This window comes from Klebsiella sp. BIGb0407, assembly GCF_024807845.1.
In the GTDB taxonomy this organism is placed as follows: domain Bacteria; phylum Pseudomonadota; class Gammaproteobacteria; order Enterobacterales; family Enterobacteriaceae; genus JGM124.
The window spans coordinates 115,343-173,013 of record NZ_JANUEQ010000007.1 but is presented as its reverse complement, the minus strand read 5'-3'; the positions used below and the strand labels follow the sequence as shown (position 1 = coordinate 173,013).

53 protein-coding genes and 1 pseudogene (2 of these 54 running past the window's edge) are annotated in these 57,671 nt (G+C 45.8%); 30 read left to right on the top strand and 24 right to left on the bottom strand.

What is annotated here, in order from left to right; all coding sequences use genetic code 11:
• On the bottom strand, positions 1-948 hold the 5' portion of the coding sequence (locus M2387_RS19415) for a dihydroxyacetone kinase subunit DhaK (protein WP_259051836.1). It extends 696 nt beyond the left edge of the window; only the first 948 of its 1,644 coding nucleotides appear in the window; its start codon is at positions 946-948; the stop codon falls past the left edge of the window.
• 403 nt (positions 949-1,351) lie between these two features.
• On the opposite strand from M2387_RS19415, the gene M2387_RS19410 reads away from it, so the two are divergent.
• The 7 genes from M2387_RS19410 (at position 1,352) to tal (ending at position 7,905) form a co-directional block, all read left to right on the top strand.
• On the top strand, positions 1,352-2,914 hold the full coding sequence (locus M2387_RS19410) for a BglG family transcription antiterminator (RefSeq protein ID WP_259051834.1): 1,563 nt from the start codon (positions 1,352-1,354) through the stop codon (positions 2,912-2,914).
• Positions 2,915-2,937: 23 nt separating this feature from the next.
• Positions 2,938-3,411, top strand: a complete 474-nt coding sequence (locus tag M2387_RS19405) for a PTS sugar transporter subunit IIA (protein WP_259051832.1) — start codon at positions 2,938-2,940, stop codon at positions 3,409-3,411.
• Positions 3,412-3,836: 425 nt separating this feature from the next.
• On the top strand, positions 3,837-4,304 hold the full coding sequence (locus M2387_RS19400) for a PTS sugar transporter subunit IIA (RefSeq protein ID WP_259051830.1): 468 nt from the start codon (positions 3,837-3,839) through the stop codon (positions 4,302-4,304).
• 63 nt (positions 4,305-4,367) lie between these two features.
• Positions 4,368-4,688: a PTS fructose transporter subunit IIB gene (locus M2387_RS19395; RefSeq protein ID WP_259051828.1), complete on the top strand. Its 321-nt coding sequence runs from the start codon at positions 4,368-4,370 to the stop codon at positions 4,686-4,688.
• Positions 4,689-4,747: 59 nt separating this feature from the next.
• Complete coding sequence (locus M2387_RS19390) at positions 4,748-5,854, top strand: PTS fructose transporter subunit IIC (RefSeq protein ID WP_259051825.1); 1,107 nt, start codon at positions 4,748-4,750, stop codon at positions 5,852-5,854.
• Between the two features lie 169 nt (positions 5,855-6,023).
• Positions 6,024-6,704 carry a D-allulose 6-phosphate 3-epimerase gene (gene alsE / locus M2387_RS19385; RefSeq protein ID WP_259051994.1) on the top strand — a complete coding sequence of 227 codons (681 nt, stop codon included), beginning with the start codon at positions 6,024-6,026 and terminating at the stop codon, positions 6,702-6,704.
• Positions 6,705-6,954: 250 nt separating this feature from the next.
• Positions 6,955-7,905, top strand: a complete 951-nt coding sequence (tal, locus tag M2387_RS19380; RefSeq protein WP_259051824.1) for a transaldolase — start codon at positions 6,955-6,957, stop codon at positions 7,903-7,905.
• On the opposite strand, the gene M2387_RS19375 is transcribed toward tal, so the two are convergent.
• The 3 genes from M2387_RS19375 to lptF all read right to left on the bottom strand — a co-directional run bounded on the left by M2387_RS19375 (position 7,902) and on the right by lptF (position 10,370).
• Positions 7,902-8,099, bottom strand: a complete 198-nt coding sequence (locus tag M2387_RS19375; protein WP_259051820.1) for a hypothetical protein — start codon at positions 8,097-8,099, stop codon at positions 7,902-7,904. The genes tal and M2387_RS19375 overlap by 4 nt on opposite strands.
• A gap of 90 nt (positions 8,100-8,189) precedes the next feature.
• Entirely contained in the window at positions 8,190-9,269 is a 1,080-nt protein-coding gene (gene lptG / locus M2387_RS19370; RefSeq protein ID WP_259051818.1) for an LPS export ABC transporter permease LptG, read from the bottom strand.
• Complete coding sequence (lptF, locus tag M2387_RS19365) at positions 9,270-10,370, bottom strand: LPS export ABC transporter permease LptF (RefSeq protein ID WP_259051815.1); 1,101 nt, start codon at positions 10,368-10,370, stop codon at positions 9,270-9,272.
• Positions 10,371-10,644: 274 nt separating this feature from the next.
• Here lptF and pepA point away from each other — a divergent pair, with 274 nt between their 5' ends.
• The 4 genes from pepA (at position 10,645) to M2387_RS19345 (ending at position 16,215) form a co-directional block, all read left to right on the top strand.
• Positions 10,645-12,156 carry a leucyl aminopeptidase gene (pepA, locus tag M2387_RS19360; RefSeq protein ID WP_259051813.1) on the top strand — a complete coding sequence of 504 codons (1,512 nt, stop codon included), beginning with the start codon at positions 10,645-10,647 and terminating at the stop codon, positions 12,154-12,156.
• Positions 12,157-12,243: 87 nt separating this feature from the next.
• Positions 12,244-12,702, top strand: coding sequence for a DNA polymerase III subunit chi (locus M2387_RS19355; RefSeq protein WP_259051812.1), 459 nt, complete (start codon positions 12,244-12,246; stop codon positions 12,700-12,702).
• 6 nt (positions 12,703-12,708) lie between these two features.
• Positions 12,709-15,564, top strand: a complete 2,856-nt coding sequence (locus M2387_RS19350) for a valine--tRNA ligase (protein ID WP_259051811.1) — start codon at positions 12,709-12,711, stop codon at positions 15,562-15,564.
• A 141-nt stretch (positions 15,565-15,705) separates the two neighbouring features.
• Positions 15,706-16,215 (top strand): GNAT family N-acetyltransferase, encoded by a 510-nt coding sequence (locus tag M2387_RS19345; RefSeq protein WP_259051809.1) that lies wholly within the window; start codon positions 15,706-15,708, stop codon positions 16,213-16,215.
• Between the two features lie 74 nt (positions 16,216-16,289).
• On the opposite strand, the gene uhpT is transcribed toward M2387_RS19345, so the two are convergent.
• The 6 genes from uhpT to rraB form a co-directional block, all read right to left on the bottom strand.
• Positions 16,290-17,678: a hexose-6-phosphate:phosphate antiporter gene (uhpT, locus tag M2387_RS19340; RefSeq protein WP_259051808.1), complete on the bottom strand. Its 1,389-nt coding sequence runs from the start codon at positions 17,676-17,678 to the stop codon at positions 16,290-16,292.
• 142 nt (positions 17,679-17,820) lie between these two features.
• Entirely contained in the window at positions 17,821-19,143 is a 1,323-nt protein-coding gene (gene uhpC / locus M2387_RS19335; protein WP_259051807.1) for an MFS transporter, read from the bottom strand.
• A 12-nt stretch (positions 19,144-19,155) separates the two neighbouring features.
• A complete protein-coding gene (gene uhpB, locus M2387_RS19330; protein WP_259051806.1) occupies positions 19,156-20,655 on the bottom strand; it encodes a signal transduction histidine-protein kinase/phosphatase UhpB in 1,500 nt (499 codons plus the stop codon).
• Positions 20,655-21,245: a transcriptional regulator UhpA gene (uhpA, locus tag M2387_RS19325; RefSeq protein WP_259051805.1), complete on the bottom strand. Its 591-nt coding sequence runs from the start codon at positions 21,243-21,245 to the stop codon at positions 20,655-20,657. The genes uhpB and uhpA overlap by 1 nt, the downstream gene beginning before the upstream one ends.
• A gap of 135 nt (positions 21,246-21,380) precedes the next feature.
• Positions 21,381-22,145, bottom strand: coding sequence for a tRNA isopentenyl-2-thiomethyl-A-37 hydroxylase MiaE (gene miaE, locus M2387_RS19320; protein WP_259051803.1), 765 nt, complete (start codon positions 22,143-22,145; stop codon positions 21,381-21,383).
• A gap of 49 nt (positions 22,146-22,194) precedes the next feature.
• Positions 22,195-22,611: a ribonuclease E inhibitor RraB gene (rraB, locus tag M2387_RS19315; RefSeq protein ID WP_259051801.1), complete on the bottom strand. Its 417-nt coding sequence runs from the start codon at positions 22,609-22,611 to the stop codon at positions 22,195-22,197.
• 164 nt (positions 22,612-22,775) lie between these two features.
• Here rraB and argF point away from each other — a divergent pair, with 164 nt between their 5' ends.
• Positions 22,776-23,786: an ornithine carbamoyltransferase gene (gene argF / locus M2387_RS19310; RefSeq protein ID WP_259051799.1), complete on the top strand. Its 1,011-nt coding sequence runs from the start codon at positions 22,776-22,778 to the stop codon at positions 23,784-23,786.
• Positions 23,787-23,834: 48 nt separating this feature from the next.
• On the opposite strand, the gene M2387_RS19305 is transcribed toward argF, so the two are convergent.
• Complete coding sequence (locus M2387_RS19305; protein WP_259051794.1) at positions 23,835-24,287, bottom strand: YhcH/YjgK/YiaL family protein; 453 nt, start codon at positions 24,285-24,287, stop codon at positions 23,835-23,837.
• A 472-nt stretch (positions 24,288-24,759) separates the two neighbouring features.
• Between M2387_RS19305 and pyrB the strand changes: the two genes are divergently transcribed.
• From pyrB to ridA (M2387_RS19290), 3 genes are all read left to right on the top strand, one after another.
• Positions 24,760-25,692 carry an aspartate carbamoyltransferase gene (gene pyrB, locus M2387_RS19300; protein WP_259051790.1) on the top strand — a complete coding sequence of 311 codons (933 nt, stop codon included), beginning with the start codon at positions 24,760-24,762 and terminating at the stop codon, positions 25,690-25,692.
• A 16-nt stretch (positions 25,693-25,708) separates the two neighbouring features.
• Positions 25,709-26,170, top strand: coding sequence for an aspartate carbamoyltransferase regulatory subunit (pyrI, locus tag M2387_RS19295; protein WP_259051785.1), 462 nt, complete (start codon positions 25,709-25,711; stop codon positions 26,168-26,170).
• A gap of 122 nt (positions 26,171-26,292) precedes the next feature.
• Positions 26,293-26,679 carry a 2-iminobutanoate/2-iminopropanoate deaminase gene (gene ridA / locus M2387_RS19290; protein ID WP_259051781.1) on the top strand — a complete coding sequence of 129 codons (387 nt, stop codon included), beginning with the start codon at positions 26,293-26,295 and terminating at the stop codon, positions 26,677-26,679.
• Between the two features lie 138 nt (positions 26,680-26,817).
• Here the strand turns inward: ridA (M2387_RS19290) and M2387_RS19285 are convergent.
• Together M2387_RS19285 and M2387_RS19280 are read right to left on the bottom strand one after the other, a co-directional pair.
• Positions 26,818-26,955 (bottom strand): annotated as a pseudogene (locus M2387_RS19285) (integrase core domain-containing protein); the annotation flags it as partial.
• Positions 26,934-27,284 carry a DoxX-like family protein gene (locus tag M2387_RS19280; protein WP_259051992.1) on the bottom strand — a complete coding sequence of 117 codons (351 nt, stop codon included), beginning with the start codon at positions 27,282-27,284 and terminating at the stop codon, positions 26,934-26,936. The gene M2387_RS19280 and the pseudogene M2387_RS19285, both read right to left, overlap by 22 nt.
• A gap of 196 nt (positions 27,285-27,480) precedes the next feature.
• Here M2387_RS19280 and M2387_RS19275 point away from each other — a divergent pair, with 196 nt between their 5' ends.
• Positions 27,481-27,627: a hypothetical protein gene (locus M2387_RS19275; protein ID WP_259051783.1), complete on the top strand. Its 147-nt coding sequence runs from the start codon at positions 27,481-27,483 to the stop codon at positions 27,625-27,627.
• 198 nt (positions 27,628-27,825) lie between these two features.
• A complete protein-coding gene (gene ridA, locus M2387_RS19270) occupies positions 27,826-28,212 on the top strand; it encodes a 2-iminobutanoate/2-iminopropanoate deaminase (protein WP_259051781.1) in 387 nt (128 codons plus the stop codon).
• Positions 28,213-28,292: 80 nt separating this feature from the next.
• Here ridA (M2387_RS19270) and M2387_RS19265 read toward each other — a convergent pair whose 3' ends face one another.
• Together M2387_RS19265 and M2387_RS19260 are read right to left on the bottom strand one after the other, a co-directional pair.
• Entirely contained in the window at positions 28,293-30,224 is a 1,932-nt protein-coding gene (locus M2387_RS19265) for a hypothetical protein (RefSeq protein WP_259051778.1), read from the bottom strand.
• 133 nt (positions 30,225-30,357) lie between these two features.
• Positions 30,358-32,277 carry a trypsin-like serine peptidase gene (locus M2387_RS19260; RefSeq protein ID WP_259051775.1) on the bottom strand — a complete coding sequence of 640 codons (1,920 nt, stop codon included), beginning with the start codon at positions 32,275-32,277 and terminating at the stop codon, positions 30,358-30,360.
• A 499-nt stretch (positions 32,278-32,776) separates the two neighbouring features.
• On the opposite strand from M2387_RS19260, the gene treR reads away from it, so the two are divergent.
• The 3 genes from treR (at position 32,777) to treC (ending at position 36,971) form a co-directional block, all read left to right on the top strand.
• Positions 32,777-33,724 (top strand): trehalose operon repressor TreR, encoded by a 948-nt coding sequence (gene treR / locus M2387_RS19255; RefSeq protein ID WP_259051773.1) that lies wholly within the window; start codon positions 32,777-32,779, stop codon positions 33,722-33,724.
• Between the two features lie 116 nt (positions 33,725-33,840).
• Positions 33,841-35,259: a PTS trehalose transporter subunit IIBC gene (gene treB, locus M2387_RS19250; RefSeq protein WP_259051770.1), complete on the top strand. Its 1,419-nt coding sequence runs from the start codon at positions 33,841-33,843 to the stop codon at positions 35,257-35,259.
• Between the two features lie 53 nt (positions 35,260-35,312).
• A complete protein-coding gene (gene treC, locus M2387_RS19245) occupies positions 35,313-36,971 on the top strand; it encodes an alpha,alpha-phosphotrehalase (protein ID WP_259051769.1) in 1,659 nt (552 codons plus the stop codon).
• Positions 36,972-37,209: 238 nt separating this feature from the next.
• Here treC and M2387_RS19240 read toward each other — a convergent pair whose 3' ends face one another.
• The 3 genes from M2387_RS19240 to M2387_RS19230 are packed head-to-tail and all read right to left on the bottom strand — an operon-like array spanning position 37,210 to position 38,912.
• Positions 37,210-37,866: a DUF799 domain-containing protein gene (locus tag M2387_RS19240; RefSeq protein WP_259051767.1), complete on the bottom strand. Its 657-nt coding sequence runs from the start codon at positions 37,864-37,866 to the stop codon at positions 37,210-37,212.
• Positions 37,863-38,222 (bottom strand): DUF4810 domain-containing protein, encoded by a 360-nt coding sequence (locus M2387_RS19235; protein ID WP_259051766.1) that lies wholly within the window; start codon positions 38,220-38,222, stop codon positions 37,863-37,865. The genes M2387_RS19240 and M2387_RS19235 overlap by 4 nt, the downstream gene beginning before the upstream one ends.
• Before the next feature lie 18 nt (positions 38,223-38,240).
• Positions 38,241-38,912 (bottom strand): CsgG/HfaB family protein, encoded by a 672-nt coding sequence (locus M2387_RS19230; RefSeq protein WP_259051765.1) that lies wholly within the window; start codon positions 38,910-38,912, stop codon positions 38,241-38,243.
• 909 nt (positions 38,913-39,821) lie between these two features.
• On the opposite strand from M2387_RS19230, the gene M2387_RS19225 reads away from it, so the two are divergent.
• From M2387_RS19225 to M2387_RS19205, 5 genes are all read left to right on the top strand, one after another.
• The gene (locus M2387_RS19225) at positions 39,822-39,968 is read left to right on the top strand and encodes a hypothetical protein (protein WP_259051764.1); all 147 of its coding nucleotides are present in this window, start codon (positions 39,822-39,824) and stop codon (positions 39,966-39,968) included.
• A 295-nt stretch (positions 39,969-40,263) separates the two neighbouring features.
• On the top strand, positions 40,264-42,399 hold the full coding sequence (gene nrdD, locus M2387_RS19220) for an anaerobic ribonucleoside-triphosphate reductase (protein ID WP_259051763.1): 2,136 nt from the start codon (positions 40,264-40,266) through the stop codon (positions 42,397-42,399).
• 3 nt (positions 42,400-42,402) lie between these two features.
• Positions 42,403-42,867, top strand: a complete 465-nt coding sequence (nrdG, locus tag M2387_RS19215) for an anaerobic ribonucleoside-triphosphate reductase-activating protein (RefSeq protein ID WP_259051762.1) — start codon at positions 42,403-42,405, stop codon at positions 42,865-42,867.
• Between the two features lie 167 nt (positions 42,868-43,034).
• On the top strand, positions 43,035-44,066 hold the full coding sequence (locus tag M2387_RS19210; RefSeq protein WP_259051761.1) for an AI-2E family transporter: 1,032 nt from the start codon (positions 43,035-43,037) through the stop codon (positions 44,064-44,066).
• Between the two features lie 236 nt (positions 44,067-44,302).
• A complete protein-coding gene (locus M2387_RS19205) occupies positions 44,303-48,490 on the top strand; it encodes a hypothetical protein (RefSeq protein WP_259051760.1) in 4,188 nt (1,395 codons plus the stop codon).
• 56 nt (positions 48,491-48,546) lie between these two features.
• On the opposite strand, the gene M2387_RS19200 is transcribed toward M2387_RS19205, so the two are convergent.
• Complete coding sequence (locus M2387_RS19200) at positions 48,547-48,975, bottom strand: YhbP family protein (protein ID WP_259051759.1); 429 nt, start codon at positions 48,973-48,975, stop codon at positions 48,547-48,549.
• A 53-nt stretch (positions 48,976-49,028) separates the two neighbouring features.
• Here M2387_RS19200 and M2387_RS19195 point away from each other — a divergent pair, with 53 nt between their 5' ends.
• A complete protein-coding gene (locus M2387_RS19195) occupies positions 49,029-49,310 on the top strand; it encodes a GIY-YIG nuclease family protein (RefSeq protein WP_259051757.1) in 282 nt (93 codons plus the stop codon).
• 41 nt (positions 49,311-49,351) lie between these two features.
• On the opposite strand, the gene M2387_RS19190 is transcribed toward M2387_RS19195, so the two are convergent.
• On the bottom strand, positions 49,352-49,699 hold the full coding sequence (locus M2387_RS19190) for an ArsR/SmtB family transcription factor (RefSeq protein WP_259051755.1): 348 nt from the start codon (positions 49,697-49,699) through the stop codon (positions 49,352-49,354).
• 53 nt (positions 49,700-49,752) lie between these two features.
• Between M2387_RS19190 and M2387_RS19185 the strand changes: the two genes are divergently transcribed.
• Positions 49,753-50,748: a threonine ammonia-lyase gene (locus M2387_RS19185; RefSeq protein WP_259051753.1), complete on the top strand. Its 996-nt coding sequence runs from the start codon at positions 49,753-49,755 to the stop codon at positions 50,746-50,748.
• Positions 50,749-50,798: 50 nt separating this feature from the next.
• Here the strand turns inward: M2387_RS19185 and M2387_RS19180 are convergent, their stop codons facing one another.
• The gene (locus M2387_RS19180) at positions 50,799-51,299 is read right to left on the bottom strand and encodes a GNAT family N-acetyltransferase (RefSeq protein ID WP_259051750.1); all 501 of its coding nucleotides are present in this window, start codon (positions 51,297-51,299) and stop codon (positions 50,799-50,801) included.
• A complete protein-coding gene (ubiT, locus tag M2387_RS19175) occupies positions 51,293-51,817 on the bottom strand; it encodes a ubiquinone anaerobic biosynthesis accessory factor UbiT (RefSeq protein WP_259051748.1) in 525 nt (174 codons plus the stop codon). The genes M2387_RS19180 and ubiT overlap by 7 nt, the downstream gene beginning before the upstream one ends.
• 256 nt (positions 51,818-52,073) lie before the next feature.
• Between ubiT and ubiU the strand changes: the two genes are divergently transcribed.
• From ubiU to M2387_RS19160, 3 genes are all read left to right on the top strand, one after another.
• Positions 52,074-53,069 (top strand): ubiquinone anaerobic biosynthesis protein UbiU, encoded by a 996-nt coding sequence (ubiU, locus tag M2387_RS19170; protein WP_259051746.1) that lies wholly within the window; start codon positions 52,074-52,076, stop codon positions 53,067-53,069.
• A gap of 8 nt (positions 53,070-53,077) precedes the next feature.
• A complete protein-coding gene (locus M2387_RS19165; RefSeq protein ID WP_259051745.1) occupies positions 53,078-53,962 on the top strand; it encodes a U32 family peptidase in 885 nt (294 codons plus the stop codon).
• Positions 53,963-54,094: 132 nt separating this feature from the next.
• On the top strand, positions 54,095-55,099 hold the full coding sequence (locus M2387_RS19160; protein WP_259051744.1) for a luciferase-like monooxygenase: 1,005 nt from the start codon (positions 54,095-54,097) through the stop codon (positions 55,097-55,099).
• Positions 55,100-55,136: 37 nt separating this feature from the next.
• On the opposite strand, the gene mtr is transcribed toward M2387_RS19160, so the two are convergent.
• Both mtr and M2387_RS19150 read right to left on the bottom strand, forming a co-directional pair.
• Complete coding sequence (gene mtr, locus M2387_RS19155; RefSeq protein ID WP_259051743.1) at positions 55,137-56,378, bottom strand: tryptophan permease; 1,242 nt, start codon at positions 56,376-56,378, stop codon at positions 55,137-55,139.
• 156 nt (positions 56,379-56,534) lie between these two features.
• On the bottom strand, positions 56,535-57,671 hold the 3' portion of the coding sequence (locus M2387_RS19150; protein WP_259051742.1) for a DEAD/DEAH family ATP-dependent RNA helicase. The gene runs 801 nt beyond the window's last position; only the last 1,137 of its 1,938 coding nucleotides appear in the window; the start codon falls outside the window, past its right edge; its stop codon occupies positions 56,535-56,537.

The following is a 57,671-nucleotide window of genomic DNA, read 5'->3' as shown; positions in this document are numbered from 1 at the left end:
GATAAATTCCGGCGTGAGTTTAATCGCTGAGAGCGAGAACCCTTTCATATCCAGGGCCGTAACCAGATCTGCCGGGCCTATCAGATACTGGATTTGTGCTGCCAGTTCTGACTCAAATAAGGCTTTGGTCAATAGGGCCATTTCCAGCGCCGAGGTACCGCCCAGGTTGTTAATCAGAATAGCCAGCGGAGCCTCATTGCCGGTGGCTTTGCGTAACCGCTCGACCATCATCGCAATCACTTCAACGCTGTTCTGGGTATCGACGGTGATAGCGCCAGGTTCGCCGTGGATACCTAAACCCAGCTCAACCTGGCCGCTTTTAATGCGGTCTTCTTCACTGCTACTGGCATCAGGCAGGTGGCAGGTTTGCATGGCAACGCCGATGCTAAAGACAGAGGCGCAGGCCTGTTTTGCTGCCTCGAAGACATCACTTAACGACAGCCCCTGCTCTGCCGCATGGCCGGCAATTTTATGTACCATTACCGTTCCGGCAATACCGCGCGGTTGCTTATTATCGGGAAGCGCAATGTCGTCGCCGACGATAACCATCTCCACCTTAAGACCCGCTTTTTTGGCTTTTTCTGCCGCCAGGCCGAAGTTCAACCGGTCGCCGGTGTAGTTTTTAACAATCAACAGACAGCCTGCCGAACCGGTTACCGCCATAATGGCGTTAAATACCGCATCAACACTGGGGGAGGCAAACAGGTCTCCACATACGGCGGCGGTCAGCATGCCTTTACCGACAAACCCGGCATGAGCAGGCTCGTGGCCGGAGCCACCACCCGAGATAACGGCGACCTGATTTTTATCCCAGTCGCTGCGGGCTACTACCCGAATCGCAGGGTCAATATCCAGCCGGGTCAGATTATGATGACGAGAACTTATGATAATGCCTTCAATGGCATCAGAGACGAGCTGTTGACGGTCGTTATAGAAGAATCTGGACATTATTTTTCCGAATCTCAGGTTAAACAGGCTTATAGCATAGACCGTTATGCCTGAAATTTTGTTACTTTTACTGGAGATTGTCTGGGGAATTACAGGAAAATAGCCTTCCTTGCGACCTGCTGCCCTTCGACTCCCCCAAATTCACTTCGGCGTCTTGAACGCGATAAAATCTTCCAGTGCGTGAAATTCTGGCTGCTCAGGCCTCTTCGTTAGCGTCAGATAGTCTTCAATATCAGAGAAAAAACAGGGGCAGTTCATCATTTGTCCAAAAGTATGGACACTATTTAGTATTGTAACTTTAGGCAATTTTTCTTACCTTGATAAAGATAGATGATGCTCATAAAGTTCCTATAAAAATAACGATTAATCCTTGAATTGTAACTACTAAAGGAAAAGGAAAAAATTGAGAATGATTACCTCACGCCAGCACAGATTATTACGTTTCCTGTTGCAACAGCGGAAGTATGTTAATTTATTCGATTTGGCAGAACAACTTTGCGTGTCAAAAAAAACGATTCAACGTGACCTGAATATGATTGCCGATTATCTCGTTGACTCAAATGTTCAACTCGATAAAAAAGCTGGCGCTGGCGTCCTTCTTATCGCTGAGAATATGGCCGATCTGTTGCAACTAGAACTGCAACTGAATGGTGAAAATGAAGATACCGACAGTATTATGGGGCATTCGCGTCGAATAAAAATGGCCTCCTGGCTATTGAGTGAAACGCCAAAAGAGACCTCAATCAATAAACTTTCAGAACGCTTTCATATAAGTAATGCCTCTGTTGTTAATGATTTAAAAGTAATTGATGACTGGATAACGCCGCTAGGTTTGCAGTTAATTCGTAGTCAAAGTGGTACCCGAATTGAAGGTAATGAAAATAATGTTCGCCAGGCGATGGCAGCATTGATTAACGGATTAATCAACCATCAAAATCCCGGATTAGTGAATCATTCCAGGTTAGATCCCGGTAGCTATAAGGCATTGGTTCAGTATTTTGGCGAAGAGGAAGTTGCTTTTGTTCAGGTTCTGCTGCAACAGATGGAACAAGAGTTAGCCTACCCATTGGGTGAAACTTACTATATCAATATTTTCACTCATATTTTGATTATGATGAGCCGTCGTAAAAGGGGGAATTTGTTAGTTAACCCAGCACATGCCTCTCGCCAGCCGCTGGAAGATCCCGTATTTTTAGTGGCCGGTAAAATGGTCGAAAAAATTGAGCAGCACATTGGCTTATCCCTCCCGGATGATGAAATTTGGTTCATTTATCAGTATATAATATCATCCAGTGTATTAGTCGTTGAAAATAACAATAGCTTATTACATGATAATCTATTCAGCGACGAGGTCGGTGATATTACATCGAGTTTAGTGGATAGCTTTTCACAGTTAGTCAATATTGACCTTAGAAAGGACCGTCAGCTGTATGATGGACTTGTCGTTCATATTAAACCCTTAATTAACCGACTTCATTATCAGATTAATATTCGTAATCCGTTGCTCGATGATATTAAAAATGAACTGGTAGATGTGTATCATTTAACGCGTATTGCGATAGAAAAAGTTTTTATTTTTTCTCCCCAGAAAAAAATTTCTGATGATGAAGTCGGTTATCTTGCTGTCCATTTCCAGGCGGCTGTTGAGCGCCAAATTACCCATAAACGTGTATTGCTTGTGTGTTCTACGGGTGTAGGTACATCACACTTGTTAAAAAGTCGTATTTTACGTGCATTTCCCGACTGGGAAATAGTTGCGGCGGTGCCTGCCAGTAACTTGCAAAGTGTTAATGACCAAATGACCCCTGATCTGGTGATCTCTACTGTTCATGTTCCAGAAATTGATGTGCCAGTAGTATATGTAACCGCATTTCTTAATGATGCAGATCTTCAGCGTATTACGGAAAAACTCATCACAGAGAAATTGCATCAGGCCAGCGATACACATCGTATCACTCAATCTTGATGCAATGTTAGCAAGGGTATTTTATGGATATGTCAACAGTACTGAATGTTAATCATATACAATTAAATATGATTGCTAAGACTAAAGAAGAAGCCATTGAAGAACTAACCGACTTACTCATTCAGGTTGGTTCTGTCAGTAACAAAGATGCGTTTATTCGCGATGTTTGGCGGCGTGAAGAGGAAGGACCGACAGCATTTGAAAACCTTATCGCGCTTCCCCATGGTCAGTCTTCGGCGGTAAGCTATACAACCATAGCCATAGGACGTACCCAAGATACAATTTCCTGGCAAATGCCCGATGATTGCGATATTCGCTGCATTATTTTATATGCGATTTGTTTGGAAGATAAAGATACGACACCTATTCGGGTATTAAAACAGGTTTCAATCGCCTTGGCCGATGATGATACTATCGCGAAGTTACTGACAGAAAATGAACCAGAAAATATTATTGCGATGTTTAATCAATACATAGAAACTGATAATGAATTCTAGCTGATTTGTATCCCTCGATTATCATCCTCACTGGCTCCCCCCCTCCTGAATAACATGAAACCCATGTTATTCACTGTATTAATTAAATTGTATACTCCTAATCAGCCAGCCCTCCTAATCTGCAGAATATAAATATTTTTACTGTGGCGATCGCCGCTATCTCCCCTGAACTATCACCCTAATTCATATTCAGGTGTACATCAAACTTCCCTCTGCAGGGACATCATTTAGTATGGCACCCTTGAGAGCTTTGCCTTATATTTATACTCATAGGTTTAGCAGCACATCGAGATGATAGCGTTATTCAGAGAATATAAACAAATTTGATGATTTAGCCTGTCACTGAGGAAATTGAAGATAAGTTGTATTTATAATCTTCCACGGATTGTCACTTAATTTTGATTAAATATTATTAAAGGTATTTTATGGATATTTCTACAGTACTCAACATCAAGCATATAAAATTGAAGATGACCGCTAAGACCAAGGAGGAAGCCATCGAAGAACTGACCGACTTATTGGTTCAGGATGGTTCTGTAGCGGATAAAGTTGAATTTCTTCGAGATGTTTGGCTACGCGAAGAGCAAGGGTCAACTGGGTTTGAAAACCATATTGCTATCCCCCATGGAAAATCCATGGCAGTGAACCATACCGCATTGGCAATTGGCCGTACTCAACATGAAATTCCCTGGGAAACCATAGATGGAAGCGATGTACGGTGTGTCATTTTATTTGCGGTTCGTTTGCAAGATCAGAATACAACTCATATCCGTTTATTAACAAAGGTTTCATGTTCATTAGCAGATGAAGCCATTGTAGCTAAACTGCTGGAAGAAAATGATCCTGAAAAAATCATTGATATATTGAACTCTCCAGAAGATGTCAATGCTTAAGACTATTTTTTACTACTTTATATTACAGTTTAAAAATAACTAAATAAATTATCGAGGTTTATTATGAATATTGTTGGAATTTCAGCCTGTACAGTCGGCATTGCACATACTTATATTGCGCAAAAGAAAATTGAAATGGCTGCAAAAAAAGCGGGTCATAACGTAAAAATTGAAACTCAGGGCACCATTGGCATTGAGAATGCTTTAACCGAGGATGAGATTGCACAGGCGGATATCGTCTTGCTAGCGGCTGATGTTCAAGTCTCTGGAGAGGACAGATTTGCTGGAAAAAAAGTCGTTAAAGTAAAAACAGAAATTGCCGTTAAATCACCAAATAAGCTGATTGAAAAACTAGAACAATTGGTTGCAGAAAATCAAAAGTAATAATAAAAAATATAATTATTTCACCAGATATTATCCATTATAGATAGAAGGTGTTACCTATGAACATTAAAGAAATATGGAAAGCAGCAAACCCTAAGGGTCATCTGCTAACCGCAATATCATTTTTAATTCCTATTGTTTGCGGTGCTGGATTCATTATTTCTATCGGCTTATCTCTTGACGGTAAGGTAGAAGATACGCTGCTTGCTGGTCAATTTGATTTGTGGAGCATGCTGGCGACAATAGGCGCTAAAGCCCTTGGACTTCTACCTGTGGTTATTGCTTGTGGGATTGCTGGATCCATTGCGGGTAAACCAGGGGTAGCGCCTGGTTTTGTTGTCGGTCTCGCAGCTAATGCGATTTCCGCTGGCTTCATTGGTGGTATTCTCGGCGGCTATATTGCAGGTTACCTCGCTCTTGCTATTATCAAAAACGTTAAGGTACCAAGTTGGGCTAAGGGCTTAATGCCCACATTAATTGTCCCCTTCTTTGCATCAATAATCAGTGCGGCGATTATGGTTTACATCATCGGCACTCCAGTGAGCATTTTCACTGAAGCCCTCACATCTTTCTTAAGAGGAATGGGGTCTTCATCTAGTTTAGTTTTAGGCGCGGTCATTGGTGCTTTGTGTATTATTGACTTCGGCGGCCCTATCAATAAAACATGTTTTGCATTTGTATTAACTCTACAAGCTCAAGGTATTAATGAACCCATTACCGCTCTCCAATTAGTAAATACTGCGACGCCTATAGGTTTTGGTCTTGCCTATTTCATTGCCAAACTTATGCGTAAAAATATCTATAATCACGAGGAAATCGAAACGCTAAAATCGGCAGTGCCTATGGGTTTTGTTAATATTGTTGAAGGTGCAATACCGGTGGTTATGAATGATATCACTCGTGGTATTACTGCGGCAGTTATCGGTGGAGCCTGTGGTGGTGCTATTACCTTGGTATATGGTGCTGATGCGACAGTACCTTTTGGTGGTATTTTTATGATTCCAACCATGTCAAACCCTATGGCCGGTATCATGGCATTACTTGTTAACATTATTGTGACCGGTACTGTCTATGCAATTATTAAGAAAGATGTTCCTCGTGACGTTATTTTAGATAACGGTGTAGAAGAGGAAGACATCGATTTAGATGATATTAAAGTTAGCTAAAACCAAGTCTTTATTCTGACTTGCAGTCGATATTGTAGCCTTATGCTTACCTTAAGGCTCATTAATTCAATTACGCTATTTAATTACTATTTTCGTTATAGAATATTTAATTTTGCAGTTTCAAAACACCTTTAACTTAAAAGTGGATGTTATAAATATGAGTCAACATATACATATTTCCCCATCATTGATGACAATGGATCTTGATCAGTTTAAAGAGCAAATTACTTTTTTAAGTGAACATGTAGATTCATTTCATATTGATATAATGGATGGCCATTTTGTACCTAACCTGAGTTTATCCCCATGGTTTATTCAGCAGACTCGTAAGCTGTCAAATACTGAGATGTCAGCACATTTGATGGTCACTGATCCAACCTTCTGGGTGCAGCAGCTTATTGATATAAAATGTGAATTCATTTGTATGCCAGCGGAATGTATTAATGGCACAGCCTTTCGTCTGATTGACCAAATACATGCCGCAGGGTTAAAGGCTGGGGTCGTACTCAACCCAGAGACGCCTGTTAGTGACATTCTGCCGTATATAGAAATTCTTGATAAAGTCACCATTATGACCGTTGATCCAGGATTCGCTGGCCAACGATTTTTGGTAAAAATGCTGGATAAAATTACTGAATTAAGAGAACTTCGTGACGCGCATTCTTACCAATATCTTATTGAAATGGATGGGTCAACGAATAAAGAACATTGGAAAGTCATTCATGATACAAAACCAGACATTTATGTCATTGGCCGTAGTGGCCTTTTCAATTTGACAGATAATATTGAGAGTTCATGGCAGCAAATGGTTAATGAATTTGAAGAAGCCACAGGTGAACAATTCATCTAAATTTATTCAGACGATCTGGCATAAAATAAATCATCCCTGACGAGTTAGTACATCACAAAAATAGCATGACAAAAGTCATTTTATAGTCTAACCAGAGTGATGAGTACTAACTCTCTTCTGCAAAGTCGGGATGGACACGTTTAAATGCAATAAACACCATCAATGACTTTACTTAAGATTAATCATTTCTAATAAAGTAAAATCTTAGGTTATGCATTAAATAAACCCCAAAGCAATAGGATAATCGAAAGTGAATAAATTAGAGCAACTCCGGAAACTGACTATTGTTGTTGCAGACACGGGTGAAATTGAAGCAATAAAAAAATATCAACCGGAAGATGCGACAACGAACCCTTCTCTTATTCTTAAAGCTGCCCAAATCGCAGAATATATACCGCTGATACAACAAGCTATCGACTATGCGAAAGCGCAAAGCAATAATAAAGAACAACAAATTCAAGATGCTTGTGACATGTTAGCGGTTAATATAGGTAAAGAAATTCTCCAAATTATTCCCGGTCGTATTTCAACAGAGGTTGATGCCCGTCTTTCTTATGATACAGAGCGCAGTATCGCTAAGGCTCGTCAACTCATCAAAATGTACAACGATGCCGGTATCGCGAACGATCGTATCTTTATCAAATTGGCTTCTACCTGGGAAGGCATCCGCGCTGCTGAAGTGCTAGAAAAAGAAGGGATTAACTGTAACCTGACGCTTCTCTTTTCTTTCGCTCAGGCTCGTGCATGTGCTGAAGCGGGCGTATTCCTCATTTCTCCCTTTGTTGGCCGTATTATGGATTGGTATAAAAAGAACGAGGGCCGTGATTTTGCAGCGCAAGAAGACCCAGGCGTTCAGTCCGTTACTTCTATTTATAACTACTACAAAGCGTTTGGTTATAAAACCATTGTTATGGGGGCAAGCTTTCGTAATATCGGTGAGATCCTTGAGCTTGCCGGTTGTGACAACCTGACTATTGCCCCTTCACTGCTTGCTGAACTTGAAGCCGCAGAAGGTGAAGTCGTTGAGAAACTTGTCGATATTAAAGGTAATACTCAACGTCCTGCTGCTATGACCCATTCTGCTTTCCTGTGGGAACATAACCAAGATGCGATGGCTGTTGAAAAATTAGCAGAAGGTATCCGCAACTTCGCTATCGACCAGGCCAAGCTTGAGACGATGATTGCAGCGATGATTGCCTAAGCCCAGCTCAACCTGACCGCTTTTAATGCGGTCTTCTTCACTGCTACTGGCATCAGGCAGGTTTGCATAGCAACGCCGATGCTGAAGACCGAGGAGCAGGCCTGTTTTACCGCCTCGAAAACATCTCTTAACGGCAGCTCTGCTCTGCCGCAGGGAGTGGCAAACAGGTCTCCATATTCGGCGGCGGTCAGCATACCTTTTCTCCTCAGGTTCTGGCGGTTATGCCATAAAAAAAGCACCTGGAGCGAAGCTGTCAGGTGCATTTTTTATCTGTGTGATGAGTATTAGTTAGAACGTTTCATCATCAGCCACAGGCTTAATAGCAGGAAGGTGGCGCTAGGCAGCAATGCCCCTAATACTGGCGGGATATGGTAAACCAGACTTAGCGGGCCGAAGATTTGGTCAAGAACGTAAAACAGGAAACCAAAGCTGATACCGGTCACGACCCTGACCCCCATGGCCACGCTGCGCAACGGGCCGAAGATAAAGGACAGGGCCATCAGCATCATTACCGCCACCGAGAACGGCGCGAAGATCTTGCTCCACATATTGAGCTGATAGCGCCCGGCATCCTGGCCGCTGGCTTTAAGGTAGTTCACATAATCATAAAGCCCGGTGATGGATAGCGCCTCAGGTGACAAGGCAACAACACCAAGTTTGTCCGGCGTCAGGTTAGTTTTCCACTCACTGCTGACGGTCTGAGAACCGACAATTTGCAGGGGATCGGTTAAGTCAGACTTATCCACCTGCGACAGCCGCCAGACTTTATTATCCGCGTCATATTTTGCCGACAGGGCATAACGAATCGACTGCAGGTGCCGCTCAGAGTCAAAGCTATAGATACTGACACCCGACAGTTCAGAGTTATCTTTTACCCGTTCGATATAGATAAAATCATGGCCATCTTTCGCCCATAAGCCGTTCTGGGTTGACAGTAATGAGCCACCCAGGAGCATCTGTGCCCGGTAGTTACGCGCCATCTGCTCACCCTGGGGCGCAACCCACTCGCCGATTGCCATGGTCAGGATAACCAGTGGAATCGCCGTTTTCATCACGGAAGAAGCGATTTTCAGGCGGGTATAACCGGCCGCCTGCATCACCACCAGCTCACTACGCTGCGCCAGGGCACCCAGTCCTAATAGTGCGCCTAACAACGCCGCCATAGGAAAGAAGATTTGAATATCTTTTGGCACGCTTAGCAGGGTATAGAGCCCTGCACCCATCGCTGAATAGCTGCCCTGCCCGGTTCTTTTTAACTGATCGACGAACTTAATAATCGCCGACAGCGACACCAGCATAAACAGCGTCATCAATATGGTATTGAGGATGGTTTTACCAATATAACGGTCTAGTACACCAAACATTTATACCGCTCCTTTGCTGCTAAAGCGGGCACGTACTTTACGCACGGGTACTGTATCCCAGAGGTTTAATGCTATCGCTAATAGCAGATACAGCAGATTAACGCCCCACATCCCCAGCATCGGATCGATTCGGCCATTGGAGGCGCTGGAACGCAGAGAACTTTGTAGCAGGAAGAACACCAGATATAACAGCATTGCTGGCAGCATTGAGAGAACGCGACCCTGACGCGGGTTCACGACACTTAATGGAACAACCATCAGCGCCATAATGATAACCGACATAATCAAAGTGATACGCCAGTGTAACTCAGCCCGCAGTTCAGGTTCATTACTGTTCCACAGCTTAGACATATCCATCTGGCTGGTATTCGAGGGGTCAAGCACCACGTTCTGATGGCCGACAACCGCCTGATAATCTTTAAAGTCGGTGATACGGAAGTCACGCAGCAGTGCCGTTCCTTCAAAACGCGTTCCCGCATTTAAGGTCACCACCTGTGAACCGTCAGCACGAACAGAAAGCTGACCGGCATCCGCCACCACAACCGACGGGCGGGTATTACCACTCGGTCGTGTCTGGGCCAGGAACACATCCTGGAAATTCGCACCCTTAACATTTTCGATAAACAATACCGAACGGCCGTCACTGGTTTGCTGGAATTGCCCTTGTGCCAGAGCCGCAACGCCCGGGTTAGCTTTCGCTTCCGCCAGCACCTCTTCCTGATAACGCGCCGACCAAGGGCTGAGCCACATCACATTGACTGTGGCAACGGCACCGGTAAACAGCGCAAGTATCATCGCAGCTTTGACTAACACCGATTTGCCTAAGCCGCAGGCATGCATCACCGTTATTTCACTTTCGGTGTATAATCGCCCCAATGTCATCAATAAACCCAAGAAAAGGCTTAGTGGCAGGATCAGTTGTGCCATTTCAGGCACCCCTAAGCCTAAGAGCGACAGCACCAGGTGAGTGGGTATCTCACCATCAACTGCGGCCCCGAGGATCCTCACTAACTTCTGACAAAAGAAGATCAGTAACAGGATAAAAAGGATAGCCAATTGGCTCTTGAGTGTCTCACGAACCAGATATCTTATGATAATCACATTAATACACCTGTAAAAACGAGTTCTTTTGCAGGAAAATTGCTTGTTTCATCGCTTATAGGTCATTTATTCTCTTTAATCGTCGAAAACATCGCTAAGATTAAAAAGCCCGGCGAAGTATCGCTCCAGGGTAATGCTAAGACGAACCTAAAAGCGTATAAAACTATCCGTTAAGATTAACACGAAGTCATCGCAACAGCGGACATGAGTTAACAAGGCTTCAATTCTAGCCTTTCCTCCCCGCCGTTGTCTTTAAGATTCAGGAGCGTAGTGCATGGAGTTCAGTGTAAAAAGCGGTAGCCCCGAAAAACAGCGTAGTGCATGTATCGTTGTCGGAGTTTTTGAACCGCGTCGCCTGTCCCCGATAGCCGAACAACTCGATAAAATCAGCGATGGCTACATCAGCGCCCTGCTGCGTCGTGGTGAGCTTGAAGGGAAGCCGGGGCAAACCTTGTTGCTGCATCACGTACCCAACGTGTTGTCCGAGCGCGTTTTACTTGTTGGTTGTGGTAAAGAGCGTGAGCTGGACGAGCGCCAGTTTAAACAAGTGATTCAAAAAACCATCAATACCCTTAATGACACCGGGTCGATGGAAGCGGTCTGTTTCCTTACCGAGCTGCACGTTAAAGGGCGTAACACCTACTGGAAAGTGCGCCAGGCGGTAGAAACAGCAAAAGAGACGCTGTATAGCTTCGATCAGTTGAAAACCAACAAAAGCGAGCCACGTCGCCCACTGCGTAAAATGGTCTTCAATGTCCCGACTCGCCGCGAACTGACCTGCGGTGAACGTGCTATTTCGCACGGCCTGGCCATCTCTTCAGGTATTAAGGCTGCCAAAGATTTAGGCAATATGCCGCCTAATATTTGTAACGCCGCGTATCTGGCTTCCCAGGCACGTCAGTTAGCAGACTCATTTAGCACCAATATCGTGACACGTGTGATTGGCGAACAGCAGATGAAAGAGTTAGGTATGCACTCTTATCTGGCGGTTGGCGCAGGTTCACAGAACGAATCACTGATGTCGGTGATTGAGTATAAAGGTAATGCCGATCCTGACGCTCGTCCAATCGTGCTTGTTGGTAAAGGACTCACCTTCGACTCCGGCGGTATTTCCATTAAACCTGCCGAAGGCATGGACGAAATGAAGTACGATATGTGCGGAGCGGCGTCGGTGTATGGCGTGATGCGCATGGTGGCAGAACTCGGTTTACCGCTGAATGTTGTCGGTATCCTCGCGGGCTGTGAAAATATGCCTGGCGGTCGCGCTTATCGTCCGGGTGATGTCCTCACCACCATGTCCGGCCAGACCGTTGAAGTTCTGAATACCGATGCCGAAGGCCGTCTGGTACTCTGTGATGTACTGACCTACGTTGAACGCTTTGAGCCAGAAGTGGTGATTGACGTTGCGACCCTGACCGGTGCCTGTGTGATTGCCCTTGGCCATCATATTACCGGACTCATGTCGAACCATAATCCACTGGCACACGAGCTGGTAAGTGCTTCTGAACAGGCCGGTGACCGCGCCTGGCGTCTGCCGATGGCGGATGAGTTCCAGGATCAGTTAGACTCTAATTTTGCCGATATGGCAAATATTGGCGGTCGTCCTGGCGGAGCTATCACCGCAGCCTGCTTCCTGTCACGCTTTGCACGCAAGTATAATTGGGCACACCTGGATATCGCGGGTACAGCATGGCGTTCAGGCAGAGCCAAAGGTGCGACGGGTCGTCCGGTTGCGCTGTTGTCTCAGTTCTTACTGAACCGCGCCGGATTTAACGGCGAAGAGTAAATCATCGCCAGTAATGGCATGATGTATGGCAGCCCGGACTTGGGTTCAGGCTGCCATAACTAATATCAACAGGCTAAAACGGACCCCATGAAAAACACGACCTTTTATCTGCTCGATAACGACACCCAGCGCAATGGCCTCAACGCGGTTGAGCAACTGGTGTGTGAGCTGGCGGCAGAAAAATTTCGTGCCGGTAAACGGGTACTGGTCGCCTGCGAAAATGAAGAACAGGCAATACGCCTGGATGAAGCGCTCTGGCAGCGTGAGGTTGCGGCCTTTGTGCCCCATAATCTGGCCGGAGAAGGCCCTCGTTACGGCGCACCGGTTGAACTGGCATGGCCGGAACGTCGCGGCAGCACACCTAGAGATGTGTTGATCAGTTTGCTGCCCTGGTTCGCAGATTTTGCCACCGCTTTCCTTGAAGTGATAGACTTCGTTCCTGACGAAGCATCCCAGAAACAACTGGCCCGCGAACGCTATAAAGCCTATCGCGTTGCCGGTTTCCACTTGACTACGGCGACCTATACCCCGCCGGGAACGACATAGCAGACCATGGAAAAGACATATAACCCGCAAGATATCGAACAGCCGCTTTACGAGCACTGGGAACAGCAAGGCTACTTTAAACCCAATGGCGATGAAAGCCAGGAAAGCTTCTGCATCATGATCCCGCCGCCGAATGTCACCGGTAGTTTGCATATGGGTCACGCCTTCCAGCAAACCATCATGGACACCATGATCCGTTACCAGCGTATGCAGGGTAAAAATACCTTGTGGCAAGCGGGTACCGACCATGCGGGTATCGCCACTCAAATGGTGGTCGAGCGTAAAATTGCTGCCGAAGAAGGTAAAACCCGCCATGACTACGGTCGTGATGCTTTTATCGAGAAAATCTGGCAATGGAAAGCAGAGTCTGGCGGTACCATTACCCGTCAGATGCGTCGCCTCGGCAACTCTGTGGACTGGGAGCGTGAACGTTTCACCATGGACGCGGGCTTGTCTAACGCGGTCAAAGAAGTGTTCGTTCGTCTGTATAAAGAAGATTTGATCTACCGTGGCAAACGCCTGGTTAACTGGGATCCAAAACTGCGCACTGCTATTTCCGACTTGGAAGTGGAAAACCGTGAGTCTAAAGGTTCCATGTGGCATCTGCGTTACCCGTTAGCCGATGGCGCGAAAACCAGCGATGGCAAAGACTATCTGGTGGTTGCTACTACACGTCCGGAAACGGTGCTGGGTGATACCGGCGTTGCCGTGAATCCTGAAGATCCGCGCTATAAAGATCTGATCGGTAAATATCTGACTCTGCCGTTGACCAACCGCCGGATCCCGATTGTCGGGGATGAACATGCGGACATGGAAAAAGGCACCGGTTGTGTAAAAATCACCCCTGCCCATGACTTCAATGACTATGAAGTCGGTCGTCGCCATCAGTTACCGATGATCAACATTCTGACCTTCGACGGTGATATCCGTGATATGGCAGAAGTATTTGATACCAACGGTGAGACTTCAACGTTCTACAGCTGTGATATTCCTGCAGCGTTCCAGAACCTTGAGCGTTTTGCTGCCCGTAAAGCCGTAGTTGCCGCCTTTGACGAACTCGGCCTGCTGGATGAAATAAAACCCCACGACTTAACCGTGCCTTACGGCGATCGTGGTGGTGTCGTCATTGAGCCAATGCTGACCGATCAGTGGTATGTGCGTACTGCCCCGCTGGCAAAAGTCGCCGTGGAAGCGGTTGAGCAAGGTGATATCCAGTTCGTACCAAAACAGTACGAGAATATGTATTTCTCCTGGATGCGTGATATTCAGGACTGGTGTATCTCCCGTCAGCTGTGGTGGGGACACCGTATCCCTGCCTGGTATGATGACCAGGGTAATGTCTATGTCGGTCGTGATGAAGCCGAAGTTCGCGCGGAGAATAATCTGGCAGCGGATGTAGTGCTGAATCAGGACGAAGACGTTCTGGATACCTGGTTCTCTTCCGGTCTGTGGACGTTCTCCACGCTGGGCTGGCCAGAAAACACCGAAGCACTGCGTACCTTCCACCCAACCAGCGTGATGGTCAGTGGCTTCGATATTATCTTCTTCTGGATTGCGCGCATGATCATGCTGACCATGCATTTCATCAAAGATGAAGACGGCAAGCCGCAGATACCGTTTAAAACTATCTATATGACCGGGCTTATCCGTGATGATGAAGGGCAGAAAATGTCCAAGTCTAAGGGTAACGTCATTGACCCGCTGGATATGGTTGACGGTATTTCGCTGGAAGATCTGCTGGAAAAACGTACCGGCAATATGATGCAGCCGCAAATGGCTGAGAAAATCCGTAAACGTACCGAAAAACAGTTCCCGAACGGCATTGAGCCGCACGGTACTGACGCTCTGCGCTTTACTCTGGCGGCCCTCGCTTCTACCGGCCGCGATATCAACTGGGACATGAAACGCCTGGAAGGTTATCGCAACTTCTGTAATAAGCTGTGGAACGCCAGTCGTTTCGTGCTGATGAATACCGAAGAGCAGGATTGCGGCTTTAACGGCGGTGAATTAGTCCTGTCCCTGGCAGATAACTGGATCCTCGCTGAGTTTAACCGTACGGTAAAAGCTTACCGTGAAGCGCTGGATAACTATCGCTTTGATATCGCAGCTAACATTCTGTATGAATTCACCTGGAACCAGTTCTGTGACTGGTATCTGGAGCTGACCAAGCCGGTCATGAACGGTGGTTCTGAAGCGGAGCTGCGCGGAACGCGTAATACGCTGGTGAACGTGCTGGAAGGTTTGTTGCGCCTGGCGCACCCAATCATTCCGTTTATCACGGAAACCATCTGGCAGCGCGTGAAAATGCTGAAAGGTATTACCGCAGACACTATTATGCTGCAACCTTTCCCGGCGTTTGATGCAAGCCTTGATGATACTCAGGCTCTGGCCGATACCGAATGGCTGAAGCAAGCGATTATTGCAGTCCGTAACATTCGTGCAGAAATGAATATCTCTCCAGGTAAACCGCTGGATGTTCTGCTGCGTGGAGCCAGCGCTGAAGTAGAACGTCGGGTGAATGAAAACCGTAGCTTCCTGCTGAATCTGGCACGTCTCGATAGCATCACTATTTTGCCTGCCAGCGATAAAGGCCCGGCGTCTGTTACCAAGATTATTGATGGTGCTGAGCTGCTGATCCCAATGGCTGGGTTTATCGATAAAGATGCTGAACTGGCGCGTCTGGCAAAAGAAGTCGCTAAAGTGGAAGCTGAAATCGGGCGTATCGAGAGCAAACTGTCTAACGAAGGTTTTGTTGCTCGCGCACCGGAAGCAGTAATCACTAAAGAGCGTGAAAAGCTGGACGGTTACGCTGATGCTAAGGCCAAACTTATTGAGCAACAATCGGTGATTGCTGCACTGTAATTAGCTAAAGCAGCTGCCCGCAGAAGTCGAGTATTTCTCCGGGCAGTCTTTCTTGCACGCCAAAATAAGTAAAATAATAATAGGTCCCGCCCGGGATAATTTTGACGTCATAATGTTTTCTTACTTTCAAAAGAGCGATGTATGAGTCTTGCCAGACTGGCTGAACCCCAATGCCTGTTGCGCCGGATAGCGCCCGATGATAATCCGGCTATCGCGCGGGTTATTCGCCAGGTTTCAGCTGAATATGGTTTAACGGCCGATAAAGGTTATACCGTTGCCGACCCCGATCTCGACGAGCTGTATCAGGTTTATAGCAAACCGGGGTTCGCATTCTGGGTGGTGGAATATAACGGCGAAGTGGTCGGTGGCGGAGGTGTCGCCCCACTGATATGCAGCCAGCCTGATACCTGTGAATTACAGAAAATGTATTTCTCCTCTGTGGTACGTGGCAAAGGGTTAGCCAAAAAATTGGCGCTACTGGCAATGGATTACGCTCGGGAACAAGGTTTTAAGCACTGTTACCTTGAGACAACCGCCTTTCTGAAAGAGGCGATTGGGTTATATGAACACTTAGGTTTTGTCCATATTGATGAACCACTGGGCTTTACCGGCCATGTGGATTGTGAAGTGAGAATGCTCAAACCCTTGTAATACTCTCTCATCCGATAAAACAAAACAGCCAGAGGATATCCCCTGGCTGTTCTCGTTAATTTAATTCAGTTCAGTTACGCGCTCACGGAAGCTGCCTTTTTCAGACGACGAATTTTACGCTCTTCCAGAATCGCAACGATAGCCATCAGGGCAATACAGCCTATTGCTGCTGCATCCAGGGCTGCAAAGGTACCGGCCCAGCCGGTAAGACCAAAGATTGGCGTACCGTCAGCAATCATACCCAGACCCAGTTTAGCGAAGCTATCGCCAATCAAATAGGCAAAGGTGCCTTTGATACCGTCTGCAGCACTGATGGCCTTTTTAGGCACGAATCCTACCGCTGCCACACCAATCAATAATTGTGGGCCAAAGATCAGGAAGCCAAGGGCAAACAGTGACGCCAGGTAGACATATTGGTTGCTGGCATGCTGATAGACGCCCAGGGTCACAATAATCAGGCTCAGAGCGATACAGGCCACCAGAGCACGACGCCCGTTAGCCAGGTCAGACAACCAGCCCCACAGCAGTGTTCCCACCAGCGCCCCGACTTCAAACAGGGTGAAGCCTTGAATCGCGACTTCTTTGGAGAGTTTCAGCTCCTGGTAAGCATAGACCGTTGACCACTGATCCACCCCGATACGCACAACATACAGGAAGATGTTGGCAAAGCAGAGTAACCAGATGACTTTGTTTTTCAGAACATATTCGACAAAGATCTGCCATTTGGTCATCGACGAATCTTCAGTTTCTTTATCTTCGTCACTCAGCTGTTCATCAAACAGCTCTTCCGCTTTACCCAGACCGTAGGCTTCCGGGGAGTCATTACCGTAACGCAGAGCAATAAAGCCAATAATCAGGGCAATAATTGACGGGAAGATAAACATGCCGATGACATGGCCATCAAACAGAACGTTAGCCCCAAATAACGCGACGCCGGCCGCACCCGCGCCACCAAGGTTATGGGAGATATTCCACATGCCCAGATAGCTACCGCGCTTACGGCGTGGGGTCCATTTGGTAATCGTCGAGTAACTACAGGAACCACCGGTACTCTGGAAGAAACCGCTGAGAGAATAAAAGGCTATCATCAGGAACAAACTGACTGAACCACTTCCCATACTGGCGCTGAAACCCAGCATACAAATCGCCGAGAGGATCAGCATAAAGGGCAGGAATTGTTTGGTATTTTTACCGTCAGCGTAATAGGACACCAGGGTCTTACCAACGCCATAGGTAATCGAAAAGCCCAGTCCTATCATGCCTAATTGAGTCATGCTCAGACCATAGGTCGAGATCATGTCGTTTTGCGCAATATTGAAATTCTTACGAATTAAATACATCGCCAGGTAGCCGATAAAAACCACCAGGTAGGACTGCATAAAGGGTTTGAACCACATCTTCCGCCGTATTTCTAACGGCAGATCCAGGGTCGGTTTACGCACCTGGTTTAAAAAATTCAGCATGGGTTTTCCTGATTAAAATATCGACCTAATACCGATATTGTAAAAATCAGCCGCTGATATGGCCTGGGATGGCTTCCAGGTTGGATCGAGAAAATATCCTAGTTTCTGAATAATCAGTCTAAAAGGGTGAGGTAAATCACATTCACCGGGAGCTTCGCGGCGCCTGAGCATTTAAAAAGGGGAGTAAAAATAGCGCTGAAATTCCGGCTGCAATCGATATCACGACAAAAAAGCCGTTCCAGGACCAGATATTGATAACCCATGCCAGCGGCCAGCCAGCAAGCGATGCCCCAAGATAAGCGAATAAGCCAACAAACCCGGTGGCTGCCCCTGCTGCGTCTTTATGAGAGCATTCTGCCGCTGCCATACCAATCAGCATTTGTGGGCCAAAGACAAAAAAGCCGATGGTAAAAAAGCAGGCGGCCTGCATCACATAAGTGTGAAACGGCATCAGCCACAGGGAGCCAACCGAAAGCAAAATACCCGCGGCAAAAATAAGATTCATCGGCCCGCGGTTACCATTAAACAGCTTATCGGAACCCCAGCCCGCCACCAGCGCACCAATAAATCCGCCCAGTTCAAACATCGTCACTGCGGAGTTAGCGGTTACTAACCCCACATCAAGGGTTTCCGTCATATACAGGTTGCCCCAGTCATTAATCGCCGCCCGGACGATATAGACCAGCACATAGCACAGAGATAACAACCAAATATACGGGTTACCCAGCACATATTTGTAGAGGATCTCTTTTTGTGTCAGCCCAAGCCCTTCCTGCTGCTGAGCAATATCGAGCGCATCCTGCCGCCACTCACCAACTGCTGGCAGACCCAGACTCTGCGGACGGTCACGCAGACGCCAGCACACAAATAAGCCGCCGATAATCGCCATCACCCCGGCAATCATCATGCCGCTACGCCAGCCATAGTGCAGAGCGACCGCACCCATCATCATAGGAATTAATGCCCCACCGATATTATGGGCGGTGTTCCACAGCGCCCACCAGCCACCGCGCTCGGTACGCGAGTACCAGGTCGTCAACAGACGGGCGCATACCGGTGACCCCCAAGCCTGGAAGAAAGCGTTCAGAACCCATAGCGAAGCAAAGGCCCATAGCGAGGTGGAAAAACCAAACAGGATATTAATCACCCCGGTCGCTATCAGCCCGATCCCCATAAAATAACGGGCATTGGAGCGGTCACTGACAATACCGGACAGAAATTTTGATAAGCCGTAGGTCATATAAAACAGCGTCGCCAGCAGACCAATATCGGTTCGCGTCATCACCCCTGTGGCAAGGATTTCCGGAACGACCGCATTGAATCCTTTGCGGGTGAAATAGAACAACGCGTAGCCCAGCCAGATAGTCAGCAGAATATGTCTGCGCCAGTAGCGATAGCGGGTATCGATTTCAGTTTTAGAACTGAGGGGCTGAATATTGTCGGGGACTTTTAAAAAACTGAGCATAATTTATTTCTCTTAGCCGCCTAATGGCAGATTTACACTGACGCGCGTTCCATGAGTACAAGAAATCGCCAATGTTCCACCCAGCGCGGAAACGCGCTCACGCATTCCTGTCAGGCCAAAACCAGGCTGCCCTGAATCGACCGGCAAGCCGCTACCATCATCTTCAATCACCAGCATCAGCTGCTGGTCTTGCTGCCAGCCTTGCACCGTCACGGCCTGGGCATTCGCATGCTTGACGATATTATTCAGTCCCTCCTGACAGATGCGAAATAGCGTGACGCGCTGACTTTCACTGAGTACCGACTCATCAATTTTCCAGTCGATATGGCTGACAATCCCCTGCCCGGCCAGTTCCATTTCTCGCACCAGGGCACTGATAGCCTGCGCCAGGGTTAAGTCATCAAGCTGACGCGGGCGTAAGCGCCCGAGTAAACGGCGCACTGAATCGTAAACGCCCAGCGACAGCTGTTCGATATGGCCTGCACTCTGTTTGATGCCAGGATTATCCCGTGCCAGTCGCTGGACAATATTGGCCTGGGTACGAATCGCGGTGATGGTTTGCCCGATATCATCATGGAGTTCCCGCGCCACATCCTGGCGGACACTCTCTTCTGTTTCCAGCAGGCGTTCCACCAGCCGATGATTACGCTGGAGTTCAGTTTGCAATGACAGGTTCAGCTCACGCAGACGCTGGATACCGGCCCCCAGCAACAGTCCTGTCAGACTTTGAGCCAGCAATGAAAGCAGCAGATCAAGCGGGTAGGCATGCCATGTCTGGCTGGCAATCAGCGCAATAGCATTCATCAGGGTGGCAATGAGTGCCCCCTGCCAGCCGTAATGCCAGGCCAGGGCAATAATAGGCAGAGCCAGACAAAAGGGAGTAAAGCGCGCCAAATCGGCGGGTAGCCCTAACTGTAACCAGAGGCTGATAGCAAACAGCACCAGATACCAGATCAAGTGACGCGCACGCCAGTTGACGGGCTGGGTGACCAGAGCAGGTCCCAGTGGCTGCCAGACGGTGCTGGTCAGATAGTGCCAGATAACCAGGCAGATGGGTGATAACGTCAGGCTACCGGTCAGCGTCACGAGTAAAACATTCAGAGCCATAGCGCCCTGTTCAACCCAGGGTAATGACTGCAACAACGCGGCGGCAATCAGTGCCGCGCCCTGACGCAGTAAAGTACGCCAGTCACGGCTACCGGCATAATGAGCGGTCAAGACCACCGGCAGCATACTCAGCAGGCTGCCTATCAGTAAAAAGGGCAGATGCGGTAATTCAACCAGCCCGGATAACCAGCCCAGTAACAACCACTCAGTGCCCAGTAAAACTAACCAGTATCTCCGCGGACATTGCAGCATCAGCCCCATACGTAAGCCGAACGGGAAGAGCAGTACCGCCAGTTCAGGGCTGTCCACCAGATGCAGGCTGATACTCCACAGGCAGAACCAGGCGGCGGCAAAAGTAAAGAAACTGGCAATAATACCCGCCAGCCGGGTCAGTAATCTTTGCATTACCAGCCAGCAAACATATAACGAGCCAGCTCAACATCATTATGAAGGTCGAGTTTTTCCATTAAATTGGCCCGATGGACATGGACTGTTTTCGGCGATAGTCCGAGTTCTGCGGCAATCTCTTTCACCGCCAGACCTTGTGCCAGCTTTTCGGCAACCTGACGTTCCCGTTTGGTCAGCGGATCCTGACGCCCTACGGTCAGCTTTCGGGCAATATCAGATGTCAGATAACAGCCACCGGTAGCCACGGTATGGATAGCAGCGATCAGTTCATCGGCGCTACAGCGTTTCGATAAAAATCCGCGCGCTCCGGCTTTTAACGCCTGTTCAATTAAGGCCGGGCTATCATGTACCGACAGCATAATGGTCGCCATGCCTTGAGGGAGCTGGCCGAGTAGATCCAGCCCTGAAATATCAGGCATTGAAATATCACAGATACACACCTGCACGCCACGGCCTGGCAGGCCTGCCAAGGCTTCACGACCAGAACCAAATTCAGCAACCACTTGAAAATCAGGTTCCAGAGCCAGTAACTGGGCGAAACCTGAACGGACGATCAGGTGATCGTCAATCAGAGCGAGGGTTATCATGATAGCTTCCAGGAAGGTAAAATCGCCGCTACCTTAGCGAGTAGCGTAACGCTGTTCAAGCATTAAACACTTTTTGCCCGCATCATTCAAAGCCTGCATGCGCCGTGATGACGCCAGACAGGCGGTTGGCAAGCTTTACACCGATGCGGGTATGCCGCTGTGAAAGCGAAAAGTATCATCGGGACTTTGAATTAGCGCCGCTTCAGCTTCGCCAAGAAATTTCACTCGGTCCTGAATATCTCCCCCGGCTATTTGCTGGGCCAGGCTCAGATAATCCTGATAGTGGCGCGCTTCAGAGCGTAGCAACGACAGATAGAAACTGCTCAGCTCATCATCAAGCCAGGGCGCAATAGCGGCAAAACGTTCGCAGGAACGCGCTTCGATATAGGCCCCGCAGATAAGTTTATCCACCAGCATCAGGGGTTCATGGGTACGCGTTTGGCCGAGCAGCCCTTTAGCATAACGGCTGGCCGTCATTTTGACATAGGGGATATCACGCGCCAGCATGATTTCACGGACTTGCCAGAAGTGGTGTAGCTCTTCTTTTATCAGTGACGTCATACTGTCGATAAGCGTCTGCTCCCAGCCACCCTGCGTCTTTGGCATCAGCTTTTTGCTCAGCGCTTTATGCAGTGCCAGAAAGTCAGGCTCCGGCCCGTCACTAAAGGCAAAGACCTCGTAGGGCCGTAGTAAGGCCAGAAGGACTTCTGAGGTTTCTTTATCAGCAACATATTTGCGGATCAGAAACATCCCGGTTTGGGCGGCTTTAAGCTCACATATCAGATGGTCATTCAGTAATAGCGATAAATTTTCTGGTTTACGGGCTTGATCTATCCAGGCTTCGGGAGTTGGGCAATGCAGAAAATCATTAATCGGTGAGAGAAGTAACTGTAGGTTCATGCTTTATCCTGAAATGCAGCAGCGAACGCTGCTGCACCATCACTGATGTTTAGTGACGAACACCGTCGTCATCTTCATCGTCTTCGCCATCGTCCTGGTCATCTTCGCCATTCGGATCTTCAAAGTAGGTGCCCCAGCCGTCATATTCAACGTTGAATTTTTCGGCCAGATTCATTAATTGCTCAACCTGAGAGTCAATTAACTCAGCATTTAATGCGCTTTCGCTCAGCACATCGCAGCAAATAACCACGTCACCTTCTTCAACTTCGAGCTCTTCAGGATCAGTGACTTCATAGCCCATCTTGAATGCCTCAACCGCGGCCTTTTCAAGAGTTTCGAAATCATCAGCAGAAAGATGATGTTCGATGGTGTAAAGCGCGTCGGGATCGCTGCCGTCTTCCAGCAGTTCTTCAATGATTAAACGCGTTTCTTCGCGTTGTTCTTCCAGATGTTCTGAATTTGCCATGATCCTGTCCTCACATGTATCGGCACACGGGCTTATTCTCACATACCGAGCGGTTTGCCTCCACCTTTCACAGCAAAGATTTCTTACTCAGGGTTGCAATTGCATATTCATACATATAAATTGAATTTTAATTCAATTAATGGCGAGTGCCACGTGAGGCTAAGATGAGTCACTTTTATCAGAAACACTTTCTTAAATTACTTGATTTTACCCCTGCCCAGCTTAACGAATTATTATCTTTGTCCGCAAAACTGAAAAGTGATAAGAAAAAAGGGACGGAAAGTCAAAAGCTTGTTGGAAAAAATATCGCGCTCATCTTCGAAAAAGATTCGACCAGAACTCGCTGCTCTTTCGAAGTTGCCGCTTATGATCAAGGCGCACGTGTGACCTATCTTGGCCCAAGTGGTAGCCAAATCGGGCATAAAGAATCAATAAAAGATACCGCACGGGTGCTGGGACGTATTTATGACGGTATTCAGTACCGGGGTTATGGCCAGGAAATCGTCGAAACCCTGGCAGAATTTGCCGGTGTCCCGGTCTGGAATGGCCTGACTAATGAATTTCACCCGACCCAACTGCTGGCTGATTTACTGACCATGCAGGAGCATTTGCCGGGCAAAAGCTTTAATCAAATGACTCTGGCCTATGTGGGTGATGCGCGTAACAACATGGGTAATTCTATGCTGGAAGCCGCAGCCCTCACCGGTCTGAACTTACGTTTAGTGGCCCCTAAGAGCTGCTGGCCTGAACCACAGCTGGTCAGCCAGTGCAGTGAGCTAGCAGCACAAAATGGTGGTCAGATAACGCTGACGGAAGATATTGCCGCCGGAGTAGCAGGAGCGGACTTTATTTATACTGACGTATGGGTCTCAATGGGTGAAGCGAAAGAGAAATGGGCTGAACGTATCGCTCTGCTGCGCCCTTATCAGGTAAATAAGCAGATGCTGGCCTTAACCAGTAATCCGCAGGTGAAGTTCTTGCACTGTCTGCCAGCCTTCCATGATGAAAAAACCACTCTGGGTAAGCAGATGGCGGAGACTTTCGATTTACACAACGGGATGGAAGTGACGGATGAAGTGTTTGAGTCAGAACACAGTGTGGTGTTTGACCAGGCAGAAAACCGTATGCATACCATTAAAGCCGTGATGGTTGCTACCCTGGCACCTGGCCTGTAAGTTTCCGGGTCCTCTCCTGCGGGAGAGGACTCTGTGCAGGCTATGGAATTAGTTTTGCTTAACTTTAACCACGACTTTGCGCACGATAGCAGGCTCGCCCACGGCAACCAGGGGCTTATGTACTTCTCCTGGATAGAAGACCACGAAGTCACCTTCGTTTAAGACAACGCTTTTTTCTTGCTCGCCAGCAGGCAGGAAAGCAATGTCCCAGTCTTCCAGGCGTTCAGTATCCGATTTTCCGGCTGGCAAGCAGCTGAATACCATACCTTCCTGACCACGCAAAACAATTTGAATATCCAGATAACGGGCGTGATATTCCGCTTTACGCGCAGCCAGAAGTTCAGTGCTGTCCTCAGAAATCAGCATAAAGATGTTATTGCCATCAATATCATGCTTGCCGACGGGAGTTTCCGGAGTGACATGCGCTTTTACGTGTTCAATTGCCTGACGCAGTTCTACCGGCAGCCAGTCTTGCAGAGCATGGATATTACCAATGATCATGATGTCCTCTTTATTTAAAACGCTGTTTTAAGATGTTAAGTCTAGCGTGGTTATTTGTCTGGCGACCAGAGACGCAGATCATAAGATGATAAAAAAATCACAGACTTGCAGAAGTTAAACTCACAACAGCAGGTCATGCGGTGAAATCTTCACTTTCAGGTGTATTTGTAATGTCAGAGGCCGTTTAACAGAATAAGCCAAAGTTCAGTACTTCTGGTTATAGCAACCGATTGCTATCGGTAAAAAAAGTCTGATTAAATCTATTGCAGTGCAAAAACACCCGCGTATAATGCGCCACAATTTGCCAGGAGGAAGCATGCGCCATTGTCTCTATCAGACTACTACACTACATCGAGAAACTGCCGATGTTGCCGTGGCGTTTTTCCTCCCGTTGCCTATTCAAATTTCTAAAGCCCCTCATTGAGGGGCTTTTTTTTGTCCATCGCTCGAGACTCGAGAACAGGAGAGAAATATGACAAATCCACTTTATAAGAAACACATCATTTCCATTAATGATCTCAGTCGCGATGAGCTCGAGCTGGTTCTGGCTACCGCTGCAAAATTAAAAGCGAATCCACAGCCAGAGTTGCTTAAGTACAAGGTAATCGCCAGCTGCTTCTTTGAAGCCTCGACCCGTACTCGCCTCTCTTTTGAGACCGCCATTCATCGCCTGGGCGCTTCTGTAGTGGGTTTTTCTGATAGTGGTAATACCTCACTGGGTAAAAAAGGGGAAACGCTGGCAGATACCATTTCGGTTATCGGAACTTATGTGGATGCGATTGTGATGCGCTATCCGCAAGAAGGTGCCGCGCGTCTGGCGACGGAATTTGCCGGTGATATCCCGGTTATCAATGCGGGCGATGGCGCGAATCAGCACCCGACCCAAACGCTGCTGGACCTGTTTACCATTCAGGAGACTCAGGGCCGCCTTGAGAACCTGAATATTGCTATGGTAGGCGATTTAAAATACGGTCGTACGGTGCACTCTCTGGCTCAGGCGCTGGCCAAGTTCTCTGGCAACCGCTTCTACTTTATTGCCCCTGATGCCCTGTCAATGCCGCAGTATATTACCGATATGCTGGATGAAAAAGGCATCACCTGGAGCTGCCACCATGCGATTGATGAAGTGGTTGAATCGCTGGATATTCTCTATATGACTCGCGTCCAGAAAGAACGTCTTGACCCTTCAGAATATGCCAACGTTAAAGCCCAGTTTATCCTGCGGGCGGCAGATCTGGCAGGTGCACGCGACAATATGAAAGTGCTGCATCCGCTGCCGCGTGTTGATGAGATAACCACTGATGTGGATAAAACCCCGCATGCCTGGTATTTCCAGCAAGCAGGTAACGGTATTTTTGCCCGCCAGGCATTGCTCGCCCTGGTGTTGAATCGCGAACTGGTTTAAGTAAGAGGACAGAAAAATGACACATGATAATAAATTGCAAGTTGAAGCTATCAAACGCGGAACTGTTATCGATCATATTCCGGCTCAGGTTGGTTTTAAACTGCTGACCTTATTCAAACTGACCAAAACCGACCAGCGCATCACCATCGGCCTGAATCTGCCTTCTCGCGAGCAAGGCCGTAAAGACTTAATCAAAATAGAAAATACCTTTCTGACTGATGACCAGGTTAACCAACTGGCGTTGTATGCGCCAGAAGCAACGGTAAACCGTATTGATAATTATGAAGTAGTGGGTAAAAGCCGCCCAAGCATGCCTAAGTTCATCGAAAATGTGCTTATCTGCCCGAACAGTAACTGTATCAGCCGCAATGAACCGGTTTCTTCCTACTTCACGGTGGAAAAGCGCGCAGAAAAGATCAGCCTTAAGTGTAAATACTGTGAGAAAGAGTTTGCCCATCATGTCGTGCTGGCAGCTTGATCTATCACTAACAATAATGCGCTATCATTCCCTATAATAACGGCGATTTCTAAACAGGCCACAGGCCTGTTATTCCGGCAGACGACCTACCGTCTGCCTGACCTGCCAACTGAGGAAGAAAAATGTCTCACATTATTAGCACTGAAAATGCCCCAGCCGCGATTGGTCCTTATGTTCAGGGTGTTGATCTGGGTAGTATGATTATCACTTCCGGCCAGATCCCGGTTGATCCAAAAACCGGTACTGTACCTGACGACGTCTCAGCTCAGGCACGCCAGTCGCTGGAAAACGTGAAAGCGATTGTTGAAGCTGCCGGTCTGAAAGTAGGCGATATCGTAAAAACGACCGTTTTTGTGAAAGACCTGAATGACTTCGCTACCGTCAACGCAACCTATGAAGCGTTCTTCACCGAGCATAAGGCAACTTTCCCGGCGCGTTCTTGCGTTGAGGTGGCTCGCCTGCCAAAAGATGTGAAGATCGAAATCGAAGCGATTGCGGTGCGTCGCTAATCAGCCTAATACGCTGATTTTGATACGACTTGTCTCTAACCCTCAGTGTTAAGCTGTTCTAACATTGAGGGATACTTTATGCTGTCCACTCCCCGATTTCCTGAGACAAACCTGATTAAAGTTTTCTAGCTGTTTTCTCTATATCTCCGGGGCAAGATGCCCCAGACTTTCATGGGTACGATTCAGGCTATAATCTTGCTGCCAGAATCAGGACATTTCTCTGGCCTGACTGACTGATTCAAATAAATAAGCATTCAAAAATTCCCGACGGCATGATCTGAACCCGTTTGCTGCAATAACAAATACCCGAGAACCATCAGTGGGATATTTGTTGTAACAGGATTAAACGCTTCCAATAATATATTCGGAGTCATAATAGCAGCAAACGCCAACAATCCAGTCAAACCTGCCAGGTTAAGCAGCTGCACGACTTTGATCCTGTATAACCAGATAAAAACTACACCAAATATAACTTCACTAACGCCAGCGCCTTTAATCAATAGATAAGTGATCTCTTCAGAAAATCCTAAATTCCCCGTTATTGCCTGCTCAAGCGGAGCAATTTGTAATAACTTGGGAAATAGACCGTGGTATATCCATGTCAATCCAATGACATATCGAGCTAATTGAATAGTGTTCAAGAAACAGAATTCTCCAGAAGCGTATAACAGTCTTTTTAATAATTTATCTATTTAATAACCTTAAAAACCTGACAAACTAAAGAACATTGAAATCTAACCACAATCATCCAAACTCATAATCTGCCATTGATAAAAGGTGGTCAAGAAATGATAAAGAAACGTGTCTATTATGTGCTGGCTAGCCGCTTTTGTTGAGAGTAGCGGAAACCACCCTGTACAGGGCAAAGCAGTTGTTGGTGGGGGATCACTGACATTGAGCAACTACGATGCTAAGAACCCGGCATTCCGTATTCCTGAATCACATTAGCTGCGTATATCCAAAATAATTCGAGTTGCCTGTAGGCGCCAAGTTCAGGCCGTCGATGAGCATAGATAAACTATGTGATTCGGCGGTCTGGACGCCAGCAACACCCAGGAAACTTGAAGTATGACGGGCACAGGCCTATTTCCTGTTTATTCCGGCAGATACCTACCGTCTGCCTGACCTGCCAACTGAGGAAGAAAAATGTCTCACATTATTAGCACTGAAAATGCCCCAGCCGCGATTGGTCCTTATGTTCAGGGTGTTGATCTGGGTAGTATGATTATCACTTCCGGCCAGATCCCGGTTGATCCAAAAACCGGTACTGTACCTGACGACGTCTCAGCTCAGGCACGTCAGTCGCTGGAAAACGTGAAAGCGATTGTTGAAGCTGCCGGTCTGAAAGTAGGCGATATCGTAAAAACGACCGTTTTTGTGAAAGACCTGAATGACTTCGCTACCGTCAACGCAACCTATGAAGCGTTCTTCACCGAGCATAAGGCAACTTTCCCGGCGCGTTCTTGCGTTGAAGTGGCTCGCCTGCCAAAAGATGTGAAGATCGAAATCGAAGCTATCGCTGTACGCCGTTAGTATAAATCAGCGTATTCAACCCTCAGTGTCATGCACTCCTGACACTGAGGGATATCTTAAGATCTCACACTACCAGAAGATCAGCTTGGATTAATATTTTCAGGTTCAGAATCAAGTATAAGATCGCGTAAAATTACATTGACTTGAATATCCTCAAAACCTGTATTACTTCCCCATCGTCTTGCCTGTAGTGGAATGACTCCGATATAAAGACCACTCTGATGGTATTTCAGATGTTCATTATCTTCAGGGTGGAATGACAAAACTAATCGAGAGAATTTATGGGGATCCCCACACCCAACACTGGAATTCATCGTCCGTGTAGTACAGGCTGTTTGGCGCTCCCCTCGCAAATAAACTAATACTTCATCATTAGAGGCATTTTTTAGAAATACTTTTACTTCAGAATAACCATACTCACCATGAATTAAATCTACAGGTCCTTGCCCGTTATAAAAAGCGACAAAACCATAAGTATCAATACCTTCGATAGTATAAGAAACTGAGCTTTTTCTTAGCTGATCATTTTTCCAAATATTTAAATTTAAAACCTCAACACTATCAACATCAGCACTCATATTAAATACACTATCATGAGGATCATAATAATCTAAGACGGCTCTGATAACATAATTCCTGATATTATTAATAGGATCACTCACTTTGAATGTTAACCAGAATTTGACTAACCTGTCGAGTTCAAGATCAAAACCATATATTTTTAGAAAAACCTCACCAGTTATATTATTATCATGAATGTTAGTTTGATAGTCACCATCCACCAGGCTAGCTTTAAATGTCAGGGGGAATACTTCATCGGTAATAAGGTCGATGGCTTCAACTTCAATAAGTGAGTAGCTGTCATAATCCGTGATTGCCACGGTATCAAAAGGTAAGATGACACCTTTTTTATCTAAGTTGATAGGTATTAAACGGCCCAGTGTATCAAAAATTGTTAACTCAAGATTAAAAGAGGTGACATTTCCTAAACCAATAACAGATTCATTACTATCATCAATAAATGAATCGAGTTCTGAAAGTAATTTCTTACCGGAAGGCCCCCAATATATGAAGTCATGAAAGTGAGTGCCGGTATGTAGTGCAATGATTTCATTGTTTTCTAATGATATTACAGGAGAACCGATCGATTGAGGACTTATCCAAGCGGAGAAAGATACGACATCTCCAGTGCGTTCTACATAAGCATGCATGTCTACAGATTGCCTATCAATAATATACATACTTGTACGATGTTCAGGGATGTAAATACGATCGTTTACAGCCGGAGTTTCTTCACTAATTTTTAATCCACCAAATAATTCTTTCACATTAGAATTTTCATAATCAAACTCATCTATCGTTAATAATGCATAAGGCTGATTGCCACCGATACCATTACTCATTTCTAATATTTTCCCGGCTTTTAAACGAACCGGTTCATTAATTGGTGAGTCGCCCTTACAAGATTGATGAAAATAGTTAAGCCATATTTCAGTATGTTGTAAATCAGGATCATCATAGAGGGTTTTGGCATGCGTTAGCAGATGATTTTCACTACCAATCAATGAACAATTTACCCACGGTTCCATACCTATCATACTTCCAGCGGCTAAAGCATTGTCTCCTATTTCAGTTCCGTCATGACAAATATAGCGAGCATTAAAAAAAGATGAAAATACTTCTGTATTTTCATACTCAACTGAGCTTAGCTCAAAAGAAAATACATCATCTGAATTTACTGCTTTTGTTAAAACAACTCTAATATTCACTCTCTCATCAGGAATAATAATCGCTACTTTTTCAGTGTTATGAAAAAACTCTCTCTGTATAGAGTTTTCTCCATATTGAAATTCAACATAAGAATTGGCGGGTAGTTTTATATTTACAAAAAATAATTTTAAAAATGACGCCCCCTTTCTTTCTACTACATATGAATATATTTTGCCTTTATTATCAACAATGATATTGGATTGAATACTATCACAATATGAAACTTCATGGTTAACAGCCATAGTAACTCCTCATATATATAATTAAATAAAGATATGACCGACGGCCTTCCTGTGGCAAGTTATAGGTACCAAATGATTTCAAAATAGATAATTGGAACAATTAACCATCAAGCTCCTTAAAATAAAGGTAAGATCAAACCAGATTACGATCTTCAGGTTCAGAATCAGAAATAAGATCGCGCAACCACACATTGACTAAAATATTCTCAAAAGCTGTATCACTCTTACGTTGTCTTCCCTGTAGCGGAATAATCCCTCTGTAAGTGCCATCCCAGTCGAATTTCAGCTCTTCATTATCTTCAGGATGGAACGACAAAATTAATTGAGAATATGTTTTGGATGACTGACATGTAATAGTGGAATTCATGGTCCGTGTAGAACAATTGGTTTTGCGAACACCTCTTAAGTTAACTAATATTTCGTCGCCGGATGAGTGCCTTAAGAGCGCTTTCACTTCTGAATAGCCATATTCAGCACTGGTTAACTCTACCGGACCCTGACCATTATAAATAGCAACAAATCCATAATTATCATATCCCTCGATAGTATAAGAAACTGAACTTTCTCTTAACCCATAATCTTTCCAAATTTTTAAATCTAAAACCTGAGCAGTTTCTATATCAAATGGAATATCATAAGGATCATAAAAATCCAATACTGTTCTGATAACGTAATTTCTTATATTTTTAATAGGATCATTAATTTTGAATGCAAACCAGAATTTTATTAGACTTGTAATATCAAAATCACATATTCTCAGAAAAACCTCCCCAGTTACATTATTGTCATTAATATTAGTTTCATAACCCTGACTCACCAGGCTGGCTTTAAATATGAATGGAAAGACTTCATTTGTGATAACGTCTCTGGCCTCCACTTCAATCAGTGAATAGCTGTCATAATCAGTGATTGCCACAGTATCAAAAGGTACGATAATACCTTTTTTATCTAAATCTATGGGAATTAAACTACCCTGTATATGAAAAGGGGTTAATTCAAGATTAAAAGAGGTGACTTGTCCTAATCCAATAATAGATTCATTATTGTCACTAATAAATGCCCCTAATTCATCGTTCAATTTCTGAGCAGATACGCCTATATTTCGAGCTCCATCTGATCCCCGATGGAGCCCAATAAGTTGATTACTTTCCCTTGATATAACAGGAGAACCTGATGTCCCTGGTGCAGAGTCAGCATTATAAAAAAGCCGATACTCCTCAACCTTCAGTATCCTGGCATATTCCCCATTTTTAATATCACTAATATACATCGGGCGAAGCCCGCCATTGCCATATTGAGGGATATAAATATTCTCTCCTGGATACGGATTTTCTTCACTGAGTTCTAACCCACCAAATAATTCTTTCACATTAGAATTGATATAATCAAAATCATCCAGCGTCAATAAGGCATAATCATCATCACCATTACCAGGCCCCATCTTTAACATGCTACCAGGCTTTAAACGAACGGGTTCATTGACGGGAGACATTGAGTCACAAGATTGATGAAACCAGTTAAACCATATCTCACCGTAAGTTAACTCGGGATCTTTTATCGTGACATGCTGATTAGTGAGCACGTGGTTTTCACTGCCAATGAGTGAGCAAGACCCCCAGCCACCAATTCTTGCCGCCGCACTGGCCAAAGCATGTTCAGCCATCTCGGTTCCCTCAAAACACATATAAGGTCTTCGCTCATCCTGACCAATAATGGTTCTTGAGTCATCATCATATTCAACTGAACTCAGTTCAAAAGAAAATTCACCATCCAGATTTAATACTTTAGTTAAAACAACTCTTATATTAACCCTTTCGCCAGGGATAATAATATCCGCGTGATCAGTATGATAAAAAAACTCTCTTTGTATAATATTTTCACCATATTGAAACTCAACATAGGAATTGTCGGGTAGTTTTATATTAACAAAATGTAATTTTATAAATGATGCGCCCTCTCTTTCTACTAAATATGAATGTATCCTATCTTTATTATTAACAATGACATTGGATTGAACACTATCAAAATATGAAACTTCATGGTTAACAGCCATAGTCTTTCCTCATATATAATAAAATATGATTCGATGGCCATCCTGTGGCAAGTTATATATCTTAGATATCTTTAAATTATATATACTTGAGATATTTAACTATCGAGATCCTCAACGCGGATATTTTATGAAAAAACTATTCTGTTCAGGAGATACAAAATAAATGAAGCATTTGCTTGAGAGTACAAAGAAAAGTTTTTCCTGTGTTGAAGAGGAAAAAGAAAATGAGGTAAAGGGTTTACTCAGTATAAGTTAATACAAAAAAAATCTTCTTTATGATACATAGATCAAATAATTCAGAATATTTCATCATTCTCCATCAATCTGAGGGTGACACACACAAAATTCCTGCTACGAGATCTTTTACTCTTTACCCCGAATAACATAGGCTATCCCGGCTCATCAGCTTTCTGTGCTTACAGGCAGCAGCCCTTGCTTTAGCGATGAGCATAAATTTGTTTTGACTATAAAATCTGATGAGACACAAGAGAAAATGACCATGCAAAACCGCCTTACGATTAAAGATATTGCTCGTTTGAGCGGCTTTGGCAAGTCCACCGTCTCTCGTGTTCTCAATAATGAAAGTGGCGTCAATGCCGATACCCGAGAGCGCATTGAAGCGGTGATGCAGCAGCATAATTTTATGCCTTCCCGTTCAGCGCGTGCCATGCGTGGTCAGAGTGATAAAGTGGTCGCGATTATTGTTACCCGTCTTGATTCACTGTCTGAAAATCTGGCGGTCCAAACGATGCTGCCTCACTTCTACGCCGAGGGCTACGACCCGATTATGATGGAAAGTCAGTTTTCGCCCGCTAAAGTGACAGAGCATCTGGGTATCTTACAGCGACGTCATATTGATGGCGTTATTCTGTTTGGCTTTACCGGCATTACTGAAAAAATGTTAGAACCCTGGCAACCATCGCTGGTGCTAATGGCGCGTGATGCTCCGGGGTTTTCCTCCGTCTGTTACGACGATGAAGGCGCAATTCGCCTGTTAATGTCGGCATTATATGAGCGTGGTCATCGGCATATTAGCTTTCTGGGTGTCCCCCATGCGGATGTCACAACCGGCTACCGTCGTCACCAGGCCTACCTGGATTTTTGCCAGCAATATCAAATTGAACCTCATGCCACCCTGCCCGGTCTTGCGATGAAGCAGGGCTATGAGCATGCAGCCGAAGTGCTCAATCCTGGAACCACGGCCCTGGTTTGTGCAACCGATACACTGGCCTTAGGGGCCAGTAAATATTTGCAGCAGCACAATCGGGATAATATCCAGCTCGCCAGTGTCGGCAATACGCCACTGATGTCATTTTTGCACCCGGAAATTATCACCGTTGATCCTGGCTACGGTGAAGCAGGTGGCCGGGCAGCATTACAGCTCATCGCCCAGATCTCCCAGCAACAGGAATTACAGCAGATAGTGATCCCAAGCAAACTCCAGTAAGCGTTAAAAATCCCTTTAATGTGATCTTGGCTGGAAATTGGGAACGTTCCCGTTCCTAAAAACAGAATCACCCGCTAAGCTTAATGTATGTTTCTTACCCGCTTAGAGATGCCAATATGAGCAAAGTCAAACAGCAGGATATCGATAAACTGATCGAGTTAGTCGGTGGTCGCGACAATATCGCATCCGTGACGCACTGTATTACCCGGCTGCGTTTTGTTCTCAATCATCCTGAAAATGCCCGTCCCAAGGAAATTGAAGACTTATCGATGGTGAAAGGCTGCTTTACCAATGCCGGTCAGTTTCAGGTCGTTATTGGTACTGATGTCGATGACTATTACAAGGCACTGCTAAAAACTACCGGTCATAGTTCTGAGGACAAAGAGCAGGTGAAAGTCGCCGCCCGCCAGAATATGAAATGGTACGAGCAGCTGATCTCACACTTTGCAGAGATCTTCTTCCCTCTGCTCCCGGCGCTGATCAGTGGTGGTTTGATCCTCGGTTTCCGTAATGTCATCGGTGATTTACCGATGAGCGACGGCCAGACTCTGGTCCAGATGTATCCCTCACTGGAAGGGCTGAACAGTTTCCTGTGGTTGATTGGCGAGGCTATCTTCTTCTACCTGCCGGTGGGCATCTGCTGGTCTACGGTACGTAAACTGGGTGGCACACCGATTCTCGGGATTGTACTGGGTATTACCCTGGTTTCTCCGCAATTAATGAACGCCTATGAGCTTGGCAGCAAGATCCCAGAAGTCTGGAACTTTGGCCTGTTTGCGATTGAAAAAGTGGGTTACCAGGCTCAAGTTATTCCGGCATTACTGGCGGGTATTGCTTTAGCCTATATCGAAAGATTCTTTAAACGTATCGTACCGGATTACTTATATCTGGTTATCGTCCCTGTCTGTTCTCTGATTATTGCCGTCTTCCTGGCTCACGCGCTTATCGGTCCGTTCGGCCGTATGGTGGGTGATGGCGTTGCCTTCCTGGTGCGTAGCCTGATGACAGGTAGTTTTGCTCCGGTCGGTGCCGCACTGTTTGGTTTCCTCTATGCGCCGTTGGTCATTACCGGCGTTCACCAGACCACCCTGGCAGTTGATTTACAGATGGTGCAAAGCATGGGCGGCACACCGGTCTGGCCATTAATCGCGCTCTCTAACATTGCTCAGGCCTCTGCTGTTGTCGGTATCATTATCTGTAGCCGTAAAAAGAATGAGCGTGAGATTTCAGTTCCGGCAGCCATTTCAGCCTATCTCGGCGTAACCGAACCGGCGATGTACGGTATTAACCTGAAATACCGCTTCCCGATGCTATGCGCGATGGTAGGTTCCGGTATTGCCGGATTACTGTGCGGTTTAAACGGCGTGCTGGCTAACGGAATCGGTGTTGGTGGCCTACCTGGTATTCTGTCTATCCAGCCACGTTTCTGGGCGATTTATGCGGTGGCAATTGTTATCGCGGTGGTGGTACCTATCATCCTGACCACCTTCGTTTATAAACGCAAAGCGCGTGCAGGCACCCTCGATATCGCTTAATCCCTTTCTTCGGAGGCAGGGTTCCTGCCTCCTTCTATTTTCAGGAATCCGCTATGAACAACACATCTCCCTGGTGGCAACAAGGCGTCATCTACCAGATTTATCCCAAGAGCTTTCAGGATACCACCGGCCGTGGTACGGGCGATCTCCAGGGAGTGATTAAGCGTCTTGATTACCTGCAAAAACTGGGAGTCGATGCTATCTGGCTGACACCATTCTACCTCTCACCCCAGGTTGATAATGGTTATGACGTCGCTGATTACTGTGCCATCGACCCCGCTTATGGCACGATGGATGACTTCGACCAGCTCGTTGTGGCTGCGCATCAACGGGGAATTCGCCTGATCCTTGATATGGTGTTCAACCATACTTCCACTGAACATAGCTGGTTTAAGTCCGCCCTGGACGTGAATAGCCCTTATCGTCAGTTCTATATCTGGCGTGATGGTACGCCAGATACACTGCCCAATAACTGGCAGTCTAAATTTGGCGGCAACGCCTGGGGCTGGCATGCCGAAAGCAACCAGTACTATTTGCATCTCTTCGCTCCTGAACAGGCCGATCTTAACTGGGAAAATGAGCAGGTACGCCGCGCGCTAAAAGAAGTCAGTGAGTTCTGGGCTGACCGTGGGGTTGATGGCCTGCGCCTGGACGTGGTTAACCTGGTCTCGAAAGATACCCGTTTCCCCAATGATACCGATGGCGGAGACGGACGCCGTTTTTATACCGATGGCCCGCGGATTCATGAGTTTTTGCAGGAATTCAGCCGTGATGTCTTTATTCCACGCGGTTTGATGACGGTCGGTGAAATGTCCTCAACGACGCTCGAAAACTGTCAGCAGTATGGCGCACTGGATGGCCGGGAACTGTCGATGACCTTTAACTTCCACCATCTGAAAGTTGACTATCCGGGTGGAGAAAAATGGACGCTGGCAAAACCTGACTATGTGGCACTGAAAAGCTTGTTCAGCTACTGGCAGCAAGGGATGCACAACGTTGCCTGGAACGCCCTGTTCTGGTGTAACCACGATCAGCCGCGTATTGTCTCCCGTTTCGGGGATGAAGGTGAGTTACGCGTGACCTCGGCGAAAATGCTGGCGATGGTGCTGCATGGTATGCAGGGAACGCCTTATATCTATCAGGGTGAAGAGCTGGGAATGACTAACCCTCACTTCAGCAGCATCGAAGAGTATCGCGATGTCGAAAGCCTGAATATCTTTGCCAAACGCAGCGCAGAAGGTGATTCAGCTGAAGATTTGCTGGCTATTCTCGCCAGCAAATCACGGGATAATAGCCGGACACCGATGCAGTGGGATGCCGGTGAACATGCCGGGTTCACCACCGGTACACCGTGGATTGATGTCAGCCATAACTACCCGGAAATTAACGCGGCCGCAGCCCTGGATGACCCTGACTCGGTATTTTATACCTACCAGCAGCTGATTGCCCTGCGTAAAGCACAAGCGATATTCACCCACGGGGATTATCACGACTGCCTGCCGGAGCATCCTTCCCTGTGGTGCTATCGCCGTCAGTGGAACGGGCAAACGCTGGTGGTGGCTGCGAATCTCAGTTCACAGCAACAATCCTGGAATGATACGAGTTTCTCTGGTGACGGGGAGGTGTTAATGAATAACTACCCGAATACATCTGGTAAGCCAGGCAAAGTTAACTTACGTCCATTTGAGGCCGTCTACTGGCTACAAAAGTAAATTATCGCCACTACTCTCTCCCCTTGACTACCAGGGGGGAGATCTGGCTCTACTTATACAGATAAAGTCAGTTGCTTAATTCTCTCACTCCGGACGTTTACCAGGGAAAATGTCAAATTCTTCGTTCTTGTGGAAAAAAAGAAAGCACCAACGATATGATCGTGAGGTGCTTTATATTTCGCCTGAATATCCGTTCAACGACAAGCTTCGGGAGCTTAAGCTACCGGCATGAGGTAATTTAGTAGGTTTCTTTACCGTATTGCAGTGAACGAGGCCCGTACAGCATACCGCGTGGTTGGCCCGCCGCCAGCAAACGTGCGCTGGTTACGCCAGCAATATCGTGGCCTTTGTCAGAGATAGTATCCGCAATTTGGTTCACTGCTGCCTGCACCAGAATACCGATAATGCCACCGCCAGCGTTTTGTTGCTCGCTACTGGACGCCGTTGCGCTTCCGCTCCACAGCAATTTTCCAGTGCGCAGATCAACCAAACGGGCATCCGCAGAAACGCGGGTTTCGCTGTTAATCACGATGTATGACGTGCCGTACTCTTTCACGTCCAGATACAACGCGGCATCAGCACCAAAGATTTGGTGCAACTTAGCCGTACTCAGCGCATGAATATCTGATGCGGTGGACAAACCATTCTGTTTGAACGTTTCTTCTACTACCGCAACGGGCAAAACGTAATAACCCGATTCTGCCAGCGGATAGGTGACCTGTGAAAGCAGGCTATAGCTTGCTTTCACATCAGGAGAATGGTTAACCGGCGGCAATACCAGAATGGATCTTGGCTTGCTCTGCTTAAATGCAGAGTAGTCATAAGGTACGGGTTTAGCACAGCCAGTCAGCACAAGCGCAAAAACCAGACTACATAATCCGAAGAAACGATTCATTTAATATTCCCTTTATTTTTACTCAACAGGAAGTCCATGAAAGGTGCTGACTCAGGGAATTTCGCTTTTTCAGTTTCAAACTGTTGGCGAGCTTCGCTATCACGGCCAGTATTCGCGTACAGCAACCCAAGTTGAGCATGGAGACCCGGCGGGACGGGTTTATTTGCGGCTTTTGCTTTTTCTATCGATTCATTCAGAGAAAGAATCTGCTGCTCCGGGCCAACTTTATCTTGTTGATAATAATCATAAAGTGCAGGTTGATACTTATCCCAGCTGTAAATCGTTTTCGGCTCTGACGCACAACCAGCCAATACCGCCGCTGCCAGTAGCAGAGCAATTTTCTTATAAGAAAACATTGTTATATTCCTATTCCATTAATTCGCCGGACGCCAGGCACCGCTTTCAATTCCTGCAACCAGATTATTGACAGCTTCACGAATAGACAAATCCAGGACTTTACCATTCAGCGTCGAGTCATAGCTGGCCGTGCCGCCGAAACCGATAATTTCACGGTTGGACAAAGTGTATTCGCCCGCACCCTGTACGGAATACACCACTTCAGACGTTTGCACGTTCACCACATTCAACGTGGTTTTTGCGTAAGCAACCTGTGTTTTACCGCGACCAAGGATGCCCCACAGCTGATGATCACCCACTTCTTTGCGACCAAACTCGGTCACATCGCCAGTAACAACATAGCTAGCGCCTTTCAACGTCTGCGTTTGCCCTTTAATACCCGCTTCCTCTTTCAGCTCTTCCATATTGGTGCGATCCAGCACATTAAATCGGCCGCTCTGCTGGAGATGGCTAGCAAGAATGGTTTTGGATTGATTACCTAAACGGTCAACGCCATCAGAAAAAATACCGTTCATGTAGTTAGAACGGTTTTCAAATTTTCCGATGGAAATTGGGCTGCGAACCCCCTGATAAGGCGTACTGTAAGAAGAGACTTTTTGTGTTTCTACGGTACGCGAAGATTCTGTAGCACATCCGCTCAGTAACGCGGCTGACATGAATACAGAACAAAGAACAACTTTTTTATTCATAACACTATCCCTTAGTGCAATCCATTAACTTGGATATAACTTATGAGGTTGATTTTTAATCAAAATAAATAAAAACTATTTAGCGATAATACTGTTTGCTGCATTTAAATAGCGCTCGACATTATGAAGGGCACAAGAAAAAGTAACGAGTTATTTCATACAAAAATTGACAAAAAGTTACTTAAAGAAGAATTTTTTTACTTGCAACTCTACAAGCAGGATGAAAAAGGAGACATCTTGCCAGCAGCCTTGCTCCAGATCAGGTAGAAGTGTGGATTAGCCCGATCGGAAAGCCTGTGCACCATTCTCACTCCACAAGCACCGCCCGAATTCGGTAGTGATTTCACAATAGCGCTGTTTAACCAAGGCAAAAAACCTTACCTCATCAATGGAAAAAAAGAATCAAACTTCAATCAACAAATTAAAAAATGATTATTTTTTAATAGTTATACCAAGAGACAAAATATATCTATTTAGCTTTCATAAGAAAGTAAAAAATAATACCAAAAACACTCAGTAAAAATGAGAATCCACATGAATAACAAAAACTAAAAATGGATGCCATTGATATAAAAAGGAAAAAACAGATAAAATAATATATTATCCAGAATCTTATGTTTTAAATGGACTTTTTTTAATTTATACTCACGAAAAACTTGGCATTTTAACCCCAAAAAAGTCTCGAAAAGTCTTAAGGAATTGACCCTACTCGCAGGTAACGTGCTGTCTTAAATAATGATACCAATCCCACATTAACTCCCGCAGTATTATTATAAAACATAGAGTTTACAACATAAGAAAAATAGAAAAACGAATATTAAATTTATCCATTAAAAATGGAGTGCATAAAACAATTAATTAAATAAAAGGCTATGGTTTATGTCATCATGCGGAATAGGGATAATTTACATGGCCGACTGGCATCTGAAGCAACCCCTTAGCCTGGGTAAACTACACGTTATTCTGCCCTCTTTTTCCCCGAACCCAGGAAAATTTGGGCTAAATATGCTGGCGGTAAAATTTCCCCCCGTGTTCGCGCCCTGGTTGATTATTTAAGCGAACAATACCCGCCCGACTGATATTTTTTTTCTTACTAAGCCCATCTCCTCTGCCCTCACAGATTTACTTTGTTCTACATCAATAAAACAGCAAACAAGTTTGATGAAAACACTACATATAGGTATTAACATGCGTTGGAAATCTATATGTAGTGACAATCAAAAAGAGAAGTCCATATTTTTATCAGGGAAATATCGATTCTTTGCCACCAGAACTGACGTATAACCCACTGTTTTTCACCGACAACAGGCCGGGTAAACAGATTATTTTTTACCATAAACCAGGAGTAATCATGACACCGCATGTAATGAAAAGAGACGGATGTAAGGTGCCTTTTAGCCCTGAACGAATCAGGGAAGCTATCTTACGTGCCGCACTTGCAGCGGGAGTTGATGATCAAGAATACTGTTCCACCGTGGCCGATACCGTGAGCCAGCAAATGGCCGATAGTCAGCAAGTGGATATCAGTAAGATTCAAACCGCAGTAGAAAATCAGCTGATGGCCGGCCCTTATAAGCAACTCGCTCGCGCCTATATTGAGTATCGTCATGACCGGGATGTTGAACGTGAGAAACGTGGACGCCTGAACCAAGAAATTCGCGGGCTGGTTGAACAGACCAATGCCAGCTTACTGAACGAAAATGCCAACAAAGACAGCAAAGTGATTCCGACCCAGCGCGACCTGCTTGCCGGAATTGTGTCACGCCACTATGCCAGACAATATCTCCTGCCACGTGATGTAGTGCTGGCGCATGAGCGCGGGGAGATTCACTATCACGATCTCGATTATTCACCCTTCTTCCCAATGTTTAACTGCATGCTGATTGATCTGCGCGGTATGCTGACTCATGGGTTTAAGATGGGTAATGCGGAAATTGAACCGCCGAAGTCAATCTCTACCGCCACGGCAGTTACCGCACAAATCATCGCCCAGGTGGCCAGCCATATTTATGGCGGCACCACTATCAACCGTATTGATGAAGTTCTTGCGCCGTTCGTCACTGAAAGCTTTAATAAACATCGCCAAGTCGCTGAAGAGTGGCAGATCCCTGATGCCGAAGCCTATGCTCATACCCGTACGGAAAAAGAGTGTTATGACGCTTTTCAGTCGCTGGAATATGAAGTCAACACCCTGCACACCGCCAATGGCCAGACGCCTTTTGTCACCTTTGGTTTTGGGCTCGGCACCAGCTGGCAGTCACGTTTGATTCAACAGTCGATTTTGCAAAATCGTATTGCCGGTCTTGGTAAAAATCATAAAACAGCCGTATTCCCTAAACTGGTATTTGCTATCCGCGACGGCGTGAACCATAAAGCGGGCGATGCGAATTACGATATTAAGCAACTGGCGCTGGAATGTGCTTCCAAACGTATGTACCCGGATATCCTCAATTACGATCAGGTCGTGAAAGTCACCGGTTCCTTTAAAACGCCAATGGGTTGCCGCAGTTTCCTTGGCGTATATGAACAAGAGGGTGAACTGGTACATGAAGGCCGTAATAATATTGGCGTTATCAGTCTCAACCTGCCGCGTATTGCGCTTGAAGCCCAAGGGGATGAAGCCCGTTTCTGGACGTTACTGGATGAGCGTCTGGTGCTGGCTCGCAAGGCACTGATGACCCGAATTGCCCGACTGGAAGGCGTAAAAGCTCGCGTGGCGCCGATTCTGTATATGGAAGGTGCCTGTGGCGTGCGTCTGAACGCTGACGATGACGTTGCGGACATTTTCAAAAATGGTCGGGCCTCAATTTCGCTGGGTTATATCGGTCTGCATGAGACCATCAATGCCTTATTCGGTAATCAGCATGTCTATGATAATCAAGCGCTGCGTGAGAAAGCAGTCGCTATCATTAGCCGCCTGCGTGAAGCCACCGAACAGTGGAAAGACGAAACCGGCTACGGCTTTAGTCTGTATAGCACCCCAAGCGAAAATCTCTGCGATCGCTTCTGTCGTCTGGATACTGCTGAATTTGGTATTGTGCCAGGTGTAACGGATAAAGGTTACTACACCAATAGCTTCCACCTCGACGTCGAGAAAAAGGTCAATCCTTACGATAAAATCGACTTTGAAGCGCCTTATCCGGCCATCGCGAATGGCGGCTTTATCTGCTACGGCGAGTACCCTAATCTTCAGCATAATGTGCAAGCCCTGGAAGATGTCTGGGATTACAGTTATCACCATGTTCCCTACTACGGTACTAATACGCCGATCGATGAGTGCTATGACTGTGGTTTCACCGGTGAATTTACCTGTACCAGCAAAGGATTCACTTGTCCTAAATGTGGCAATCATGATTCCGCCAGAGTCTCGGTCACGCGCCGTGTTTGCGGCTATCTGGGTAGCCCGGATGCACGTCCATTTAATGCCGGTAAGCAAGAAGAGGTCAAACGTCGCGTTAAACATCTGAATAATGGACAGCTGGGCTAAGGAATGAATATCCACCAGTACTATCCTGTTGATGTGGTTAACGGGCCAGGTACGCGCTGCACGCTATTCGTTTCCGGATGCGTGCATGAGTGCCCCGGGTGCTATAACAAGAGTACCTGGCGGGTTAATTCCGGTCAGTTATTTACCCAGGAGATGGAAGACCAGGTAATTGCTGACTTGAAGGATCCGCGTATTCGCCGTCAGGGGCTCTCATTATCAGGTGGCGATCCGCTACATCCGCAGAATGTCGCCGATATTCTGCAACTGGTTAAACGGGTCAGGGCAGAATGTCCGGGGAAAGATATCTGGTTATGGACCGGCTACCGGCTTGATGAATTAACCGCTGCACAGCATGAAGTGGTCGCGCTGATTAATGTTCTGATTGACGGTAAATTTGTTCAGGCAGTACATGACCCGATGCTTATCTGGCGCGGTAGCAGTAATCAAGTGATTCATTATTTGCGTTAAGATACGACGCATTCACAGGCTCTGTGCTCCACAGGTTGCAGAGCCTGTAATCTCTCCCTTTCATAATACTCCGCTTTTTATCTTGCAACCTGACGTTGTCTGTAAGTATTAAACCTGCATAATTACCAGACGATTTATATCGCTATAAAAATGGAGGAGAAACCGAGATGGCGAAGCCAATCACCACTCGTCATGCCATGAAGGCTGTGGTTATGCTGGGAATGTTAGTCATCATCTTAGTTGGCATCAAAGCCGCTGGAGAAATTATCGTTCCGTTTGTTCTGGCGCTCTTTATTGCCGTGATCCTTAATCCTCTAATCCATCGTCTTGAACGTCTGCGAATACCCAGGGTCATAGCGATTAGTCTGGTTATCACTATCATTGTTTGTATTATGGTGCTGCTACTGGCCTCGCTGGGAACCTCTCTGAATGAGCTGGCCCGAACTCTTCCGCAATATCGTTCTTCGCTGGTCGTTCCGCTACAAACTCTGGAGCCCTGGTTACAGCGCGCAGGGATCAGCGTTTCGATTGATGAATTGATGAAATATGTCGATCCCAATGCATTAATGACCTTAGTAACCAGCATGCTCACCCAACTCACCAATGCGATGAGTTCTATTTTTCTGTTGCTACTAACCGTTGTCTTTATGCTGATCGAAGTTCCGCAGCTACCGCGTAAATTACAGCAATTAATGTCGGATCCTGAAGAAGGTATGAACGCTATTCAACGCGCGCTGGACAGCGTCAGCCACTATCTGGTTCTGAAAACGGCAATAAGCCTGGTTACAGGTCTGGTGGTCTGGATCATGCTCGCCGCGCTGGATATCCGCTTCTCCTTTATTTGGGGTTTACTGGCCTTTTCTCTGAATTATATTCCGAATATTGGTTCAGTTATTGCTGCGATTCCACCGATTATTCAGGTACTAGTATTTAATGGCTTCTATGAAACCTTGCTAGTTTTAGCCGGTTATTTACTGATAAATCTGGTGATTGGCAATATTATCGAGCCGCGAATGATGGGCCGGGGGCTGGGTCTTTCGACGTTAGTGGTCTTCTTGTCGTTAATTTTCTGGGGCTGGTTACTCGGCCCGGTAGGTATGTTGCTTTCTGTTCCTTTAACCATTGCGGTTAAAATTGCACTGGAGCAAACAGAAGCCGGGAAAGGCATTGCGATTTTACTGAGTGATATGAGTAAGTAACCAACTCCTTTATTCTGGTAATTTTTAACCAGATTCTTAGCAAACATCGCTTCTTGCTAAGGATCTGGTTTATCAGGATACTCCATGAACTAACAGAAAAAACATTTAATAAAACCATTCATTCCCTCAGTATTATTAATATCTATTAAATATAAAAAATCGTTTAGTGATATTATCAAAAATAAAATCATATTTAATCAACGTATTGTTACAATAATATAATGAGGATATCCGCCATGCCTGATAAACTAATAAACATCTCCGAAAAATCATCATCAAACATTATTTCACCCTATATTATTTCCAGTAATCACAATAATAACACTCATGATAATTTAGATGGAATATTACTGATTAAAAACAGCACCATTAATAGGGAAAGTATTTCTCATAGTATCTCACTACCATGGTCAATAAATAAATTCCTGTGTAAAATGAAAGAGAGTTTTTTAAAACAACCACGGTCCCAACCCGCTGTCGATATTGAGCTCGATGAGATTCTCTCGCAAGGCCGGAGACTATCTCAGGATTCAGATACCCTCCAGAATTTGCTCAAGGATAAGAAGGATATCCTTTCCTCATCTAACCTGGCACTGACGACTAAAACAGGATTAGTATTAGGTGGTATATTACTGAGTGGTGCAATAGTCGGAGGTGGAACGTATTATTTTCAACATACAGGTCGAAGGGAATATGATGACTCCCGTAATCCTGGGGATATCAACCTGTCACCCACATCACCGTATCCTCCCCGCACGTATAGTCCCTTTCATTCTTATCCCCCAGATGATATACCTTCTACACTTTCCGGGAAACAAGATGTAAATCATGAATTATTTGATTCTAAATTTACTTGGTTAATAACCGAAGAAGAAAATCAATCTAAAAAAATAAAAAGACATAATGTCCCTCATCCACCGGATACTGAAATTAATCCGAATAAAAATAAATTACTTTATGTTTATTCAAGAGAACAACCCGAGCCTTGCCTGACAGAGTCATTTAACCAACTTTGCCAAGGATCCCATAATAATACCTACTGGGGGAACCGGGGACATAGCATCCCTTATTATAAATCATTCAGAATAGAAAATAATTATTGTATCTGCCCCCCTCCGGATGGGTTAGAAATAATAACCATAGCCCCCTCACCATCATTTATTTGGCTGATGAATCGCTCCATAATGTCCCAACCTACAGCTGAAAATACAACGTTGACTCTATTCACACCAACGGCCCCGACAGAAATTATTACTACCCAGCTCTATAATTCCCAGGCTAATACTGTCACACCTAAAAAATCTAGCGGTGAGCAAGATCCGTTCACATACGAACATGAAAGAAGAAACCTGGCATTATCAGAAACCCTTCGAAAAATAAGTAAAATACTAGAGAGCCCAGGAGCCGCCATACTGACAACAGGTAAAACTGCATTAGATCAGAGACCGGCCAATAATACCCTGTTTTATCAAACAGCAAAAAATGTAGAAACTGCTATTGATAATATTCTCATGTGGATACCTATGGCAAATAGAGTATTTATCACCACCAATATCGTTGGCGATATACTCAACCTCTATAGTGATGCATTAGAGAATAAAGAAATGGATCCAGACATTCTCACCGAACTCGTATTTCAGCTTACCAGCTTATCGAAAGATATTATATCTTCGGTCATTACTGATGATATGAAAAAAATATCTAACGTAAAGAACATCGCAGACAATAAAAAATTTCTACATCCTTTCTCTTTTGAAAAAAATAACCTAATGATGATGTTAGCTGGAGCAAAAAACAAAGTCAGAGTAGGGCGAAAATTTAATCATTTATATAGCCAAGATACTGGAGAATTTATTTTTTACGATCATTCTTATGAACATGATGAACGCTGGTCAACTGATAAATATCAACTAACTGATAATATTAAAAATACGTTTATAGAAGCAGCCAAAACCATTCAAGATCCAGAGAATATTTCTTTCTTCAAAAATAGCTCACCTCCACTCTATAGTAATGGAATTATCCTTAGATATAATGGAGAACTTTACCTGTTAATTAATGGTGTTCTTCATAAAGCAGAGGAAATACCAGTAAAAAATGGTATATATAGATATCTCATTAAGAATGGTGATACATATACACCTGTTACTTATGGAGAAACATCATGGATTATTGAAGAAGGCAGTTCTCCCTTAGCAAGTCAGAAGTTACGTGTATTTTTAGATAATAACCCTGGCGTAAAAAATAAATTAGTCAGTAAAAATATCAACCATCAAGATGTTAGCCCTCTTACCTCATCTTTTATGCTCCAATTTGATAAGCCATCTAATAAATATCTTAAAATAAATGATCAATATTATATGATGAAAACCTCAATGTATGGCGGTAATTATATTGAAGGACCTCATGACCTGCTTGAATTACGCTACAATGATGACAATCAATATCATATAAAAAAATCGCCTTTAGAGGGTATTTGTTGCTTCCACAAAATACCCATTAATCCATTTAAAGGAACGCCTTCCGATCCTCAATTTTTTCTTGATAAAATAGTCACAGATGATATCAGTCATATTTATTCGTTACCTGAAAATCAAATTAAATTTGATAGAACAGAGGTCTTCAAAACCATGAGGGATTCTAAAAATATAGATGGGGCAATTAAAATTAATGATGTAGACTATATATTTGCAAATGAATACTTTACAGAAATACACTCTAATGGTGATGATACATATATTCTTGGCGATAAAAAAAACGATGACAAAAATGTTCTCGTTTATAAAAATCAATTTGGTGATACATATTTTAAAATGCCAAAAATCAGAAAAAAATGGCAGCATTTGGTCGAAAAACCAACTCATTGCATAACCAAAAGACAGCCTACGGGAGCATGTGCTGTTGAGTATTATGAAAGTTATGACGTTAGTCGTTTCTTAGATGAAAATAGCAGGCACAGTATAATAATTAATGATCATCAACAACAGCTTGAATTGCATAATAACCTTGAAGCCATATATCAAGAAAAACAGAATAGTAATAATCTGTATTTCAAAAGAGAAGATAATACATTTTTCCATGCAAGAAAAGACTTATCAAGAACATCAGCTTTAACACCTTCTAGATTTATCATTTATGGTAAGAGAGCCAATCAACAGATTAATCCCAGAAATATCATTGCCAGGATTTGTGTAGTTAAAGATTTTGATACAAAAAAAATCATATTCAGCACACCTGATGAAGCTCAAGATACCATATTTAATATACAACACAGACTATCAAAGTTATTTTTAAGAATGAATGAACAAGATAGAATATATAAGGACATAAATCTAGAAGATCTGGATAAAATAAAGGAAAAACAGTCTTTATTCATCGACAGTCCAGATTTAAAAGAACTATTTTATCGTAGCGGAAAAAAAATACTCTCTTCCGTTGAACAAGCTGAATCTGTTATAAGAGCACAAATTAATGACTTCTTATTACCTGGATCTATAGATACTCTTGAAATAAACAACTTAAAAAATCTTGAGCAGAGTAAAGCACATCCTGATATCGAAAAAATATGTAATAATGCTTTTAAACAAAGCATGAATAACATTGAGAAAGCCATCGCTACAATGAAAGATTCAGATGAGAGATTAAATCATTTTATTACTGAACAGTTAGGTATATCTGATATCATAGCACGTAAATATTTTGTATCAAGTTTAAAAAACAAGTTAGAAAGGATAAGATTTTTTTTCAATGAAGATAATAAAAAAAATATCATGGTAATAACTAAAAAAGAACAGGCAGATCCGAATGAAAAAATACTCTCCAGGGAAGGAGAATTAAATTTTGGATTCACTATTGAATATGATCCACTAGATCGAATATTTATAAATACAGCAAACATTAAAGATTTTTCAGAAAAGTCCCTCCCCCAGAAAGGTCAGAGTCAGCCAGATAAACCTTTACTTCCGCAACCTGATAGCCCAACATCAAATAAATTGTACTTCACTAACCTAATTTCAGATACGATGATACATGAATCGGTTCATGCCCTGGGTAGTCCGGATGATTATTTATATTTATCTATTAATGATGATGGATTTATTTATGATATAGAAGAATCGATCAAAAACATAGAGAAGAAAATTGCTGGAACAATAACACAGGAAGCAGAGTTTAAATATTTCTCTAAATTATATTTCATGAGTAATCCTCTTTATAAAGATTTTACTTTCACCAGCCTTAATAAACCTAAAATTCAGGGGCAGTTATTTCGTCAAGATAGTTTTTATCGTGCTATTTTTTTATTAAAAAACCCAGACATTATTAGTCTGTTAATCAGAGAGCTGGCTAATCCAAGTCAACCGAAAGTACAAGAAAAGCCGACATCATCTGTAAAACAGAGTTCTTCATCAGCTACAAATAAATAGTTCCTCTCATCTCTTTGCCCGTTTATTTATAACCAGGCAAAGAGATCAATGAAATTCTATGATTCCCGAACCCAATGGAGTTTTTTACCAAAACCTAAGGTGTTATCGGTCATTTTTAATTCATCAAGCCGGATAACCCACATCGGTGCAGGCATGGCTCTGGCGATGGGAAAACGCTTGTTATAGCGAGTACGAGGAATACTGGCTTCATCATCATTAAGCAGGCGGATCTCACCGTGAAATTGAACTCCACGGATCAGGGCAATGGTTTTCGGCTGGCCATTAATCGTTCCTGCCGTCATGGCCTGCTGGCCAATCAGCTGTCCATGACGGGTGGTGGTTTCACTGAGGAAATAGAAGGCGACCTCGTCCTCGTCAAAAATATAAAACGCATTGGCACACCAGAGAGACTCCCCGGCTCCGGCACAGTAGGTCAGTACATGCTGTTTTTTGAGCCATTTTCCGATAGTGTTGAGTGATTCCATACTAAAACCCTACAATGATAGGCTGTGCCGCTCACTGATTATGTACGCAGACTATGACATCCTGGTATCTTTATTTAATTCGCAGCCAAGACAATCGCCTCTATACCGGTATCACCACCGATGTGTCGCGTCGCTTTGCGGAGCATCAGGCTGGGAAAGGCGCTAAAGCCTTACGTGGGCGAGGAACGCTGCTGCTGGTATTCAGCCAGGAGATGGGTAATCGCTCCCAGGCTCTGCGTGTTGAATACCAGGTAAAACAGCTCAGTAAAATTCAAAAAGAACGGTTAGTCAGCCAGGTTGTTTCTCTTAACGACCTGATAAAAATGCCGGGTTAGAGACTATCCCATCAGCGTATCTATACTAAGTTGCCGGGCTCTTATGACGACTGATGACTTTCAGATATTTGGGCTACACGTTGTGATAATACCGCTATCGTCTCATTCAGTTGCTCCGGCACCAGCTTATAGAACACCCAGTTTTTTATCCGTTTTGAAGTCACAATTCCTGCATTAGCCAGTATATTCAGGTGACCCGTCACCGTCGGCTGGCTCAGACCAATCTTTTCCGTGATAAAGCCGACGCAAACACCATCGTCAACCAAGTCACCATCCTGCTGTTCCGGGAAATGCGCCCGTGGATTAGCCAGCCACCCGACGATGACAAATCGCTGTTCATTACTCAGAGCCTTAAGGATATCGGTAATTTCTATCGCCCGCTTGTTCATATAGCCAAATACCTATATAGTATTTTTCAAATTTAGATTATTAAGGTCATACTATGACAGAGCAAGATGTCAGAGCAACAGACAGCGTCACTCTGAAAGATATTTACCGCGCAGCGCAACAGATAAAAAGTACCATTTGCCGGACGCCTCTGGAATATTCCCAGCCGTTGTCCACCCTCGCAGGAACAGAAGTCCGGCTTAAGATGGAAAGCCTTCAGCATACGGGTAGCTTTAAACTACGCGGTGCGGCAAATGTGATTGCTAGCCTGGATGCGGAGCAGCGACGCGCTGGCGTTATCGCCCCAACGGCGGGAAATCATGGTTTAGGTCTGGCTTTTGCAGGCCAGGTAGCCAGCATTCCGGTGACTATTTTTTTACCTCGTTCGGCAGACCCAATGAAGGTTGCAGCTATGCAAGCCTCTGGCGCTCAGATAACCTTTTTTGATGGTATCGAAGAGGCCCGGCAAGCAGCGATGGCTACAGCTAAACAATCAGGTATGACATTTGTTTCAGCCTACGATAACCCGCATATGATTGCCGGGGGCGGTACGGTCGGGCTGGAAATTATGGAAGACTGGCTGGAGGCGGAAGTTATTCTGGTGAATCTCGGTGGGGGTGGGCTTAGCTCAGGTATTGCCACAGCCGTTAAAGCCATTAACCCAGCGGTTAAAGTCTGGGGGATCCAGAGTGAAGCTAGCCCCACCTTTGCACGCTGGAAAGCGCTTGGCGATACAGCACCAGTAGATTTACAGCCATCAATTGCAGAAGGAGTCAGTGGGTATATTGAACCCGGTACCATGACCTGGCCGTTTATTCGCGATCGGGTTGATCGGGTTCTGACGGTATCAGAAGCGGAAATCAAAGCGGCAATGCACTCGATGCTTAATTTACATCGCCATGTTGTGGAGCCTTCTGGCGCACCAGCGCTGGCTGCAGTGGTTCGTTATGGAAAGGAACTCAGGGGGCGTAAAACGGTGTGTGTTGTTACTGGCAGAAATGTTTCAGGTACGCGCTATCTCTCTTTGCTCAATGAGGCTGCTCAAGCGTAGCATCAGTAAACTGACCTTGAAGACACTATATCAGGTCTTCAAGGTAGTGATTAAAGCTGATTAAAATGCTCGGAATACTCCACCAGCCCCTGCACATCACTGAGTGCGTCATCCGCCAGAGGATAGATCTGGAAGGCCGTTTCTGTTCCCGGCCAGCGGCAGTGCAGATGATAGCGACTGGCAGGCTGAAAACCGAAATGCTGATACATCTCGTCTCCCAGTGTCACCACTGCGCCATAACCAAATTCATTCAGTGAATCCAGCCCTTCATAAACTAACTGTTTAGCTATCCCCTGACCACGTAACGTCGCATCGACGGCAAGCGGTGCCAGCCCCACCCACTGCCGGTCTTCACCAGCCACAGTAACAGGACTAAAAGCAACATAACCGACAACCTGGCCTTCATCATCAGTGGCAACCAGCCCCAGCGTTAACAGTCCATCTTCCCGCAGCTTTCTGACCAGCTCGGCTTCACTTTCATCACCAAAACTACGGCGTAAAAGTGAATCGATACCAGGTGCATCTATGGGGATCTCTACACGAATTAGCATGGCTCACCTATTGAGTTGCCGTCAGGAACAGGGCGATATTTCAAACCCGTTTCAACGAAGTTTGCTAGTTGGAACAAGGCAATGCGTAATGGCTTTGGCATCGCATCCAGTTCAATAGCATCCATTAGATTCTTAACATATAGCCCAAGTTCCGTATCCCCTTCAATCATTAAATGACGCTGAAAGAACAGAGTATCAGGATCTTGTTTACGCGCTGCTATCAGTAGCAGATAGTTAGCTTCTGCAGTAAAAGTAACATCAGCCTGAGCCGACTTACGCACGATCAGTTTATTATCTTCTACAGAAGTAAACCACTGCAGGCCGAGATCGGGAACATCAATGCTCAGCCAGCGCCCTTCGAGAAAATCCAGTTCTCCATCTTCTAACGCCTGACGAAATTGCCAGCCCAGAACTTGCTCAAGCACTTGCTGCTTGAAAGCAAAAGGTACCAGCTTTACCGGGGTACGTAAAAGAGAAGGCGCTGTTTTAACGATTCGGGCATGCAGTTTATTTAACATATGTATTAACCTGGGCAGAATTTTGTGACCATTTTGCCATAATCTGTATTTTCAATAGCGCGTTAAATCAACAATTAAGCGAGTTGTTCCAAAGAGCTTATTGCATCCGTCTGCTCAGCCAATGCGCTTTAAACTGCCTCAAATCAAAATATCTTGTTGGCAGGTTCACTAAAATCCCGACTTATCAGCTATTTTCTGCGCATAAGGCGCGGTAGAGCGCCGCACTGGCGCGATACCTTCAGAGTCAGGATAAAATATGGAGTTGCTTTGCCCTGCCGGTAATCTTCCCGCGCTAAAAGCGGCCATCGACAATGGTGCCGATGCCGTTTATATAGGCCTTAAGGATGATACCAACGCTCGCCATTTTGCCGGGCTTAATTTCACCGAAAAGAAACTGCAAGAAGCGGTGAACTACACCCACCAGCATAAGCGAAAATTGCACATTGCCATAAATACCTTTGCTCATCCTGACGGCTATGTACGCTGGCAAAATGCGGTGGATATGGCAGCCCAGTTAGGCGCCGATGCGCTAATTCTGGCAGATATTGCGATGCTGGAATACGCCAGTCAGCGTTATCCGAACATTGAACGCCATGTATCAGTGCAGGCATCTGCCACTAACGAAGAGGCTATTCGTTTTTATCATCGCCATTTTGATGTCGCTCGTGTGGTTCTTCCTCGCGTCCTGTCCATCCATCAGGTAAAACAGCTTGCCCGAGTGACGCCGGTACCACTGGAAGTCTTCGCCTTTGGCAGCCTGTGTATTATGGCTGAAGGTCGTTGCTACCTATCATCTTATCTCACCGGTGAGTCACCCAATACCGTCGGTGCCTGTTCACCGGCACGTTTTGTTCGCTGGCAACAAACTCCCGAAGGCCTGGAGTCACGACTCAATGACGTGCTGATAGACCGTTATCAGCCGGACGAAAATACCGGCTATCCAACGCTGTGTAAGGGACGTTATCTGGTAGGCGGTCAGCGTTATCATGCTCTGGAAGAACCGACCAGTCTCAATACTCTGGCGCTCCTCCCTGAGCTTCAAGCCGCCGGTATTGTCTCGGTTAAAATCGAAGGCCGCCAGCGTAGCCCGGCTTATGTGACACAAGTTGCCCATGTCTGGCGTCAGGCTATCGATCGCTGTCTCGCCAACCCGACCACCTATCAAGTACAACCTGACTGGATGGAGACTCTGGGAGCCATGTCAGAAGGGACACAGACCACTCTTGGCGCTTATCATCGTAAATGGCAGTAGGGATCCCCATGAAATATTCTTTAGGCCCGGTACTTTATTATTGGCCGGCTGAACAGCTGGAAAAATTTTATCAGGCAGCGATGAACAGCCATGCGGATGTCATCTATCTTGGCGAAGCGGTGTGCAGTAAACGCCGTGCGACTAAAGCCGACGATTGGTTTGATATGGCTAAAATGATTGCCAGCCAGGGCAAACAGGTGGTGCTTTCTACTCTGGGGCTTATCCAGGCGCCCTCTGAGCTGAGGGAAGTAAAACGCTATATCGACAACGGTGAGTTTATGATTGAGGCCAATGATTTTGGTGCCGTCAATCTCGCCGCAGAACAAAAACTCCCTTTTGTCGCCGGACATGCGCTGAACTGCTATAACGCCGTCACGCTGCGTCTGTTGCTGAAACAAGGAATGGTACGCTGGTGTATGCCGGTGGAGCTCTCTCGTGACTGGCTGGAAAACTTGCTTCTGCAATGTGATGAACTGGGGATCCGCAATCAGTTCGAAGTGGAAGTCTTGAGCTACGGCCACTTACCCCTTGCCTGGTCAGCGCGTTGTTTTACCGCTCGTTCAGAAAACCGTTCCAAAGATGAGTGTGAAACCTGCTGTATTGCCTATCCTAATGGCCGGGATGTATTTTCCCAGGAACAGCAACAAGTCTTTGTCCTCAATGGGATCCAGACCATGAGCGGCTATGTCTACAACCTTGGGAATGAACTGGCTTCAATGAAAGGCCTGGTTGATATGGTTCGCCTCTCACCGATGGGGCTGGGTACGCTGGATATTCTCAATGCTTTCCGCGCCAATGAACAAGGCCATGCACCGCTTCCGCTGACCGACTCACGGGACTGTAATGGTTACTGGCGGCGTGTGGCAGGACTGTCGCTGATAACCTCTCCTTAAGCTTGCGAATCACATAGATGCCTATGTGATTCAGCCAGATGACGGGTATAGCTCGCATTGTTACTTAAAAAGTACTGAAATTGAGCAATACTAGAGATTACAGCAAACCCTGTTCATAAAAAGTGAGCCGCTATGTCTGAATCTCTTAATATTCCTTTTTCAGTACTGGACTTAGCCCCTGTCCCCGAAGGTCAGGATGTGGGTGAGGCTTTTCGTCGTTCTCTGGACTTAGCCCGTCTGGCAGAAAAACGGCAATATGATCGTTACTGGCTGGCCGAACACCATAATATGGTCGGTATTGCCAGCGCAGCAACTTCCGTATTAATTGGCTATCTGGCTGCTAACACCACCACTCTGCGACTCGGTTCTGGCGGAGTGATGCTTCCCAACCACTCCCCGCTAGTCATCGCGGAACAGTTCGGTACGCTTGAAACGCTCTATCCTGGCCGAATTGATTTGGGGTTAGGCAGGGCGCCTGGCAGCGATCAGCGTACCATGCAGGCACTGCGCCGCCATATGAATGGCGATATCGATAATTTCCCGCGGGATGTTCTCGAACTGGTGTCATGGTTTGATGCCAGAGAAGCTAATCCTGCGGTCCGTCCTGTTCCAGGCTACGGTGCCAAAGTCCCTGTCTGGTTACTCGGTTCCAGCCTCTACAGCGCACAGCTTGCCGCCCAGTTAGGTCTGCCCTTCGCTTTTGCCTCGCACTTTGCACCAGATATGTTATTCCAGGCATTACAGCTTTACCGCACGCAGTTTGTGCCATCAGAGCGTCTGGCTAAGCCTTATGCCATGGTGTGTATTAATATCGTCGTCGCTGACAGTAACCGTGATGCCGAATTCCTGTTTACCTCGATGCAGCAAGCTTTTGTCAGATTACATCGTGGAGAAACCGGGCTATTACCGCCTCCGGTTGAAAATATGGATACTGTCTGGAGCGGAGGGTTGAAATATGGCGTGGAAAAAGCATTGAGCCTGTCACTGGTGGGGGATAAAGCCAAAGTCCGTCACGGCTTGATTTCATTACTGCGTGAGACCCAGGCCGACGAGATTATGGTGAATGGCCAAATCTTCGATAATGACGCCAGACTGTACTCCTTCGATTTAGCAATGGATGTTCGCGAAAGCTTATAGTTCCTCCAGCCCCCTCCCGGCGGGAGGGGGCTATGATTTAGCGATAAACCGGCAGCAGATTAAAACTCGAGAGAATTTGAATCACCGCATTACCGATACCGAAGATGAGGATCAGGGCAATCATGCTATTGCCGCCCCAGACCCGGTACAACGGACTGCCGAATTTTTTACGTGAAGCGCGAGCCAGTAAGGCGGGTACAATCGCCGCCCAGATAGTTGCTGCCAGACCCGCATAACCGATAGCGTAGATAAAACCATTTGGCCAGAGAAAACCACCGATCACCGGAGGTGTGAAAGTCACCGCTGCGGTTTTCAGGCGCCCTGCTTTCGAATCATCAAAGTCAAACAAGTCTGCCAGATAGTCAAACAGGCCCAGAGTCACGCCCAGAAAAGAGCTCGCTACGGCAAAGTTTGAGAAAATCAGCAGGAGCAAATCAAGTGTCCGACTATTCAGTACCCCACTGAGTGCCTGGACCAGCACATCAATATTCCCACCACGCTCAGCAATACTAATAAATTCCACACGCGGGATATTCCCCATACTGCCGAGCAGCCAGATGGTATACAGCACCAGCGCCATCACCGTCCCCCACAGTAAACAGCGGCTGATAAGCCGTGGATTTTTACCGTAAAACTTCATCAGGCTCGGAACGTTGCCATGATAGCCAAACGAGGCCAGGCAGAACGGAAGCGTCATTAACAGATAGGGCAGATAGCTTGGATTAATCGCCTCACTGTTCAGTAAGGTGACAGGTTCGATATGCCAGAGCAGGCCACCAAACGTCATAAAGAAGGTGATAATTTTAGCGCCCAGTACAATCGCCGTCATACGGCTGACGGCTTTAGTACTCAGCCAGACAATAAAAGCGACAAACAGAGCAAACAGCAATCCCCCCATACGGGCTGAAAGGTCGATATTCATCTGCAAAAGCGTGTGATGAATAATTGAGCCACTGGCAGAGATATAGGCGTAAGTCAGAATATATAAGACAAAAGCAATCGACAGGCCGTTAATAATATTCCAGCCCTGACCTAATAAATCTTTGGTGACGGTATCGAAGCTGGAGCCAATCCGATAGTTAAGGTTAGCCTCAAGGATCATCAGACCTGAGTGCAGCATACAAAACCAGGTAAAGACCAGGGCGGCCATTGACCAGAAAAACCATGCTCCTGACATCACCACCGGTAATGAGAACATACCAGCACCAATAATGGTGCCACCGATTATCATGACACCCCCAAAAATGGAGGGGGTCTTGCGCATAGCTAAATCTGTCATACCGGATCCTGGTTAAATGAAACAACAAACCTTATGGTTCTGCTTTGCTTCATTGTACCAGTACATAAGTACAAACAGGATAAAAAAAAGCCCTGCCGGTTAAGGTCAGGGCTTTTCGACTGCTTCTTAAGCTAAAAGAAGCAGTTTACTGTCTATTTATGCGTCAGGAGTACGACGACGTGGGGCTGCAGCAGCACCCTCTTCACGACGAGGACCGCGAGCACCTTCACGACGTTCACCGCTAAAGCGACCTGCACCAGCACCCGCTCCTTCACGACGTGGGCCACGACCGCCTTCACGACGCTCACCGCCGAAACCACGACCGGCACCAGCACCGCCACGGCGTTCACCTGAACGCTCCGGACGCGGTTGAGCATCACCCATCAGCTGCATATTCATCGGTTTATTGAGAATACGAGTGCGGGTAAAGTGCTGCAGAACTTCACCTGGCATACCTTTCGGCAGCTCAATAGTGGAGTGTGATGCAAACAGTTTGATGTTACCGATATAACGGCTGCTGATATCGCCTTCGTTGGCAATAGCACCAACAATATGACGAACTTCAACACCATCATCACGGCCAACTTCAATACGATACAGTTCCATATCGCCTGCTTCACGACGCTCACGGCGCGGAGCACCTTCAGCGCCAGCAGGACGTTCAGAACGCTCACCGCGTGGGCTACGCTCAGAACGATCACGTGAGCTACGCTCAGGACGTTCAAAACGCTCATCGCGCTCACGGAATTCACGACGTGGACGCATTGGCGCATCAGCCGGAACGATCAGAGGACGTTCACCTTGTGCCATTTTCAGTAAAGCAGCAGCCAGGGTTTCAATATCCAGCTCATCTTCACTTGGCTGTATTTTAGACAACAGCGCACGGTACTTGTCTAAATCACTGCTTTCCAGCTGTTGCTGTACTTTAGCGGCAAATTTAGCCAGACGACGCTCACCGAGCAACTCTGCATTTGGCAGCTCTGCTTCAGGGATGGTCAGTTTCATGATGCGTTCAATGTTACGCAGCAGACGACGCTCACGGTTTTCAACAAACAGTAAAGCGCGACCCGCACGACCCGCACGACCAGTACGGCCAATACGGTGAACGTAAGATTCTGAGTCCATCGGAATGTCGTAGTTAACGACCAGGCTAATACGCTCAACATCCAGACCACGTGCAGCAACATCGGTCGCAATCAGAATATCCAGGCGACCATCTTTCAGACGTTCCAGAGTTTGTTCACGTAACGCCTGGTTCATATCGCCATTCAGCGCTGCGCTGTTATAACCGCT

Excerpts from the sequence above, each read along its gene's own strand:
- M2387_RS19390 (WP_259051825.1), top strand. The coding sequence starts at position 4,748 with ATGAACATTAAAGAAATATGGAAAGCAGCAAACCCTAAGGGTCATCTG.
- M2387_RS19185 (WP_259051753.1), top strand. The coding sequence starts at position 49,753 with ATGACAGAGCAAGATGTCAGAGCAACAGACAGCGTCACTCTGAAAGAT.
- uhpB (WP_259051806.1), bottom strand. The coding sequence starts at position 20,655 with ATGCAAAGATTACTGACCCGGCTGGCGGGTATTATTGCCAGTTTCTTT.
- M2387_RS19235 (WP_259051766.1), bottom strand. The coding sequence starts at position 38,222 with ATGTTTTCTTATAAGAAAATTGCTCTGCTACTGGCAGCGGCGGTATTG.
- treC (WP_259051769.1), top strand. The coding sequence starts at position 35,313 with ATGAACAACACATCTCCCTGGTGGCAACAAGGCGTCATCTACCAGATT.
- M2387_RS19305 (WP_259051794.1), bottom strand. The coding sequence starts at position 24,287 with ATGATCATTGGTAATATCCATGCTCTGCAAGACTGGCTGCCGGTAGAA.
- M2387_RS19405 (WP_259051832.1), top strand. The coding sequence starts at position 2,938 with ATGGATATGTCAACAGTACTGAATGTTAATCATATACAATTAAATATG.
- lptG (WP_259051818.1), bottom strand. The coding sequence starts at position 9,269 with ATGTTTGGTGTACTAGACCGTTATATTGGTAAAACCATCCTCAATACC.
- ubiU (WP_259051746.1), top strand. The coding sequence starts at position 52,074 with ATGGAGTTGCTTTGCCCTGCCGGTAATCTTCCCGCGCTAAAAGCGGCC.
- M2387_RS19350 (WP_259051811.1), top strand. The coding sequence starts at position 12,709 with ATGGAAAAGACATATAACCCGCAAGATATCGAACAGCCGCTTTACGAG.
- M2387_RS19225 (WP_259051764.1), top strand. The coding sequence starts at position 39,822 with ATGGCCGACTGGCATCTGAAGCAACCCCTTAGCCTGGGTAAACTACAC.
- M2387_RS19210 (WP_259051761.1), top strand. The coding sequence starts at position 43,035 with ATGGCGAAGCCAATCACCACTCGTCATGCCATGAAGGCTGTGGTTATG.
- M2387_RS19165 (WP_259051745.1), top strand. The coding sequence starts at position 53,078 with ATGAAATATTCTTTAGGCCCGGTACTTTATTATTGGCCGGCTGAACAG.
- uhpC (WP_259051807.1), bottom strand. The coding sequence starts at position 19,143 with ATGCTCAGTTTTTTAAAAGTCCCCGACAATATTCAGCCCCTCAGTTCT.
- treR (WP_259051773.1), top strand. The coding sequence starts at position 32,777 with ATGCAAAACCGCCTTACGATTAAAGATATTGCTCGTTTGAGCGGCTTT.
- M2387_RS19400 (WP_259051830.1), top strand. The coding sequence starts at position 3,837 with ATGGATATTTCTACAGTACTCAACATCAAGCATATAAAATTGAAGATG.
- ubiT (WP_259051748.1), bottom strand. The coding sequence starts at position 51,817 with ATGTTAAATAAACTGCATGCCCGAATCGTTAAAACAGCGCCTTCTCTT.
- ridA (WP_259051781.1), top strand. The coding sequence starts at position 27,826 with ATGTCTCACATTATTAGCACTGAAAATGCCCCAGCCGCGATTGGTCCT.
- M2387_RS19180 (WP_259051750.1), bottom strand. The coding sequence starts at position 51,299 with ATGCTAATTCGTGTAGAGATCCCCATAGATGCACCTGGTATCGATTCA.
- pepA (WP_259051813.1), top strand. The coding sequence starts at position 10,645 with ATGGAGTTCAGTGTAAAAAGCGGTAGCCCCGAAAAACAGCGTAGTGCA.
- M2387_RS19195 (WP_259051757.1), top strand. The coding sequence starts at position 49,029 with ATGACATCCTGGTATCTTTATTTAATTCGCAGCCAAGACAATCGCCTC.
- ridA (WP_259051781.1), top strand. The coding sequence starts at position 26,293 with ATGTCTCACATTATTAGCACTGAAAATGCCCCAGCCGCGATTGGTCCT.
- M2387_RS19160 (WP_259051744.1), top strand. The coding sequence starts at position 54,095 with ATGTCTGAATCTCTTAATATTCCTTTTTCAGTACTGGACTTAGCCCCT.
- treB (WP_259051770.1), top strand. The coding sequence starts at position 33,841 with ATGAGCAAAGTCAAACAGCAGGATATCGATAAACTGATCGAGTTAGTC.
- M2387_RS19200 (WP_259051759.1), bottom strand. The coding sequence starts at position 48,975 with ATGGAATCACTCAACACTATCGGAAAATGGCTCAAAAAACAGCATGTA.
- nrdD (WP_259051763.1), top strand. The coding sequence starts at position 40,264 with ATGACACCGCATGTAATGAAAAGAGACGGATGTAAGGTGCCTTTTAGC.
- M2387_RS19355 (WP_259051812.1), top strand. The coding sequence starts at position 12,244 with ATGAAAAACACGACCTTTTATCTGCTCGATAACGACACCCAGCGCAAT.
- M2387_RS19375 (WP_259051820.1), bottom strand. The coding sequence starts at position 8,099 with ATGCTGACCGCCGCCGAATATGGAGACCTGTTTGCCACTCCCTGCGGC.
- pyrB (WP_259051790.1), top strand. The coding sequence starts at position 24,760 with ATGACAAATCCACTTTATAAGAAACACATCATTTCCATTAATGATCTC.
- M2387_RS19230 (WP_259051765.1), bottom strand. The coding sequence starts at position 38,912 with ATGAATAAAAAAGTTGTTCTTTGTTCTGTATTCATGTCAGCCGCGTTA.
- rraB (WP_259051801.1), bottom strand. The coding sequence starts at position 22,611 with ATGGCAAATTCAGAACATCTGGAAGAACAACGCGAAGAAACGCGTTTA.
- mtr (WP_259051743.1), bottom strand. The coding sequence starts at position 56,378 with ATGACAGATTTAGCTATGCGCAAGACCCCCTCCATTTTTGGGGGTGTC.
- M2387_RS19190 (WP_259051755.1), bottom strand. The coding sequence starts at position 49,699 with ATGAACAAGCGGGCGATAGAAATTACCGATATCCTTAAGGCTCTGAGT.
- nrdG (WP_259051762.1), top strand. The coding sequence starts at position 42,403 with ATGAATATCCACCAGTACTATCCTGTTGATGTGGTTAACGGGCCAGGT.
- M2387_RS19345 (WP_259051809.1), top strand. The coding sequence starts at position 15,706 with ATGAGTCTTGCCAGACTGGCTGAACCCCAATGCCTGTTGCGCCGGATA.
- uhpT (WP_259051808.1), bottom strand. The coding sequence starts at position 17,678 with ATGCTGAATTTTTTAAACCAGGTGCGTAAACCGACCCTGGATCTGCCG.
- M2387_RS19240 (WP_259051767.1), bottom strand. The coding sequence starts at position 37,866 with ATGAATCGTTTCTTCGGATTATGTAGTCTGGTTTTTGCGCTTGTGCTG.
- pyrI (WP_259051785.1), top strand. The coding sequence starts at position 25,709 with ATGACACATGATAATAAATTGCAAGTTGAAGCTATCAAACGCGGAACT.
- miaE (WP_259051803.1), bottom strand. The coding sequence starts at position 22,145 with ATGAACCTACAGTTACTTCTCTCACCGATTAATGATTTTCTGCATTGC.
- uhpA (WP_259051805.1), bottom strand. The coding sequence starts at position 21,245 with ATGATAACCCTCGCTCTGATTGACGATCACCTGATCGTCCGTTCAGGT.
- M2387_RS19205 (WP_259051760.1), top strand. The coding sequence starts at position 44,303 with ATGCCTGATAAACTAATAAACATCTCCGAAAAATCATCATCAAACATT.
- M2387_RS19260 (WP_259051775.1), bottom strand. The coding sequence starts at position 32,277 with ATGGCTGTTAACCATGAAGTTTCATATTTTGATAGTGTTCAATCCAAT.
- argF (WP_259051799.1), top strand. The coding sequence starts at position 22,776 with ATGAGTCACTTTTATCAGAAACACTTTCTTAAATTACTTGATTTTACC.
- M2387_RS19395 (WP_259051828.1), top strand. The coding sequence starts at position 4,368 with ATGAATATTGTTGGAATTTCAGCCTGTACAGTCGGCATTGCACATACT.
- M2387_RS19265 (WP_259051778.1), bottom strand. The coding sequence starts at position 30,224 with ATGGCTGTTAACCATGAAGTTTCATATTGTGATAGTATTCAATCCAAT.